Raw genomic sequence first — 57,671 nt, 5'->3', positions numbered from 1 at the left:
AATCGAAATTGAATCGCAGATATCGGTCTTCACGGAGTATTTATCCCTGCCGATCTCACAGCGCATCACAGGCAGACCGGAGCAATTCCGCGCCCAAGGGCTGCTGAACAAATTGAGTACAAAAGACGAAGTCAATATCATCTCCTACGCGCTTGTGGATGTGGAGGGAAACATCCTTTTGGATTCAGCCCCTCAACGCGCTGATAAAAACGAATCAGACGAGGCCTATTTTCCACAGGTCCGTTTCAGCACCGAACCGATCATCACCGAAGTCGTCTACGACGAAAGCGGAGTCACCGCCATAACATTCGCCAACCGAGTGCTGGGGTCGAACGGCAGTTACCTTGGAATTCTACGGGTGAAATACGATTCGAGCATTCTGCAAAGTATCGTTGTAGACAGCTCGAAAACCTCAGCCAATGCCTTGGTGTTGCTTTTGGATCAGGTCTACATCCGCCTTGCAGACAGCCGAAATCCAAGCCTTATCCAAAAATCGGTCGCCCCGCTGACTCAAGTTGACTATTTACTCGCTATCGAAGCCAGACGGTTTCCAGACCTGCCTCGCGAAGAATTATCCACGAATTTCTTTGAGTTCGAAGATGCGCTAGACAATGCCGTAAATGAACCTTTCTTCAGGGTCGATATCACACCCAACATTCCCGGCGACGACACCATTGCGATCGCAGCCATGAAAACTCGTCCGTGGGTCGTGGCTTATAGCCGCCCCACTTCGTTGTTCCTTGCAGATGTTCAGAGTCAAACTCGGGCAAATGTGGGGCTGGTCACAGGTGCATTGATCCTGATCTCCATTATTACGACTCTGGTCGCCAGAAATTTGACCGATCCGATCATTGCACTTACGAAAACAGCAAACGCCATCTCACAAGGTGATTTAAGTGCCCGTGCGGAAGTAAATACCTCTGATGAAATCGGCTCATTGGCTTCAGCGTTCAATTCCATGACTGACCAGCTTCAATCCAGCCTTTCAGGTCTGGAGGAACGTATCTTTGAACGCACCGCCGACATTCAAAAGAGAAACCTCGAAATGGAAGCCATCGCAGATGTAGCCCGCGAAATCGCCATCATCCGAGATATGGATACCCTTCTCAACGTTTCCACAAGCTTGATCCGCGAAAAGTTCAATTTCTACCATGTCGGCATTTTTCTTGTGGACGAACGCGGCGAATATGCCATTTTGCGCGCAGCCAGCAGTGTCGCCGCTGAAAAGCTATTGGAGAGAAAATACAAATTACGAGTAGGCCAGACAGGGCTGGTCGGAAACGTGACCGGAACAGGTCAGGCGTATATCGCGCTCGATGTGGGTCATGATGCCGTACATTTCGAGAATCCATTTTTGCCAAACACACGCTCAGAGATCGTGCTTCCGTTGCGCAATCACAATATCACGATCGGCGCACTGGATATTCAGGTTGATATTCCTACAGCCTTTGATGAACGCGACATCCAGACATTCCAAATCCTTGCAGATCAACTCGCCGCTGCGATCGAAAATGCGCAATTGGCACAGCAAGTGGAAGAGAACCTGGCAGCTTTAACCAGTACAAATCGTTCACAAACGCAACAGATCTGGCGCGCGATCGTAGATCAGCAAAAATATTCTGCATATGAATATGATGGTCTGCAAATCAAGGCTGTTCCACAGGATCTTCCTGCCGACATCATGGCACAACTGAATAACGGAAAGCCGATTGCCTACATGCAGAACGCCGACAGCAAGAATGCAAAAAATACCCTCATGATTCCATTAATGGTGCTTAATCAGGTCATCGGTGTAATCGGCCTCGAACAGGAGAATCCGAACCACGTTTGGACGGAAGAGGATATTGCCGTTGCACAGGCCGCGGCAAATCGTGCTGCGCTAACACTTGAAAATGCGCGTCTTCTGGAAGAGAGTCAACGACGAGCCACAAAAGAGCGCGCCATCTTCGAAGCTACATCGCGAATCGGTGCCGCGCTGAGTGTTGAGAATATTCTACAAGCCACGGCTGAAGAGCTGGAAAGGATTGCAGGCGGGTCTGAGATTACCCTGCAATTCCAATCAGATAATGACGCAAAGCCTGAACAATAACGGTGAAATTATGAGAGCAGCACAATTTTCCAATTCTGGCGAAGGTAATTCAAGCGCCAAACTAATAAAAAACCTTCTGATCATTTCGATCATTGCAGATGTAGCGGCTTTGGCTGCTTCTGCATTTGCCGGTTTTGGCTGGGCTTATATTATTCCCATTGGCTCATTGTTATTGCTCGCAGTGGTTAGTTATGTATTTTTGACACGCGGTAATCTTATACCGGCACAAGTCATTCTACCTAGTTCGTTGTTTGTTGTCATTACTTACATTATCGCCTTTCCGCCAGGATATGGCCTTCATGACATCAATCTTCTGGCTTATGCCGTGGTGATAAGTCTCGCCAGCCTCACTCTTGGGCAACGCGGCGCATTTGCATTCACTTTCCTGATCATTCTTGCTGTCATGGGGATTGGGTTTGCAGAGATACGTGGAATTATTGTCTCTCCGACCAGCTCATTGACATTGCCCATTTCGCCTGTAGCGATATCCATCGTGGTTCTCGCGATCGCATTTATCCAAAGGGCACTTATCAATTTGTTGAGTGAAAGCGGAGAGCGTGCCCAGATCAGTGAAAAGGAAGTCATTGAACGCAACCAGAAATTACAGGAATTCAGTTCCAATCTTGAAAACCTGGTGCAAGCCCGTACAACCGAGCTTGATATTGCCAATCGCGTCAATGAACATCGCGCGCACATGTTTCAAGCAATCGCACAGGTAACCCGCGCCATCATATCCACTCAGAATTTACAGGATCTGCTTCCGCAAATTACTCAGGTGATCAGCCAGCAGTTTGATTTTTATCATGTTGGTATCTTTCTGCTTGATTCGAATAACGAATTTGCCGTGCTTTCCGCAACGAACAGCAAGGGCGGACAAAAGATGCTTGATCGGGGTCACAAGCTACGTGTGGGCCAGATCGGCATTGTCGGAACGGTGGCAGAAAACGGGAAACCGCGTATCGCCTTTGACGTTGGAATGGATGCCAATTTCTTCAACAATCCCGACCTCCCGGAGACACGCTCCGAAATGGCTCTTCCGCTTTTCAGCAGCCGCCAGCAATTGATCGGCGTTCTCGATGTCCAAAGTGTCGAGGTGAACGCATTTAGTCAGGATGATATTCAGATCCTCACAACGCTGACAGACCAGGTTTCTGTTGCTATAACCAACGCCCGCCTTTATGAAGAAACTCAAAAGGCACTTTTGGAATCAGACCTGTTATACCGCCGCAACATTCAAACAGGTTGGGCAAAATTCACCCGTGCACAAAAGCTTTCGGGAATTCGCAAACAAGGTGTAAAGGCAAATCTCCTTTTTGAGCCTGTAGAATTACCCGGTTCTCAGGAAGTCACCCATTCCGGGGACATTTTCCAAAAGAAGGCCGACCAGGACGATCAAAACACACATATGACCATCCCAATGAAGTTGCGTGGAGAGGTGGTGGGGCTCCTGAATATTAAAACAGACGGCGACCGCGAATGGTCTCCAGACGAAATGGATATCATCAATGCGATCATGGAACGCGCCGCCTTGTCCATTGATAATGCACGTCTCCTTGCGGAAAGCCGCAAGATCGCCGAAAAAGAACGTGTTATCGGCGAGATTTCATCCAAAGTAAGTTCCTTCACCAACCGCGACAATATTCTGCAAGCGGCAGCAGCAGAAATTGGACGTGTCATGCCTGGCGCTGAAGTAATTATTCAATTGCAAAAGAAGAACGATCAAGACAGGTAAGCGGAGAACAGCCATTTCATGTTAAACAACTGGTTCTCAGATCCCGAAGATACAAACCCGTCATTTGTACGAATGACGAGGAATATCCTCATTTTTACAATTATCGCAAACCTGATAATCCTGCTGTTGATAACCGGTTTGATATTTGACAATTCCCAAAATACGGCATCAAGCATTGCCTTATCAACAACTCTTGTTTTGGAGATCATCTCATTAGCATTTGTTTTGCGCGGAAATCCCCTTCTTGCCAAGTTAGTCGTTCCGCTGGCGCTGTTTATCGCCGTTACCTATTCAGCCATCAACGCCAACGGCTTGCACGATCTTTCAATGCTGGGCTTTCCCACTGTCATTGTGATTGGCGCGTTGCTGCTTAGAAAGAGGTCGATTCTCATCACCACACCCATCGCCGTCATATGCGTGGAAATTGTGGCATTTGCAGATATCACAGGTATTACAAAATCTGACATGGCCCAAAAGACCGACGCCGCTGATGCCTTAATCGCTGGAGTTCTGGTAATTGCCATTTCGGCGCTACTACAGCTCCTCATAATACGGCTGAATGAAAGCGCAGAGGAGGCTCGAAAAAATGAAGCCATGCAAGTTGACGCCAACAAGGAACTCTTATCCTTACAAGCCAACCTTGAGAATCGGATTCTGGAACGAACAAGGGAATTGAATGAAGCAAATACATTCAATGAGCGGCGTGCCGCAAACTTTGAAGCCGCTGCGCAACTTGCACGCACGGTTGCCAGTTTCCGCGACATCAACAAACTTCTTCCTGCGATAACCGAAGTAATCAGCAACAAATTCAATTATTACCATGTGGGCATATTCCTAAACGACGACACACAGGAATACACCATCCTGACCGCCGCCAACAGTGAAATTGGAAAGCGGCTGCTGGCTGACGGACTTCAGATCAAGATCAGCCAGACGGGTCTTATCCCCTCGGTTGCACGAACAGGCACATTACGTGTCTCGCAGGATGGCAAGCAAAGTTTTAACTACTCTTCTGACGCCGTGGACTTCGTGGATACCCAATCGGAACTTGTCCTCCCAATGAGAATCGAGAACACCATCATCGGCGTTATTGACATGCACAGCGAAAGCCTGAATGCATTCGATGACATCGCCATCAATATTCTATCCATTCTGGCTGACCAAACCGCCATCGCCATTCAGAATACGCGCATTTACGAAGAGACACAAGCAGCTCTGGCGGAAAGCCAGATTCTTTACGGCACTGTGATCAAGCAGGCTTGGCAGACAAACATCCGCTCAGAGACCAAGCTGGGGTACCGTTTTGCAGGCTCAACACCCATGCTGCTTGAAAAACCGATCACATCCAATGAGATACGAACCGCCCTGGAAAGCGGAGAAACCGTCATTACTCAATCAGAAAATCGTGATGGCACCAGTGGGAGCGTACTTGCAGTACCGCTGACGCTTCGCAACGAGACCATTGGCGTGATCCATGTAAAAATGCCTGCGGACCTGGAATTGGGAGAAGACGAAGCAGACATCGTGCGCGCAGCCGCGGAACGTGTGGTTCTGGCGCTGGAAAACTCAACATTGCTTGAAGAATCGCAGAGGCGCGCATTGCGTGAACAGACCATTGGACAAATATCCTCGAAGATCGGGGCAGGGACCGAGATCGAAACGATCTTGAAAACGGCTGTTCGGGAATTGGGCAGTCAGATTAGCGGCGCCCAGATATCGGTTGAGATTGGAAGCGAAAATGAATAACGGTATCAATCCAACAAACTCACCCAATATCCGCACGTCAATTCCGCAGACGGTGGATAAAACGCTTGTGCGTAATGCTTATAGCATCAGCATTATGCTCATTATTGCTGCGATCCCAAGCGTTGGGTTATTTGCATATTACGGATTACAGGTCGGTTCATGGCAGATATTAATTGTTGCTGCAATCATGTTCATTGCCAGTTTCGGAGCCGTCGCCGCCCTCTTTTTGATTCGGCGTAACAGATCAAGCCTGGCTATGATGATCGTGATCACAAATTTCACGATCACCTTTGTTGCCATACCTTTCTTCATTCAAGGCCTTGGACTTCTGTTGGCCTTGTCTATGTTCATTCTTGCGGTATCCATTACCGGCTTGGCAATGCCTACCCGCTATGCTGCATCAGGATTAATCGTCGGGTTGTTATCCGGCTCGACAATCCTCATTCTCGACTATCTTATCCTTGGCGAAGCAAGAGTTCGAGTTCCTGATCTGGAAAGAAGTACTGTATTTATCGTAATTGGCTTTGCAATATTCTTTGCTGTCTTCACTGCCCGCCACTTTAATCGCTTCAGCCTGCGCATCAAGATCACCATCAGTATCCTGATTACTGGCAGTGCGATTGTCACCGCATTGACCTGGTTTGCTGCAAATCGAACTGGAACGATCGTCAACATACTTACAGACAGGTACGAAGCCGCATCCACAGAGAATATCCAAAACCAGCTTGTCGGGGTCGCACGCGACCAGGCAAATCTCGCAAATTCATTCTTTGAAGGGATGTTGAATGATCTTGTTGCGCTGGCGAATTACCGCGCAAGCCTGGAGCAGCAGAGTGCCGTTTTTGTCGAAAGCCCATACTGGAACGCAGAAACCCGTATCTCTCAATTTCCCAGTGGACAGTACGGGAATTCCGCCACAGACGTTGCTTCAATTTTTATTCCATCAACAATTTTGGTTGATGAAGCCATTTACAACGAACTGAACACTACAGCCTATCTGGATTTCTTCGCGCCGAATTTCCTAAAAACGCACCCGGGCGCGGTCGCCGTCTACTATATCGGAAAATCAGGTACCACAACCTACTATCCAAACATTAGTCTTGCGCAAAATGTGCCTGCCGACTTTGATGCAACCAAGGAAGACTTCTACACCATCGCGACCCCGGAAAACAATCAATCACGCGAACCTCGCTGGACAGATACTTATCAGGACCCGGCAGGCAACGGACTCGTTACCACGCTCTCCATCCCGGTATATTCCAACGACACATTTCTGGGAGTGATGGGACTCGATGTACAGCTTGAGCAAATTGCCCGAACCATCGCCAATGTCCAGGTTGGAGATACGGGGTACGCATTTCTTGTGGATAAAGCCGGTCATATCCTGGCCATGCCACCGCAAGCCTATTCAATGTACAGATTATCGCCGGAGGAAGTATCCTCAAATTCCGCCCGCGAATTATCGGTCCTCGCAAAGGGACCCTTCGATCTTCAGGAAGCAACCGCAAGGATGATCAACGGTGAAACTGGTGTAGCAACGATCGAAGTAAACAACTCCAATTCGTTTTTCATTTTTTCACCTGTGGTAACGCCAAATTATCGCCTGGGTATCGTTGCCCCTGAATCCGAATTTACAGGCGAGTTAATCGCTTCAAGGAGCGAGATCGAACAGACCATCCAATCAGCATTGCAGGGCGTTGCCATCATTTTGATCCTGCTGCTCATCGGTGCGATTATCATAAGCCTATGGATCGGACAGTTGATCACACGCCCGCTCGTCCGCCTAACACAAACAGCGGAAACAATCGCCTCGGGCGATTTCTCTGCCCGTGCCAATGTGGAAACCGAGGATGAAACCGGCGTCCTCGCCCGATCTTTCAACAGTATGGCAGAGATACTGAATAACACGCTTCTCGGTCTTGAGCAAAGGATTACCGAGCGTACCAGCGAAATCGAAAACGCAAATGCAAGTATCGCACGCCGTGCTGGTCAGTTCGAAGCCATCGCCCGCGTAGCTCGTACCATCAGTTCTGCTCAAACATTGGAAGCACTCCTTCCACAAATCGCCGATACAATCTCCGATCAATTCGGTTTCTATCATGTAGGCATCTTCCTGTTGGATTCTCACAGGGAATATGCAATCCTTGCTGCCGCAAACAGCGAAGGCGGAAAAAGGATGCTGAACCGCAACCACCGGCTACTGGTCGGAGGGACCGGCATCGTGGGCTTTGTGACCAACTCCGGGCAGCCCCGCGTCGCTCTTGACGTCGGAATGGATGCGGCTTTCTTCAACAATCCCGACCTTCCAGAAACCCACTCCGAAATTGCCCTCCCCCTCCTCATCGGTATGGAAGTCATTGGCGCATTGGATGTACAAAGCACAGAAACGAACGCCTTCTCTCAGGAAGATGTCAGCATTTTATCCACGCTTGCTGACCAGGTAAGTATCGCCATTCAAAATGCTCGTTCTTATCAGAAGAGCCGTGAAGCACTCAACCAGGCGGAAGCCGCTTCGATGCAAATGAGTGAACAACAATGGGGACGCTTCTTTGCAGACCAGCCTGCGAATGGGTATGTGTTTGACGGTATCGACGCGAAGGATATTAAATTCTCGGGCATTCCAAGCAACAACACTTACACCGTCCCGCTTATCCTGCGCGGCACAAAAATTGGAACGCTTAAACTAAATGCAACCAACCCTGACCGCACCTGGACAGACGATGAGATCGCCATGGCACAGGCAACAGCAGAACGTACTGCCCTCGCCATTGAAAACGCCCGTCTGCTGCAGGAGGCACAAAAACGAGCCGCGAAGGAACGTGCCATTGGGCAGATCACAGCCAGGATCGGTGGTTTGGTCAACATCGAGAGCATCCTGCAAACTTCAATTCAGGAATTGGGAAACACACTTCCATTTACAGATATCGCCATTCAAATATCCCCTGAACAACCAGAGCAAAAGTAAAGGCTCAGGAGAACGATATGCTTTCAAAAATGTTCGCTTATTTTAGAGACGAAGAAGATAACGATCCGTCATTCATCAGGCTGGTACGAAACATTGTTGTTTTCGTATTGCTTGTAAATATCGCGCTCCTCCCACTCGTCACGGGTTTCATAGGCGAGGGATCTCGAAACCCGCCCGCTTTTATCACGCTGACCATCACACTGGTGCTCGAGGTCATTTCGCTGCTCCTTCTATTTCGCGGAAAAGTCGGAATGGCAAAAGCAGTTGTCCCGTTCGCATTGATCGCGGCGGTCACGATCATCTCTCTAAACACCAATGGCCTCAAAAACGCATCCATGGTGGGCATGCCCATCGTCCTTGTGATTTCCGCGATCCTTTTGGGAAAGCGGTCTATTTATCTGACCGCTCCTGTTGCCATCATTGCTGTGATCTTTGTAGGCGTGGTCAATTTACGAGGTGATATCGTCAATGTGCCTGTAGGCCTTGACGATGCGATCATTCTTCCCGTACTCTTAATGGGCTGCGCCGGGATCGTTCAATTGCTCATTACCCGTCTGAACGAAAGTATCAGCAGGGCGCGAAAAAGCGAGCAGATCCAAAAACTTGAAAATGCAGAGTTGAATGAATTAAGATCCCAACTTGAAGAACGCGTTAGTCAGCGCACAGCCGAGTTGGATTTTGCAAACCGTAACAACGAACGGCGCGCCAAGCAATTTGAAGCCATCGCGCAGGTCGTACGCGTTGTTTCATCCATTCAGGATCTGGAATTACTGATTCCACGAATTGCCCAGGTGATCAGCGAACAATTCGGTTTTTATCACACCGGCATCTTCCTCCTGGACGACGAAGGCGAATATGCAGTCCTTCGCGCCGCCAACAGCGAAGGCGGAAGAAGAATGCTCGATCGTGGACACAAGCTGCAGGTCGGGCAGACCGGCATTGTCGGTTTTGTAACAGCAACCGGCCAGCCCCGCATCGCATTGGACGTGGGAACAGACGCTGTCTTTTTCGATAACCCCGATATGCCCAACACCCGTTCCGAGATCGCCCTGCCGCTTCGCTACGCCGGAAAGATCATTGGCGCGCTCGACGTTCAAAGTACTGAGGCGAATGCCTTTGGTCAAAACGATGTGGAAACCCTGACAACGCTCGCCGACCAGATCTCGATCGCGATCAATAATACGACCACCCTCGAAGAAGCACGCAAGGCCTTTGCAGAATCACAAAGCAGGTTCGGCGATACAGTGATTGAGTCCTGGAAGGTCATGCAGCCCGAATCAATGGGGCTCGGATATCAATTGGTAAATTCATCGCTTAAGCCTTTGGAAAAACCTCTGGAAGGCTCGCACATTCAGGAAGCGCTTGCCCAGGATAAGACGATCCTTTCCACTACGGAAGACAAGTCATCGGCCCTGGCCATCCCAATTCGTCTACGCGGAAAGATGATCGGCATCATGCATCTGCGCTCGAAGAATAATTATTTATTAACACAAGACGATGCGGATATTGCCGAAGCAGTATCTGAACGTCTTTCGCTCGCTATTGAAACAGCAACCCTTCTGCGCACCACCCAACACCGCGCAGATATCGAGCGTGTCACAGCGGATATCTCATCCAAGATCAGTTCATCCACGCATTTCGACGCCATTTTACAGATTACAGCCCAGGAACTCAGTAAGGCGCTGGGCGGTTCTGATGTTTTAGTGCAGATCGAGCCGGTATCCATGGAATTAGGCATGTCCAGCTAGCATAGGCAAAACACTTAGATGAAACAAAAATTTTTCACTCGATCTCTGCTTATTTTGATTGCCACAGTTGTTCTGTATGCCTGCGCCACACCCCAGGCGGCCACACCACTCCCCCCGCTCCGCGTGGAATTTACAAACTGGTGGGGCGACTATACGCTATTGGTAGCCAAAGAAAAGGGCTTTTTTGAAAAATATGGTGTGGAAGTAGAGCCTGTGTATTACGAGATTTTCTCCGATACCTACCCAGACCTTGCAGCAGGACAGATAGACGCCGGTCTCATTGCTGTTGGAGATACGATTAACATTACCCGTATCGCGCCAATGAAGGTGGTTGCTGTGCATGACAACGGCGGTGATGATGCCATGGTCGCCAGGCCGGAAATCACCTCAGTGGAAAACCTTAGGGGTGCAACCGTCGGAACCCAGATCGGCTCGCAATACGAGTTGATGGTCACCGAAATGTTACGAAGCGCCAATATGGACACCGCGGACATTAACATGGTTTCCATATATCCTGAAGACGGTCTGGCGGCGCTTGAGAGTAATCAAGTACAGGCGGTCTATATTTGGGAGCCATATTTATCAGAAGCACTCTCAAAAGGTTACCGGGTTATATATCCTTCCGAGCAATTACACCTATTCCCGGATCTGATCGTATTCCACAAAGCCGTTGTGGACCAAAGACCTAATGATGTCCGCGCATTTCTCAAAGCCTGGTTCGAAGCCGTGGAGTATCGCCTGCAAAACCCCGAAGAAACCCGCGCCATCGCCGCCAAATATCTTGGTGTAACTGTCAACGAAGTGCAACCTGATGACAATTTAAAAATCCTCACATTGGAGGATAATAGAGCCATCTTCGATCTTCAGGATGCAAACTCGATTTACTCCATCACAAAAACGACCTCCGATTACCTCATTTCCATTGGCACGATCACCCAAATGATCGATCCGCTTGAATTGCTCGACCCGGAATTTCTGCCTTAGCCGATAAGAGAGCCTTTATATATGAACAACCCGACCAGCCAGCCTAAGCAATCAGAAAAGAGACGCAAACAAAATGCGCTTGTGATCAGTCTTGTCACTGGCATTTTGCTTACGCTCGTCTTGGCTTATCTTATTCCCGCAGCCTATTCTGAAAATGGAATGGATGGCCTATGGGGCATCATTCCTGCAATAGCGGTGGCACTGGCGGCATACGGCAGCGTTCTTATGATCATTCGCGATCGTATCACTTTGGGGATCGGCGTCTTAATTTCAACCATCTTATTGGCGAGTCTAAGCCTGCCGATTTTTGCACACGGACAGGGACTTTCACTCGGTGTTATGGTTCTTGTTCTAGTGGCGGGTATTTCTTCTGCCACGCTCTCGTCCCTGTGGGCAACGCGCGCGATTGGCGGCGCATTTGTTATTTCACTGATCATCGTCCTGACTGATCTGTATTTCCCTGGCTCCAGTCTGCCGACCGACCCCCGTTACACGAACGCCATTGCAGTGATCATGTCGGCTGTATATGTTTTCTTCATTCTCAGGCGTTTCAACACATACGGACTGCGGGCTAAGATCATCATAGCCTTCATATTCATCGCAGGCATTCCGTTGATCACTCTGGGATACTTTTACAGCCGGTCATCTGCACAGGTGTTACAAAATCAAAGCAGAATCCAGCTTACAAACATCGCAAAGATCGAAGCAAGCAGTGTAGATAACTTCATAACAAATCAGATCGACAGCGTGCACGCAGACGCGAAACAACTGGCATTCCTTGAATACCTGAGATTACCCGTTCCAGCACGAGCCGATAGCGTGAAGGAAACAAATGCGCGGCTCGCACTACTGTCCCTGACCCGCAAAGACCCAGTCTTCATCCATTCGATCGCCATTCTTGATGTAGATGGTCTCAACCTCCTTGACACCTTCGAAGAGTACAAAGGTCGAAGCGAAGCCGACCGCATTTATTTTCTCCGCCCCATGCAAACCGGATTGCCCTTTGTATCCAATATCCTTTTCCAGGATGACCGTGAAAATATTTACTTTTCTGCGCCTATAAAATCTCAAAGCGGAAATATTATTGGCGTTTTACGGGTTGAGTATCACGCAAAAATAATTCAGGCGATTATTCGTTCTGTTGACCCGCTTAATCCTGGCACAACACTTTCGCTCATCGACACAAACACCTATCTGCGCGTGGCCTACACCGGCGACCGTGATGAATTGTTCAAGTCGTACAAGAACTTTACAGACCCGGAACTCTCGATCCTGCAAATCGAAGGCCGCCTGCCTGCTGGCACAAGGGAAAATGTATTGTCGGAAACAGACAACTCAATAGTGGAGGGCATCGACAATCTGCAGCAACAGCCATTCTTCGACGCCACATCACAATCTCTTGGCCCTTCCACCAACACAGGCATCTTCCTCCAAACACAACCATGGGTTGCAGTGGTTCGCCAATCCAAGGCCAATTATCTTGCCCCTGTCGAAGAACAAAACAGAATAACGATCCTCATTTCTCTTATTTTGATCATTCTAAGCATCGGAGCAGGCTTTCTCGCTTCACAAGTCCTCACCGCACCGCTTATCACGCTTGCAAGAACGGCTGAGAAAATTGCAGTAGGCGACCGTACCGCACGTGCCGAAGCCAGTACCGAAGACGAGATCGGTCTGCTTGCGTCGTCGTTCAACCGCATGACAGATGAATTGAATCAAACCTTCAAAAACCTTGAAATTCGCGTGGTTGAGCGAACTACTGACCTTGAAATCGCGCGGCGTCAGAGCGAAAAACGCGCAGGCGAACTTCAAGCCATTGGCGAGATCTCGAAGGTCATTACCGGAGAGCAGGCGCTAGAAAAGCTGCTTCCGCTGATCTCCAGACTCGTAAGTGAACGCTTCGGCTTTTATCACACAGGAATCTTCCTTCTGAACGATACAAATCAATTTGCCGTTCTACAAGCCGCAAGCAGCGAAGGTGGACAAAAAATGCTCGCGCGCGAACACAGGCTCGAGGTCGGTGGAAGCGGCATTGTCGGCTATGTTGCAAAATTTGGAACACCCCGCATCTCTCTTGACGTTGGGCAGGATGCGGTTTTCTTCAACAATCCCGACCTTCCAAGCACCCGCTCCGAAATGGCTCTGCCTCTCAAAGTCCGCAACCGTATCATGGGCGTACTTGATGTACAAAGCGAAAAACCAGGTGCATTTACCGAATATGACGCAAGCACACTTAGCATTTTGGCTGACCAGATTGCGATTGCTCTCGAAAACGCACGGCTATTCACACAGACACAACATGCTTTGGCCGAGGCACAGGCACAATATCGTCAAAACTTGCAGGGGAGCTGGAAAGCCTTCAGCCGCGAAGAAGAAACCATCGGATACCATCAGAGTTTGATGAGCGGCAAAAAAATATCCAAACCGATTGAAACAGACGAGATCCGCGAGGCGATCAATCGCGGCGAGGTTTTGGTGCTCAACGCCGATAAAGATCGACACGATGCAACCATCGTCGTCCCCATCAAACTGCGCGGACAGATCATTGGGACGATGAACATCAAAGCTCCGACTACTAATCGTCTTTGGTCAAAAAATGAAGTTAATCTGGCAGAAGCCATCTCAGAACGCCTGTCACTTGCGCTCGAGAACGCGCGCCTCATTCAGGAGTCGCAGCGCCAGGTTATCAAGGAACAAACGATCAGCGAAGTCACCGGCAAGATCGGCGCGTCCATCAATTTGAAGAACGTATTACAAACTGCAGTGGAGGAGTTGGGCCATGCAATCCCAGGATCAGAAGTAACGATCGAATTCGAACAAAAGAATGGGAATGTGGAACAATAATCATGGCTACCACTTATTCTGAAACCCCGATTTTCCAAGACACAGATAAGGAGCAGCGTCAGCGCATCGCCCTGACTGTTGCAGCCGCGTTCCTTGTTACAGGAACGATGATCTCCTTTACTGTTCTCTATATCGCCATCTCTCTAAAAAGCTGGCATTTATTTGCACTATATGGCAGCAATATACTATATCTATTTCTTACATACATCGGTCTAAGGCAGATCCAGAAAAAAAATATAGTCCCCGGCGTCTTCCTGGTTTCAGGTTCGATAATCCTGACCATTGCCATTCTCCCCATCCTCTTTGAGGGGATAGGAACCCTCGTCGGCCTATTCTGCATGCTGGTTTCATCCCTGATTATCAGCCAAACCCTGGATTCAAAGATCGCGCGCAGGGCGATTCCGGTCAGCGCCCTTGGCGGCGCTCTTATCATCCTGCTCGGCTCCCTGCCATTTTCATTTCGCATTCCCATCCCCAGCATACTGGTCATTACAGTTGGCATCCTTGCCGTCCTGGAAACGGCGATCTTTATCGTTCTTATCTGGCGTCAATTCAAGACATTCAACATCCAGACAAAATTAATCCTTGTTTTCGTTACCATGCTTGTAACCTCATTACTGGTCACCGGTGGCTTTAACGCCATCCAGAGTTACAGGCTTCAACGCACTCAAACCGCTACAAACCTTGAAAATGACCTGATCGTAAAACGTGCAGCGATCGTCGATTTTCTCGAAGCAGCCAGGCAGGATGTAGTCTTCCTTGGCGAAGCCGAAGTTATCCATAGCTACGTAAAAACGATCGACGATATTGCTGATCCTAACATCGTGGTCAGGGCGCGAACTATTATGGAACGCGAATTCCGCCGATTCACCGAAAGTCGCGGAATTTACCAGGAAGTTCGTTTTCTAAACAATGACGGCAACGAAATCATTAGAATAGAAACCGACCTGAATGGAGTGTCCTCGATCGTACCGCAGCTGGAATTGCGCAAACGCGAGGAACTTGATCCCGCAAAAGACTTAAACTACTTTACTCAAACAAGCCTGTTGCCGGCCGGAGGCTTATTCGAGTCCCCGATCAGTCTGACGACAGAAGGTGGTCAGATCATCACCCCGCACGAGCCTGTTATTGAGTTTGGCGCGCCATTGGTGATCAACACACAAAAGAAGGGTGTCATTCTCACGAATATTTATGCTGAAAAATTCCTTGGCATACTATCCGCATCAGGAGCAGATACTTTTCTTGTGGACATAGATGGATACTATTTATTTCACCCGGAAGATTCCAAGCGCTGGGGCAGAGACCTGAACACCAGTATGACCGTCGGCAGCGACTTCCCTGACTTGCTAACCAATCTAACCAGTGGTAACGCCGGGAGTCTGGAATCGAACGGTTACCTCATCATCTACGCCCCTGTGACAATGCCAAATGAAGACGCACCACGCTGGTACATCGGAACGTTTGTCTCAATCGATACCATCACAAAGCCGATTTTCGAATCGACCTATACCTCATTATCCCTTCTATTATTGACAATCATCGCCGCTGTTTTCATCATGGCTTTACTAAGCAATACGATCACCTCTCCGCTTGGAAACCTTGCAACAGCAGCACAAGATGTGGCAGCAGGCAGGCTAACAGCCCGCGTTAATATCCAGACAAACGATGAAATTGGCACACTGGCTCAGGTGTTCAACTCGATGACAAGCCAGTTGCAAGGAATGGTGTCAAATCTTGAAACTCGTGTTTCAGAACGCACTGCCGAGCTTGAAAAAGAAAAACAGCAATCTGATACACGCGCAAAGCAATTCGAGGCCATTACAAAAGTGGCTCGCGCGATCAGTGCCACACATAATTTACAGGAATTGCTCCCCCAAATCTCCAGAGTAATCAGTGAGCAATTCGACTTCTATCATGTGGGTATTTTCCTAAACGACCCCGCAAACCATATGGCGGTGTTAAGCGCAGCCAACAGCGAAGGCGGACGGAGAATGTTGCGCCGCAGCCACCAGTTAAAGATCGGTGAACAAGGCATCGTGGGGTACGTTACGCAAACAGGTAATCCACGCATCGCATTGGACGTTGGAGAAGATGCCAATTTCTTCGACAACCCTGATCTGCCAGATACCCACTCTGAAATGGCACTCCCGCTCAAAACAGGTGACAAGATCATCGGCGCCCTGGACATCCAGAGCACCGAGGCTGGTGCATTTACAGACGACGATTTTGAAGCCCTGTCGGCGCTGGCTGACCAGGTCAGTCTCGCAATTCAAAATGCCCGCCTGTTCGACCAGACCGAAAAATGCTTGCGGAATCCAACGCAATTCAACGCCAATATATCCGCGAAACATGGAGCCGCCTCCCCAAGGAAGAGAAGCTGAGAGGCTTCCGATATTCGATCATTGGTTCCAGCCCGCTTGCAGAAGATGACTCGAGCTTTTCGCAGGAAGATGCCTCCGAGAAAAGAACGGTCAAAGTACCTATTAGTCTGCGCGGCGAAACCATCGGGAACCTTTCGGTTCAAATTCCAAAACATGAACACCTTACTGCCGATCAAACCGACTTGATCAAGGCGGTCGCCGAGCGGGTGGCCTTATCTGCTGAAAATGCCAGACTGTTCGAGGAAACAACCCGCCGCGCGGAACAAGAGCGCATCATTGCCGATATTTCTTCAAAGATCGGCACTTCAGTCCGTATGGAAAACATTCTCCGCACAACTGCAGCAGAATTAAGCCAGCTACTGGATAATGCTGATATCTTTATCGAATTACAGTCAGCAAAAATAAAGAGCAGGATAATCAGCAAGCAGACCATTAGAGGCCAGCATGATGCAAGAGAATAATGTCAACAACCACCCAATAGACAGGCAAAAGCAGGAACGCAATGCGTTTAGCATCAGCGTTATAACTGCCGGATTGCTTACTTTAAACCTGATCGCAGCTTTGGTTTTCAGCCGTTCTTCCTCATTGGATATCATTAGTCTTGCTGGCTTAATTGCAAGCATCCTTGGGGCGCTCATCAGCGCATGGCTAAGCCGTCGCAACAAAAGCGAATTGGGAATTGGGCTGCTCATTTCCATCTTAATCCTGGTTGCAGCAAGTCGTGTATTCATCACAAAAGGTCAGGCGGTCTCCACTGGGATTACCAATATCATTATTGTCTCTGGAATAGCCTTCTATACCCTGAGTCGAAGGTGGGCCGGGGTTGCTATTATGGTTTCCTCACTCGTTACAGCAGCGACCATTATCATAGATCAGTATACGGTCGGAGTTCCCACCTCATCCTCTCCACAAACAGCAAACATCATTGCCGCGATTCTGGGTGTTGTCTATCTTGTAGTTATCGCCACACAATTTAGGGACTTTCCCCTGCGTATCAAGCTAATCTTCGGATTCTTGCTTCTAACAACATTACCGTTGATCATCCTCGGCTGGCAATCCTATACAACAACCAGAAATATCCTGAGCGACCAGATCAAGGAAAAAATATTGGAAAGTTCGCTTTCAACAAGCGATGCATTTCAAGAATTCACAGACTCGCAGCACAAGATATCGGGCGAAATCGCACACGCCCCGGAAGTTATCGAATATTTAGGCCTCCCACCTGCTGAAAGAACAGGCTCACAGGCTGAGACTGTTGTAACAGACACACTAAATGCGTTGAAGGATAAAAGCCCAACAAATATTCGTTCCTATGCCCTAGTCAGCCAGAACGGAATTAATTTACTGGACACAAATCCAGCCAATGTCGGCGTTAATTTTTCTACACAGCCATTCTTCTCATATGTTGTTACAAATAACAAGCCATATGCGTCTGGCCTGACCTTGACAAATGACCGCAATGATCAGGTCATCTATTTTGCATCACCCATCACCTCCAAATCCAACGAAATGCTGGGCATGGTTGTCGTCACCTATAATGCAAAGATCCTCCAGGCGGTTATGGATGCCATGCTAAGAGCACGACCGGCCGTCGCCATCAATGAATACGCATATCTAATAGATGAAACTAACTTTTTCATACTTGCCCACTCGACCTCCTTAACGCTCGATTACAAGACCTACCTAAACACGGACGATCCACGGCTGATGTCTCTACAAGCACAGGGATTATTAAGCCCGGAGGATTTGCAATCGATCAGCATTCCCCAGCCTGAAATCGTCGAGCGATTAAGCAATATAGACAACATCTCTGCATTTCAGGCCCCATCTGCTGAAAATGACAATGAAACAGCAGAAACTTCCGCAATAAGAATATCAAACTCAAATTGGATAGTGGTTGCGGTCAACCGATTAGCACGATCTCAAATATTACACTTGACCAAACTCGCAACGCCGTTCTCATCAGTGTAATCATCACATTCCTGGCTGCGTTAAGCGCTGTGGTCATCTCCAACATATTCACAAATCCGCTCCTGCAGTTGACCAGAGTCGCTGAAAATATCTCGGCTGGAGATTTTACACAAAAAGCGGTGGTAAACACAAGAGATGAGATCGGAATTCTTGCAAACACTGTCAACAAGATGTCTTCGCAAATACGCGATCTTGTTTCTGGTCTTGAACAGCGTGTGGAACAGCGCACTCGAGAACTGGAACAACGCACCACCGATCTGGAAAAAATCACAAAGCAAAGTGAAAAACGTGCAAGCGAACTGCAAACCATTGCGGAAATATCAGGCTACATCTCAACTGAAAAAGACCTTGAAAAGCTCCTGACTTTGATCACTCAGACCGTAAGTGAAAGGTTCGGCTTTTATCATGTTGGCATTTTCCTGTTAAGCGAAAATAGGAATTTTGCCGTCCTTCGCGCAGCCAATAGCCCGGGTGGACAGATCATGTTGAGACGTCAACACAGGCTTGAAGTTGGTCAGGTCGGCATCGTCGGAAACGTGACCGCCACAGGCATCCCCCGCATCGCATTGGATACGGGGGCGGATGCTGCTTTCTTTAACAATCCTGACCTTCCAGAAACCCATTCAGAAATGGCTCTGCCGCTTAATGCTCGTGGCGCGATCATCGGAGCATTGGACGTGCAAAGCACTGTTCCAAATGCATTTACTCAAACCGACGTATCGATCCTCGGTCTCCTGGCCGACCAAATTGCCATTGCGATCGACAACGTTCGCCTGCTTGAAGAAACCAGAAACGCTCTTGCAGAGTCTCAATCTGTTTTCCGCGATTACCTTGCTGGCGCATGGCAAAGCAAATCTGCATCTGAAATTTTCGGGTATTATCAAACCCTTACAGGCGGCCAACTGGTCACTGGTAACAAAGCCGCTGAAGTTGACGCCAAAACTCAGGATGGCGAAAATACGCTGGCGATCCCCATTCAATTGCGTGACCAGGTGATCGGTACCGTTCACATCCGCCCGAGCAAGGAAGATCGCACCTGGAGCAAGGATGAGATCAATATCGTAAATGCGGTCGCCGAACGCCTTGGTCTGGCCTTGGACAATGCCCGCCTCTTCGAAGAAACATCCTCACGCGCCTCACGTGAACGCCTCGTAACAGATATCACCACCAAGATCCGCGGCACGAACGATCCACAGGAAATGATAAAAACCGCGGTTCAGGAATTACAGCGTGTGCTGGGAGCCTCCCGTGTTGAGATTGTCCCAAGAAAAAATGCCCCGCCGCCGGATAAATAGACTGGATGAAAATCATGATTAAAAAAATCGCAATCTCGAATGAAAAAGGTGGGGTGGCAAAAACCACAACCACGATCTCCCTTGGTGCCGCTCTCGTGGATATGGGAAACCGTGTTCTGCTCATTGACCTCGACGCACAGGCCAACCTCACACTCGCGCTCGGCCTTGAGCCGGGTGAATCAGAGATCACATCCAGCGAAGTCATGCTGGACAATGCGCCCTTGCTAAGCGCATTGCGAAAAACTGAAGTTGAAAATCTCGACCTTATCCCATCCAACTCGCGCATTGAAACTGCCGAGCAGTTTCTGCCCGTGCGCACAAGCTACACCACCATTCTCCAGCGTGCCATCGCCAGTGCTCCAAATCTGCATTACGACTATATTCTCTTCGATTGTCCGCCTGCCCTCGGTGCCATAACACAAAATGCCCTCATTGCATCAGACCTTCTCATCATCCCCACACAAGCCGAGTACTTCTCCGCCTATGCACTTCGGAATATGATGACCCTCATCCGACGCATCCGCGAAGGAGAGAATCCCAACCTTGCCTATCGTGTCCTCGTCACCATGCTGGATAAACGCAACCGCACACATCGCAATATTCACGACCAGCTTCGTTCCACATTTGGCGAAGGCGTCTTTAGCACAGTGATCGAAACCGATACAAAATTGCGCGAAAGCCCGATTGCCGGTCTGCCTATCTCACGCTATAGGCCAGGAGCACGCGGCTCCATTCAATATCGCGTGCTCGCCCAGGAGTTGATTGAATATGCCAAAGAAACCGAAAATAGACAAGCGGCTTAATAAGCTCTTCAAAGACATCAACCTGGAAGAGAGTGCCTCCAGGTCGCAACAGGTTTCGAAGGATGGACAGGAATCAACACCTCCGACGACAACTCCCGCCTCCGCATCAAAACCGGACCCGAAACCTGCTTCGAAAAAAATTGATACGATCCCCTCCCCGAGGCAGGCTCGTATTCACACGTCTGCGTTAATTCCCCCGGAACCCGTCATTACGCAAGAGCAGGAAAACATCGCATCCACATACGCGATCAACATCCAAACTGGCTATCAAGACTGGGCCACACTGCGCATCACGGATGAAACAAACCAACGCCAATGGTCGCCTGATGAAGAGTTGCTGGTCAAGCAGGTAACCGATCAACTATCACTGGCGCTTGAAAACGCGCAACTCTTCCAGGAAACACAGAAAAGAGCCAGCGAACTGGCCACCTTGAATGAGATCGTTCAGGCAATTTCCGAGCAGATCGAGCTCAAGAACGTTCTCACTACAGCTTACGAACAAATCGTCAAACTCATCCCACTGGATGCGTTCTTCGTCGCACTTTACGATGAAGCATCGAATCTGATTTCATATCCCATCGTCATCGACGAGGGAAAATCCTTTGAAGAATCCAGCGAGCTATTAAATCCAGATAACTTCACTGGAAAAGTCATCACATCTGGCAAACTAATATTCGAGACCGTCAAACCGGAAGACATTGCACAAAGATCGGTTAACGGAGAATCATTCGGCAACAAAAACAAGAATTATGGAACCATGCTATTTTTGCCGCTTCGGTCCGGCGCAAAGACAATGGGCTGCCTCTCGATCCAAAACTATGATTACTTCGCCTACAAACAGGACGATGTGGCCCTGTTGGAAAACATAGCCAATCAGATATCCATCGGTATTCAAAACGCCCAGTTATTCAACGACGCAAAACAAAGGAATGAAGAACTCGCCGTACTCAACGGCCTTAGCGGTGAGCTTTCCACACTTTCCGGTATCACCAATATCTCCGATTCCGTTTTCAAGTACACAAGCCAATTAATGCGAACAAGCTCCTTCTTCCTGTGCTTGCTCGACGAAAAACAACTGGAAGTCAGCTTCCCGCTCGTAATTGATGATGGTGAAAGAGTGGAAGTGCCATCACGTAAAGCCAACGGCAACGGCCTGACAGATTACGTCATGCGCACGAACCAAACCCTGTTTCTGCCTAATCAGGTGAATGAACGCTCACGGGAACTGGGCATTAACGTTACCATCATCGGAAATCCCACTTCGGCCAAAAGCTGGATGGGTGTGCCACTATCCATTGGTAACCGTGTGCTCGGCGCAATCGTAGTGCAGGACCCTAACGAAGAAAACATCTACACCGTACATCAACGCGACATCTTGATAACCATCGCCCAACAGGCTGCGGTCGCCATTGAAAATACGCGCCTGTTCCTTGAAACTCAAAAATTTAAACTTGGTATCGACAGAACAGACAATGCAGTGTTTATTACCGACCCAAACGGCGTCATTCAATACACAAATCCAGGTTTTGAAAAGGTATACGGATATAAAAACGAAGAAGCGATTGGTAAAACGCCGCGCATTCTGAAATCCGGGATCATTCCGGATGATCAATACAAAAATTTCTGGGGAACCCTGTTGAACGGTGGCACGATCTCTGGCGAAATCATCAACAAGACCAAGGACGGCCGTATCATCTCGATCGCAGGGACGAATAGCCCGATTCTTGATGATAATGGAAAGGTGCTCGGCTTCCTGGCCGTGCATCAAGACATCAGTGAGCGCAAGAAATCCGAGGAAGCCCTCGCCAAATCTGAAGCAGATCTTCGCGCCTTGTTCTCATCCATGGAAGATGTGGTTTTGGTATACGACCGTGAGGGTCGATATGTCCGGTATCGCTCCTACAAATCCATCGCGGCTGATCAAACCGCCCGAGGAATTACTTGGTCATCTGATGCATGAAGTTATGCCAAAAAAGAAACAGCCGATCGTTTTCTGGAAGCCATCACAAAAACGCTTGACAGCGGTGAAACCAGTCAGATCGAATATGACCTTCAGGTCGAAAACGAAACATACTGGTTCCTTGCCAGCCTTTCAAAACTTGATGACAATAACGTCTTCTGGGTGGCACGAGACATTACCGAGCGCAAGAAATCAGAAGAGGAACTGCGCAAGAGTCAGGAACAATACGCCCTGGCGGCAGAGGGCGCCAATGACGGCCTGTGGGATTGGAATATCGCCAACAACGAAATTTATTATTCACCGCGCTGGAAATCCATGCTCGGGTACGAAGTGCACGAACTCACCAAAGGCTTCGAAGATTGGGAAAATCTCATCCACCCGGATGACCATGAGCGCGCGATCACAGCCCTGAACGACTATCTGTCGGGGAAGGCCGAATCGTACGACGTCGAGATCAGGCTCAGGCACAAAGATGGTATGTGGCGCTGGATCCGAGACCGCGGAAAAGCCCTGCGCGACGCGAATGGCGTTGCGATTCGTATGGCAGGTTCGCATTCCGATGTCACAGAGCGCAAAGTTGCTGAAGAATCCATCCGCCGCCGCAATGAATACCTTGCAGCTTCATCTGAGATCGGTAAGATCGTTACATCCACATTGGATTTGAACACGATCTTCGCCCGAACCGTGAACCTGATCAATGAACGATTTAGTTTCTACCACGCAAGTATTTTCATCGTGGAAGAGACAGGGTTCAACGCATTGTTGCGCGAATCAACAGGTGCGGCTGGTGCGGAGATGAAAAGGAACAAGCACTCTCTGCCTGTGAACGAAAAATCCATCGTAGGCAAAGTGACACTGGACGGAAAGGCTGTCGTCGTGAACGACGTCAGAGTCGACTCGTCTCACAAATACAATCCGCTTTTGCCCGATACTTTGGCAGAAGCCGCCATCCCGTTGCGTATCGGTAATCGCGTGATCGGTGCGATCGACGTTCAATCCAAGTCTGCGGGCGCATTTTCCGACGACGAAATTTCCGTACTCCAAACAGTTGCTGATCAGGTGGCCGTAGCCATCGACAACGCCCGCTCCTTCGAACTCTCGCAGCAAGCCGTTATGGAAATGCGCGAGATCGACCGCCTCAAGAGTCAATTCCTTGCGAATATGAGCCATGAATTGCGCACGCCTCTCAATTCGATCATCGGCTTCTCGCGCGTGATCATTAAAGGCATTGACGGTCCTGTGACGGAACTGCAACAACAGGATCTGACAGCCATCTATAACTCCGGCCAGCATCTGCTTGGCCTGATTAACGACATCCTTGACCTTTCGAAGATCGAAGCAGGCAAGATGGAACTGGCCTTTGACGAAGTGAACATTGTCGATATCACTGCCAGTGTTCTCTCCACCATGAGCGGCTTGATCAAGGACAAACCGATCCAGATGAAACGCGTGATCGAGCCCAACCTGCCCACGGTACGCGCCGATGCGATCCGTATCCGACAGGTTATGATTAACCTGCTCTCCAATGCTGCCAAATTCACCGACGAAGGCGATATTCTCGTAGAAGTTGGCCTCCAGCCCCAGGGCAGCACACGCCATGAGTTGAGAGTGAGCGTAACTGACACCGGCCCTGGTATTTCCAAACAAGACCAGACAAAGCTATTTCAACCCTTATCCCAAGTCGACGATTCGCCGACACGTAAGACAGGCGGAACGGGACTTGGTCTTTCCATCTGTCAGCACATTATCAACATGCACGGCGGCCGCATCTGGATCGATAGTGAAGTCGGCAGAGGAAGCACATTCCATTTCACCCTGCCTCTCTATCGCAAGGAAAAAGACGACGATACCGCAGGCGGTCAAAAGACCATCCTCACAATTGACGATGATCCACAGGTGATCGGCCTATATGAAAGATATTTGCAGCCTCAAGGCTATCAGGTGATTCCGCTTTCCGACCCATCGTTGGCAGTGGAACGCGCAAAACAGATCAAGCCATTCGCCATCACGCTGGACATCATGATGCCCGGCATTGACGGCTGGCAGGTTCTGGACAAATTGAAAGGCGACCCGGACACGCGCCACATTCCGGTCATTGTCTGTAGTATCATTGAGGAACTGGAGAAAGGTTTCAATCTCGGCGCAACAGATTATCTTGTAAAGCCGATCCTTGAGGATGATTTGGTCAATGCGCTTGACCGTCTGAACTCAGACGGCTCAATCCGCGAAGTACTTGTCATCGACGACGATCCCGATGACCTGCGCCTGATCGGAAAACTCCTGACCAATGACGGCCGATATAAAGCCACCCTTGCCGAAGGCGGGCGCATGGGATGGGATATCATCTCATCCGGGAACCCGCCGCATGCGATCATCCTTGATCTGTTCATGGAAGAGATGGACGGTTTCAGGATACTTGAAAACATGCAGGCAAACCCGAAACTTCGCGATATTCCTGTAATTGTCGTGAGCGGTATGGACCTTTCAGCAGAACAAAAGAATCAATTAAACGAATCTGGTCAACGCCTGCTCACAAAAGGATCCTTTAGCGAAACGGAGTTGCTAACCTCCATTCAACGTTCGTTGGAGAAGGCCCAGACGAAAAACGTATAGGAGTTTTCATCACCGTGTCATTTATCATAAAATGTCTTGATTGCGGACATAACGCGCCGTATTATCCCACGTCCACCATCTGCCCAAAATGTAACAGCCAGTGGCGCGAAGCTGAATACGATTATGAGCTCATAGGAAAATCCCTGCCAGCCAAGCTGGCAGGGCGTCCTTTTGATCTTTGGCGTTATCGGGAGCTGCTGCCCGTCCGAAATCCCAATGTCAGCTTATCGCTCGGAGAAGGCGGCACCCCGCTTATCCGTGCAGTTAATTTGGGCATGATGCTGGGATGTCCCAACATCTACATCAAGGATGAGCGTCAGGGTCCGACATCTTCATTCAAGGACCGGCAGGCGTCGGTTACGATTGCTGCGTTGAAAGAGGCGGGAATTACCGAAATGGTGGCGGCATCCACAGGCAATGTTGCGATCTCTTATTCAGCATATGCATCCCGCGCTGGAATGAAATTATGGGCGTTCGTCACAAGCCTTGTGCCCGCCACAAAAATGCGCGAGATTGCATTATATGGAAGTCAGGTAATCAAGATCACCGGTTCGTACGACCAATGCAAACAGGTTGCTTCCGAGTTTGCGCGTCAACGCCATTTGTATCAGGACATGGGCGCACGCACCATCACCTCCATTGAAGCCATGAAAACCATTGCCTTTGAGATCGCCGAACAGTTGACGGCCATTCAAGGAACGGACGGGGCCGCCCCGTGGCGTACACCGGATTGGTACGTGCAAGCCATCAGCGGCGGCATGGGACCCCTTGGAGTTTATAAGGGTTTCCGCGAAATGAAGGATATGGGATGGGTTAACCGCATCCCCGCATTCGCGCCCATTCAAGCCGAAGGCTGCGCCCCAATGGTGGATAGCTGGAAAAAGGGACTGGAAAAAGCCGAGCCGGTTACGTCTCCGAAAACCCGCATCGAAACTCCTAGCCGCGGCGATCCCGGGTCGCGCCTACGAATTCCTGCGTGCGTATGTCAACGGCACGAATGGAGCATTTGAAAGTGTCAGCGATGAAGATGCCTATCGCGCCATGCATGTGCTCGCCAAAATGGAAGGCATCTCCGCCGAACCCGCCGCCGCGGTGGCATTCGCCGGTCTTTTCAAACTGATCCGCGCTGGCGTGATCAAACCAAGTGATACCGTTGTTGTGAACTGCACCGGGCATACCATGCCCGCCGAACCGATCATCCTCGGTGAGAATTGGTCACGGGACGTGAAGCTCCCCACAAGCAAGGAAACTCCGCAGGAAGGCCTGCTTTCCGCCCTTACACAGGTTGCCCCTGAGCGCTTCCCCAAGATCGCAATTGTCGAAGACACCGCTGAAGCACGCCGACTCATTCGCCGCATACTACAATCGCAGGGCAATTTCACGATTTTGGAAGCAAGCAACGGCCGCGAAGGACTCGAGCTGATCCAGCGTGAACTGCCGGACCTGATCATCCTGGACCTAATGATGCCTGAAATGGATGGCTTCACCGTGATCGAAGCGCTACGCGCCAAGCAGGAAACCGCAACAATTCCAGTAATCGTTGCAACCGCAAAAGAGTTGACCCCTGATGAGAAAAACAGGCTCAGCGGGCAAATTCAATCCCTCATGCAAAAAGGCGACTTCCTCAACGATGAATTCCTCGAAGAAGTTAAAACACTGATAAAGTAATTCCCTCAAATGACCATAGGCTGGTACCTTTGCAGAAAAAACAAACGGCTGGAGTTCTGGCCGCTTTAAGTTCAGCAGCATTTCTCGGTTTGGCGCCTGTCCTCGGAAAACTGGCGATCACATTAGGCTTCACGCCTTTTGCAGTCGTGGCACTTCGTACGGGTTTTGCAGCTGGCATTCTTCTGCTGGCTATCAGTTTGTTTACCCCCCGTTATTTATATATTTTTCCCGTTGGCCTGTTCGGTTGTATGCTTGCGGGCACGATCAACGGTCTCGGCTCCCTGCTCTACTATCTCGCCCTGCAAAGACTGCATGCCAATGTGGGTCAATTGCTATATTCACTCTATCCATTCTTCGTCGCGTTATGGTTGATTCTTGATCACCAACCCCCGAGCCGACTTACGCTATTTCGCATCAGCCTTGCAACAATCGCAGTCATGCTGCTCACCAGCACGCCAAAACAGGAGATCGATCTTGTCGGCGTGACAATGATGATCGGTGCAGCCATCCTGTATGCCATGCATCTGCCGATCAACCAGCGCGTGCTTTACGAAGTGCCTGCGCCAACCGTTGCGCTTTACACACTTCTTTCTATGAGCGCCGTGGTTGTTCCTGCTTATCTGATATTCGACCGCGCATGGCCAGCAGAAAATGTGCCCTGGCTACCCGTGATCGGACTGACCTTCGCAACCGTTTTCTCCCGCATCGCTCTCTTTCTCGGGGTCAAGAAGATCGGTGGAATGCAAACCGCCTTATTGGGACTTGCCGAACTATTGATCGCGATCATCTTCAGCGACATCTGGCTCGGCGAAAACTTGACTCTGCTCCAATGGCTTGGCGCAATCGGACTCGGCCTGAGCCTGACTCTGGTTATGTATGAAAATACCCCCGCCCTGTCATACAGCAAAAAAACAGGCTGGCTTTCGTGGATCCGCTCGCCAGACCTGCCGAAGGACATCTTCGGGCCTTACGAATAAATAATATCAAGGCAACAAAAAAGACCACCTGTCTCGGTGGTCTTTTTCATGATCGCTATTTATTGCCTTCGTATAAATACCCCGTTCCGCGTACACTCACCACGCGTTCGGAAAGCGAGGGGAACTGATCCAGTTTGTGCCGCAAGCGGCTCACTAGAGGGCGCAGGATCTCCGGAGCTTCACGCTGCGAAGTGTCATAGCCCTGCACCAGTAAAACCAACTCCCGATGTGAGAAAACCTTACCTTCGTTCTCAATCAGAATCCGCAACAACCTGCCTTCAGCAGGCGTAAGATGCTCCACTTTATTCTTGTGTTTGATCTGTCTGCGGGAAAGATCGACTGTGGTGCCATCTTTTAGCGAGAATATCGACATCGCTTCATCGGCATCGGCCACCACGGCGCTGCTTGTACGTGATTTCGAAGTGCGGCGCGTCAGCCCTTTCTTCACACTCGCCAACACCTGAGCGGGAGAAGCGGGCTTTAAAAGATAGTCGTGAATGCGCAATCGCAAAGCCTGGATGGCAGTCTCGGTCGAACCATACGCCGTGAGCAAGATCACCTCTGTCTCGGGCGAGATCTGATTCACCACTTGCACCACTTCCAAGCCATCCATGCCGGGCATGCGCAAATCCACGATCATCAGGTCGATGGGATGGGTACGGACGTACTCCACTGCGGCCTGTCCATTCGGAGCGGCTGTTACGTTGTGGCCCTCAAGCTTCAAAATATCGGCTAGAGATTGACGGGCTACGGGTTCGTCATCGACCACCAGAATATTGGACTTCATTGATGTTCTCCTCCTATGGGTAAGAATATTCGAAAACAAGCACCGGGGCCGCGCTCAGGGAGCAATTCTAATGCGCCGCCGTGTGCGGTGATTATATTGTAACTCACAGTTAATCCCAAACCTGTCCCGCCGTCTTTTGTGCTGAAAAATGGTTCAAAAATATTAGGTTGTTTCTCTTCGGGAATTCCCTTGCCCTGATCTTGAAACATGAGTTCGACACCTTCTTTGAGTTGACGCGCAATGATCTTTAACACACCGCCTTCGGGCATGGCATCCACAGCGTTCAATATCAAATTGATGAACACTTGCTGGATCTGACTGCCCACTGCCTGTATGGGTGATATCTTTCCAAAAAAGTCCACAACAACTTTCACGTTGGCTTCTGAAAGTTGTTTTGACATCAAGTTCAGAATATATTGGAGCATCTCAACCAGATCGACCGTTTCAAGAGAGGTTGCGCCGGGGCGGTAAAAATCGAGCATGCGTCGAACGGTGATCGTCAGGCGCTCAAGTTCAGTGCGGGCGAGGTTGAAATACTCCTGACGCTTTTCGGCAGGCAGGTCTTCGCGCCCCGCGAGATGTAGACAATTCTGCACGGCCTGCAACGGGTTGTTGACCTCATGTGCAATAGATGCGCTTAAGCGCCCTGCAGCGGCCATCTTCTCGGCTTGAAGCAATGCCTTTTGCGAATCTTCCACCTTGCGGACATAGTCCAATTGCTCAGCATATAAACGCGCATTTTCCAGAGCAGCGGCGGCTTGGCGGGCGAGGATCTGGAACAGTTCGAGGTCAGATTCGCGGAAGTGCAGCTCGTTCAGGTTGCGTGCGGCATACACCACCATGCGTAGGTTTGGGCGCTGAATCGGCGTCAGGATCGCCGCACCAAGCCGCAGGTCAGTGAGAATCGATCTCAGGGTGGTCTGGCCCGGTCCACTGGCATTGATCATCAAAGGTGTGGCAGATTCATCCACACTGGAAATCAAGTCATAGAATTTTTTCGGTACCTCCCTGCCGCGGGATGCCAGCAAAGAGAATTCTTTTGTTTCGATATTCTGTTGAAAACAAGCGGCATGCGAACATTGCAAGTGAGTGCAAATGGCGCTGATGATGAGATCGAGCAATGGTTCACGCCGCGTTTCGGAAAGCAGGGACTCGGTGACGGAAAAAAGCGGGCGCAATGCCTGTGTGCGCGCGGCATCGCGCTTTTGCTGACAATCAACAAGCGCCAGTTTGACCGCATCGACAAGGTCACTGCCTTTGCCGAAGGGCTTGAGTAAAAGACCATCCACGCCCTGACGCAGCGCACGAATGGCGGTTTCAACTGTGCCGTGACCAGTCATGATGAGCACAGCCGCATCAGGCTGAAGCCGTTGGGCATGCTGAATGACTTCGAAGCCATCCACTTCGGGCATGCGGATATCGACCAATAGCAGGTCAATCTTATTTTCTTTCAGGTAGTTTATGGCCTTGCGCGGATCGGTCTCTGTTTCCACCATGTAGCCCGAACGCGAGAGCAGGCGTTTACAAAGCAGTGCAATACCGGGTTCATCATCGACGACAAGAACAAATGGAGTTTCCATGCTTAGATCGGCAGCCAGACTGTGAATGTAGAGCCTTTGTCAGGCTCACTTGAGATATCAATGCTCCCGCCGTGATCTGTGACAATGCCATAGGTTACGGAGAGACCCAGGCCTGTACCGCCGCTGTCTCCTTTTGTGGTGAAGAATGGCTCGAAAATACGGTCTTGATTTATAGGCAAAATACCGATGCCGCTATCTTTGACCGCCATGATAACCCAATCGCGCTCAGCACGCACGGCTGAGGCTGTATTTACAAACAATTCGCCGCCTTTGGGCATGGCTTGCAAAGCGTTGTGGATCAGATTTAGCAGGACTTGTTTCATTTGATTACGGTCAATCGAGACCCAGGGCAGGCTGTCGCTCAACTCCAGTGTTAGATTGACGCCGTTCGTTTGAATGAGATGCCGCGTCAATGCGATGACATCGTTGACCACTTCGTTCAAGTCGGCGCGGGTGCGGATGCGCTCACCCTGCCGCGAAAAATCGAGCAGACGATGAACAACATCACTGGCGCGGCGCGCCTCACGCAGAACCATTTCCAAGTCATCGCGATGTGCTGAATCAGCGGGCAGTTCCTCCAAAACTAGTTCAGAGAAGCCTGTAACCGTGGTCAGTGGATTATTCAACTCATGAGCGATGCCCGCCGCCATTTCACCCACCGCAGCGAGTTTCGCAGCCTGAATGAGACGATTTTCTGCGGAACGCTGCGCCTCCATGCGTGAATTCAACTCGATCTCGATCGCACGTAACTGACGGATGGTCTCTTGTAACTTTTGGTATTGGTTTGCGCTGGAAATGACCGAAGCGAGAATCCCAGCCAGAGATTCCATTGCGATCAGATCATTGTGTGAAAAGGCGTTCTGTTCACGGCTCTCTACATCAATGATGCCCAGAATATTTTCGCCATCTTTCAAAGCTACGCAGATCTCGGAGTGCGCCTCCCAGCCTTTGATGGGTTTATACAGTTTTTCTTGATTCGTATCGTTCGTTAAAACACTTTCACCGGTCCGCGAGACATAACCAGTGACGCCATCAGGAATGATGAATTCATTGTTCTGATGCTCGGCAAGCGCCATTTGGACGGTTGCGGCCTGGGTACCACCGATGCCTTGAATGAAAAATGTACCCGTGTCATCCACCAGCAAAATGGCGGCAAGTTCATATTTGAAATACTGTGCGACCAATTCAGCGGTGATGTGTGCGACTTCTTTTTTATCGTTCAAGCCGATAACCTGTTGAACCACTTCATGGATCAACCCCAGACTTCGGGCACGACCTTCGGCTTCTTCACGCAGACGGGTGTACTCGATCAAGCCTGCCATGTGACTGGTGATCACAACCATGAGATGTTCGTCGTACTGACTGAACGCCTCAGCATGCAGGTTCTCGATGATGAGGACGCCGATGGCTTGTCCACGATATTTGAGGGGAACAATGAGTACTGAACGTGCGCCTTTGAATACAGGGACAAGTCCGTCTTTGACGGCATCCATCACACGGCGGACACGCGCTTCTTTTAGTACAGGCTGAATGGAATGCCCCGCCAGTGAAACGTTGAGCACATTCAATTTGCCTTCTAGCATGCGGTAATCGCGCAGCACACGTCCATCACTGGAACGCAGAAAGAGGGCGATCAACTCGGTGTTGAATGCACGCGCCAGCAGGCCGAACATACGTCGTGCCACCTGGTCCAAACTTTGAGCGGATGAGACCGTAAGGACGAAGTCGTTGAGCAGGCCAAGTCTGCGCAAATGCGCGGCCATTTCTGAGAAAGTAACCAACACTTCCACAGAAGGTGATACGCGCGAAGCAAGATCACGGAGCTGACCGAGTTCATTGCGTGAGAATTCACTTTGACGCCAAAGCGCAATCACACCGATCAAGCGTTGACCGATGACCAGTGGCAGGCCGACCCATACTTTTGTGGCGGGCTTCATCGGACCGACGGGAAGGGTCTCCCAGTTGGGATGTCCACGCGGGATGATCAATTCGGTCAGACTGCGATTCACGCGGCGGAGAATGGGATTTGTGTCAATGAGCAGGGAGAGGTTTTTGGCTTTCGAATCGTTCCATTCCGCCTGAATATCGAGCGATTCCCCGCGGCGGATCGCCAGCCATGCACCCTGACAGGGCACGGTCTGGACGATGGTGTTCAAAACTTTTTCGATGGCGAGCGGCAGATCGGAGGCCAGACCAGATTGCAGGTCCGGTAAGAACGGCTGATTGGGAACAGCCGAATGACCGGACAAAAGCGATGCAGTTAATTTCCACACTCTTTGGGCGTTGACCGTCTGCTTATCCGCCCCCACTACAATGGCCTGTGATGTACCTGAAACGGGAAGGACAATTTCTCAAGTTGGAGACGGATCTGGGTCAACAGCAACTCGATTTCTTTCCGCTCTTCGATGGCAAGGCGCAGAGAGGCCTCGAGGAAGCCTTCTCTAATTCTGGCAGGGTCTTAACCAAATGCTCATCGCGCGCGATCTGGGTGATCTTGTGATTCAGCTTTGTTTCGAGGCGCTTGCGATAGCCGTCGTAGAAATCGAATTCATTGACCAATTCAGGGCCTGCGGGGGCACCCTGGTTAACAATTCCTCCACGGTGGGCAGGAATTCCTCCAGCGCGACAGGCTTCTCGAGAAAACGGGTTGCCCCGATCGCGATGGCAAAAGCCTTGTCTTCGGGGGCTACATAGGTTGCAGAGAGGAATACCACGGGGATGTCGCGGGTCTCAGGGTTGATGCGCAAACGGTGGACAAGACTAAACCCGTCCATTTTGGGCATCAAAATATCGGTGATGATCACCGCGGGGTGTTCCTTTTGAATGATCTCCAGGGCTTCCTGACCATTCGGGGCGGTGACCACACGATAGCCTTTGAAGACCAGGGTCGCTTCCAGCAGTTTGAGAATGTCGGGGATGTCTTCGACGACGAGTAGATATTTCTGTTGTGTGTCCATATTTTTATTTTAATCCCGTATGCTTGTTTCGGTTATGTCAATATCGTTGGCGAATGCGGGTGGTGCAGAATTCTTTTATAAGATTACCAGATTTTTTGTTGGTGTCAATTGGGGTATTGGTTTCATTCAGTGCGGATGAATTTCGCCCACTTCCCGCTCAAGTCGACCAAATCGACCTTCCAGCCAGCATTGGTCCACGAGCGCCCATTGACATGGTTGCCTTCCTTTTCATGTTCCCACCACTTCTTAGATTCATAAGCCGAAAACGGCAATTTGCCATTCAAGATTTCTTCGATCTGCTCAAAGCGAAGTGTAACTTCTCTTTGGCTTTCAGGAAGACCGCGCAGGTATTTTTCAAGCGGAATATATTTGCCAGCCATCGTTTTTCCTTTCTTTAGGGAATAAAACGGCTTCGAAAACATTTCTGCTTCCAAAGCCGTTCGTGTTTCAAATATTCAAAAACGAGGTGGAGTGAGTTACTTCCGAGCGTTGATCTCGGTCAGCACTTTCTCTACCATCTCCTCGGTTAGCCCAGCGTCTTTGGCCTGCGGCATGGCTAGGATCTGCTTCAGGGTAAATCCTTTAGCCATTCCGATCATGGGATTCTTGGAGATGCCCTGGTACGTGCTTCTCCAGAATCTCCAACGCGTGAGTGTCTTTCATAATATCGCCGACTTTGGTGTCCAATGAATATGCCATTTTTTTCTCCTTGGTTTATAGGTTTCAGAAAACTTACAACTGACACATTGATTATACGGCAACTTCGTCCTGAGCGAGTGCTTGTCGCTTAACCTTCACCATCATCGCGTTCTCCCATTGTAAATTCTTCCATCCCATAGCCACTCTCGATTAATTCTTTGAGGCGCTGAGTAAACCGCGCAGCAGGCGCACCGTCAATAATGTCATGATCGAAGCTGATGGTCATGCACAGGTATTCGCGAATCTCAATACGTCCATCCGCGACGCCAGGTTTCTCTGCAATACCGCCAAGCGCAACATCAAGCGTATGTAGGCCAAATGGAATAGCCCAGCCACTACCCATTCCAAACATTCCAACCGAGGTCATACCAACGGTGCCGAAGCTCTTTTTTAACCAGTGTGGATTCTTGAAAATGAACCAGAAGAAAATATCCCAGACAAATGCAGGCAGGAGACCAAGCCATTTAACCCCAAATTCACGGGTCTGTTCTGGTTTTGCTTTGGTCATACGGATCTCATCATGAATATCTCTTAATGTGCGCTTGTTTGCCGCACGAACCCAGTGAGGTATGACTCTTTTTCGTCCGCCTGCTTCAGCCTCTACCATCGTATTCACATCCACCTCATCAAAGATGATAAGCCTGTTCCGCCAATCACGATAGGCGTGCATCCGCTTATTCTGGTCTATGGCTTGGACGAGACAAGCGATGACGAAAGCAGTAAAAGATAGTGTTTCACCAGTGCGCGTTTTATGTTCGTGGATCATGCGGCGCGGTTTGGTCACATCCACTTCGATCAAGGCGTGGACTGTATGTTTCCGCGACGCAAGGCGGCCACCTTGAACCGTTACCTGCCGTTCCATCGGGAAGGGCAACGCTTCATATTTCACATGGTTTATATTCATCGTTCACCTTAAACGCCCTATCCAGCACGGACGGTAACAACGTCCGCCTTCGGCGCAATTCCTCTCCCGCAGCGGACTGTAACTCCCGTAGCGATATCATCCCCATCTGGGATGCCAGTCGTGATTAGATACTATCGAGACACATCGCGATGATCCATTTTTTACCTATTCGTCTTATACCCTTTTCCCAACCCTATCTTAACCTCGTTAATCATGGGCTCCAGTTTTGACTTGAGATCATCCAAGTTATCCCAAAATGTAACAGGGGTATCTGCAATGTCAAAAGGAAGTTTCGTACCTACTTTTGCAGTTGCAATAATGGGTCTTCCAAGTCCTTCTGCAAATCCAATTTCATAAAAAACATTTGGGCTGGTTTTTGTCACATCGGCAATTACAAAAGCAGAATGTCGAATACCGTTCAAAATCCGCGGGAGTATCTTCTCCAAGGAGTAGACTTTATCAGTTCTTACCACATCGAATCCAAAATCGTTGCACACTGCCTTGTATACCTTATAGAGTTCGTCAAACTCTTCTTTGAATGGCATTACAATAAAAACGGTGTTTGGGATGGTGAGGTTTTCGCAAAGGGCAAGTACGTCTTCAGCCAACTGAGATACATTATCAGTATCCTGATTGAGGTTGTCGAAATCTTCTATGGATACAAGATGTGAATATCTCCTTCCAAACTGCTCTCTTTCCTTTTCATAAAGAGATGCACCTGCCCCTCCAAATTGACCGACTCCGAGAACAGGCTTCCCTGCAATTCTTGCCCAATTTGCGGCGAAAAATGTTCCTTCACCACCCGCAACAAAGATGGTTACATCGGCATCAGAAATTTGTTCAGGAGAATCTAAATCAGGATGTGTAAGTTCCCAATCAGTTCGCCTTGAGACTTGAATTCGGCCAACTCTGTGTGCAGGCTCATCATTTTTTAGCCTGTAACTTATTATTTGCTTGCGAGCATCGCGCCCATTTCTTTCAAGCCACTGACCAGCAGCCTCAGCAATTGTTTTATCCAAAGACCCACGGCATCCAGTTAACAAGATGTGCTCGCGTTCTACAATTAATTCGCCTAAACGCTGAATAAATTGGTGCCCAGGTCTCCGTGTGTTGGAATATCCCGTAACGATCCACCGACGAATATTTTCATTTATTCCTCCAAGTTTAATTACTTTCACCTTACATAATAATCTTCTTGTACAGTGGTTACCACTATTCCTAAAACGCCCACTCCCGCAGCACTATGCCCGCACCCAGCCTCCTCCAAATACGACAGGCAAGCGCTTTATTGACATTCAAACTTTCAATGTCGTATTTGGGGGAGGTGCCGAAGGCGGAGGGGATCACAACTCTCCCTTGAACGCCCTATCCAGCACGGACGGCAACAACGCGGACAATTCCTCCCCCGTCGCGGACTGTAACTCTCGCAGCGATATCATCCCCTTGTGGGACGCCAGCCGCGCTTGCCGAAGGTCTCGCGTTAGCAAGAAGCTATCAAGATAAACCACAATGCATCCTTGTTTGTCGCGCCAATCACGATTGTTCATTTTTATTTTCATAAATACAGCACGAATGATCGCAACTTCCATAGTTGAGCACTTTACAATAAACCTGTGCGGCGAAAGCGTTCTAAAAGTGCGGTGCTCTTGCCGTATTTTTCCCGAATATTTTTGAAACGTTCGATAAACTTATTTTTTCTTTGCTTGAATTCCGACATATCGCGCAATTCAACCAACAGTTTTGTAGCCTCATCATAGGTTGTGCCGCTTTTCTGCTCAAGAAGCTTTTCCACATACGCCCAATGAGCTTCATCCTCTTGTGCGAATTTCTCCAATCTTTCGATTCTCTTGCGTTCGGCTTCCTCTTGCGCTTTGCGATTCGCCGCCATTTCAATTTTCTCGGCTTGTTCAAATAATTCGCGCGCAACGCGTGTTGACTGGAACTGCGAAGGCGGCTTTCCTCCGCTCAATTGGCTAAGGTGTTTTTTCAAAGACAAGATTGCGCCAGGTTCGCCACGAACGATTTGAAGCAGGTGGGCGTCGCTTTCTGCGCGAGTCAATTTTGCAATCGCAGATTCAAGATCTGGCTCGGGAGAAGATACCGCATTTTTGCTGGCAGCCGCCGCGGCAGCGATAAGGTGCGAGTCTATTTCAAAGAATTCTGCAAACGCTTGCAAGCTGGCATTCAATTTTTTTAATCCCGTTGGCACGGGCGGTTCGAATTCCTCTTCCATTTCTTCGGGATCATCCATCGAAATAACTTTGAGCCAGGCAAGATATAGCATGCGTGTATCGCCTTGCAGGAGTTGCTCGCGCAGGGGTGTGAGTTGACCGAGAACGCTATCCGATTCGACCCATTCAAAAAAGTCCGAATCTTCATTGAGCTGTATCTCAAGAACGAAATATTTGCCGTGTTCTTCGAGCATGATCCGATCTTCAAAAAGATATGGCTGGACGGAGGAAACATCCACAAGGTCTTTGGGCAGGCGGAACATGAGCCGCCGCATACCAAAGTTTGAGTCATACAGAAATGCGTCGAAGTATTTTAGTAATATTTTTTCGGGGTCATGTTTGAAATCTCCCCACGAGTAGGTGACAACCGCCTGTGTGGACGTGACTGTGTCCATGTGGCTGGAAAGCCCGCCTACTTCGCGCTGTTCAGACGCATTCAAGGGACGGTCAATCGTTTGCCATTCATAATATTGATATTCACTCATAGTTCACCTTTGAACGCCCTATCCAACACGGACGGTAACAACGCGGACAATTCCTCCCCCGTAGCGGACTGTAACTCCCGCAGCGACGCCGGCCGCGCTTGGACACTATCGAGATACGCCACGATACCCGCAACCATCAGCCACCATTACTTTCAAAGTAAGCAAGCGCTTCTCGTAACCCAATTATGGTTTTTGAGTCTTCAAATTCCTGATCTCTCAATTTTTCTTTTATAGTTTCAAGCGATATAGCTACTTCTCGAATTCTTTCATCGGCTTCCAATTGCCGTTCTGTTTTTTCAAGGTCGAGTGCCAAAAACAAATACATTCTCTCGTTTGAATTTCCGACAGAAGCAAAATAGGAAGCAATTGGAATTAGTTTGTTGGCACGGTAACCAATTTCTTCTTCTAATTCACGCGCAGCGCAATCCATTGGGTTTTCATTGGGCTCAAGCCTGCCCGCTGGCAGTTCAATCAGTTCACGTTCAATGGAAATTCGGAATTGACGAATCAAGATAACACTATCGTCAATAACTGGAACTATCGCAACACCGCCAGAATGTTGGATATATTCCCTGACAGCAATTTCTCCATTATCTAAAGAAACTTGCCCACCCATAAGCGAGAATATTTTTCCTTTATGAATTTCTTCTTTCTTAATCCATTTTTCCATGCTTTCCTCTCAATTATTTTAATGCTTGAAAAGCGATTGAAATCCAGGAAGCGATTGCAACAATCCAGATAATGCCAATGTATGTTCCCTGACCACGCCATGTGATTTTTCGGTTGAGATGATCTTTGGGCAACAAACTACGACCCTTAATATAAATGTCCTCTTCAAAGAATAAGAGGGCTTCTTCCACTTGAATAAACAGATTAATTCTGTCTTGATAGCTTTTATAGTTTTTCAACAAATAAACCGTTCCTCCAATTGAGAGAGCTAGCAATATTAAAGCAGCAAACAATAATCCTTTGTTTGTATAAACCGAAGCACCAGCGATTATAAGAAACGCTGAAACAAGCCAAGTAGTAAATCTCCAACTATCTTCACGCCAATGTACTGCTTCGTTCCAAAATTGGGGAAGAACCTGTCGCAGAATTTCAATTTTCTCAGTATCATTTATTTTATGTGTCATGATTCACTCCTTTCACAACTCTCCCTTGAACGCCCTATCCAGCACGGACGGTAACAACGCGGACAATTCCTCCCCCGTAGCGGACTGTAACTCCCGCAGCGACGCCAGCCGCACTTGCAATGTATTCCTAACCACGGGCTTTCCTTCTTGCTAACCCTACTCTAATTGCATCTAACAGCTTTTTTTCTCCCTTTCCATTATCCCAATCGATTACGTGAAGATCTTTCAGCAATTCTGGAATTGGGCAGTCGTCAATCCTTAATGGAAGGATGTAAATATCATCGGGCAGCATCCCCTCCCATTTATCCATAGCCTTTTTAAGCTCTTTTTGGACGACTCCCCTTCTTGAGACAGAATTATTTGATAAAACTGCGAGAAAAATTTCACACTCATCAATTGCTTTGCTAATAGCCCTGAACCAGTTTTCACCACCTTTTATGGAATAAACATCCATCCAAGGGTTGTGCTTTTTGTTTCTAAGCGACCTGTATACACTCTCGACAACCTTGTTATCAGTTCTTGCATAAGAGACAAATATATCCGCAGGTTGATCGCTAGGCTTATATAATTCCTTAATAATATTGCTATTAATAGCCGTCACAACGACCCCTGACGAATTACCAGTTGCACTTTTCTCGGAAATCACCAAATTATTTGGAACTTCATACCCTGCAGCAGTGTAGAATTTTTCTAACCATTCAGAATCTAAGTTTGTGGCAGCTTGTAATCTTCTTGGCAAAATACTCCAGTTCAGCAGAATTCGGAATAGTGTTTTCACGCAACCATTTTTGGATAGTCATTGAATTGCGACCATAACCTAGTTGATCATTCATCTCATCTAGCACATCAGCGAATTGTCGCTTCTGTGTCTTCGCATACAGGTCAATTGCCACCTGTAGCAAGTATCGAAAACGATTATTTTCATCCATAGATTGAATTCCTCGTTCTATAGCATTAATAAGTTTATCTAAAGGCAGGTCATCGTTCTTGGAGAAATCACTAGGTTTTTTCCAAGAAGAATCTTTCTCAATGAAATCTAAAATTTGATATTTCTGTGACACATCTCTCATCAAGTTAACTGTTATGTATCCACTGAAAATTATTACGCTGGTTCGTTTTCCTGTATTATGAATTTGTTCTATCACCTTCAATCCATCAAGATTCGATGGATTGCTTTCATCTAGCCGAAGATCAATGACAGCAATATCAATAGGCTTTTCATTTAAGATGGAACTTGCTTCTGAATATGATCCCGCTACTTCCACCTGATAATTTAGATTAGACAAATATACGGCAAGAAGATTTTGCCATCCTTCATAATCATCGACAATCAATACACTAGCTTTGTATTTCACTTGCTCATGCTTAGTTTCAGAACTGAACATCTCACAACTCTCCCTTAAATGCCCTATCCAGCACGGACGGTAACAACGCATCCAATCCTCCCCCGTAGCGGACTGTAACTCCCGCACCGCCACCAGCCGCGTCCAAAGACCATCCACGAATTTTTCACGAATGCACGAATCCTGCGTCATCCATTCGTGAATTCGTGGTTTTATTCGTGGACGGTTTTCCGCCATCACAACTCTCCCTTGAACGCCCTATCCAGCACGGACGGTAACAACGTGTCCAATTCCTCTCCCGTCTGGGACTGTAATATCATCCCCTTGTGGAACATAAGCCACACTTGCCGAAGGTCCCGTGCTAGCGGGAAGCTATCGAGATACGGCACAATCCGTCCGCGCGTCAATACCATCTGCTCGGTGATGTACTCATCATCCCAGCCAGCGGTATGTAAATTCGGGACTATGTAAGTTCTACAGGTATCGGCTTCTGTTGGCATGGGGTTACCCCATTATTTTCCCCAGTATACCTCATGCACATCCAGATGAATCAACGCCGATTTCCCTGCTTCGCAAAGTCATTGAAACGGGGAATCCTTCGACTCTCCTTCGACACTCCTTCGACTGTCTAACATCTCAATCTTGGCATCCTACCCTGACAACTATACGAAATTTCTCAGTCTCAAGCCTTCCACCGTATTTTATCCAACAGGTAGCTTGTCCCATATCCATCTCATATCGTCCCCATATCCATCCCATATCGCCCACCATCCACTGGTAAAATACCTTCCCTATGACATCCCTCACCATTATCGGCGGCGGACTGGCTGGCAGTGAAGCCGCCTGGCAGGTTGCCCAAAGCGGATTCAAAGTCCGCTTGTATGAGATGCGCCCAGCGAACCCTACAGGCGCGCACCTCACAGGCGACCTTGCCGAGTTGGTCTGTTCCAACTCACTGGGCTCCAACCTGCCCGACCGCGCCTCGGGTGTCCTCAAAAACGAACTCAGGCAGTTGAATTCCATGCTGCTCGATTGCGCCGAAGCCTCCGCTCTCCCCGCAGGCGCGGCCCTCGCCGTGGACCGTGAAGCCTTCGCGCGTCTCGTCACCGAAAAGATTCAAAGCCACCCCAATATCGAAGTCATCCGCGCAGAGATGAAGGAAATTCCCGATTCCCCCGTCATCATCGCCAGCGGACCACTCACCTCTGAAAGCCTTTCACAATCCATCGCCAAACTAAGCGGCGATGAACATCTCTTCTTTTTCGACGCCATCGCCCCCATCGTCCACGCGGATTCCATCAACATGCAGATCGCCTTCCGCGCCTCGCGCTATGGGCAGGGCGACCAGGACGAAGGCGACTACATTAACTGTCCCTTCACCAAAGACGAATACTACGCCTTCGTCAACGCGCTTCAAACCGCCGAACGTATTCAACTTCATTCTTTCGAAGAAGCAATTCGCACTGGCGTGAAAGCGGGTCAATTCTTCGAAGGCTGTCTGCCCATTGAGATCATCGCCGAACGCGGAGCAGATTCACTTGCCTTTGGCCCCATGCGCCCTGTCGGCTTGCGTGATCCGCGCACAGACAAACGCCCCTACGCCGTCGTCCAACTCCGTCAGGATAATCTTGCAGGCAGTTTGTATAATCTCGTTGGTTTTCAAACCAACCTCAAATTCCCCGAACAAAGACGCGTCCTGCGCATGATCCCCGGGCTTGAGCAGGCCGAGTTCGAACGCTACGGTCAAATGCACCGCAACACCTTCATCGCCTCGCCCAAACTTCTGCGCCCCACCCTGCAACACATCACCCGCGACGACCTTTTCTTCGCAGGCCAGATCACGGGCGTCGAAGGCTACATGGGCAACATCGCCACGGGTCTGCTCGCAGGCCTCAACGCCGCACACCTGCTTCAAGGAAAACCTCCCATCACCCTCCCGCGCGAAACCATGCTCGGCGCACTCTGTCACTACATCACCCACGCCGACCTCAAAGACTTCCAACCCATGAAAGCCAATTTCGGCATCCTCCCCCCGCTCGAACTCGAAAAACGCATCGGCAAACGCGAACGCGGTCAACGCTACGCCGACCGTGCCACCGCCGCACTCAACAATCACTTGAATCTCCTAATCCCTAATCTCTAATTCCTCACATGACCAAACGCGCCGCCATCATTTACCTCTCTTCGATCTTCGCTCTTCTGGCCTTGGTTGCAGGCTGGTACATCGCCTCCTTTCTTAACCGTGAAACTGATCCTGTTTCCTTCGACAGTTCCCGCGCCTACGCAGACGTGCAAACGCAGGTTGATTTCGGTCCGCGCATTCCTGGCACAGACGGTCACGCCAAAATCCGCGCATGGATGCAAGCCGAACTCGAATCCGCGGGTTGGGCCGTCGAAGTCCACGAAACCGAACGCATGGGGCATCCCGTGTACAACCTCATCGCCAAACGCAGCGACGCAGAACCGCAGATCATCCTCGGCGCACACTACGATACCCGCATGATCGCCGACCACGACCCGCAGCCCACCAACCTCAACAAACCTGTCCCCGGTGCAAATGATGGCGCTTCAGGTGTGGCCGTTCTGCTCGAACTGGCGCGTGCCCTCCCCGAAGACAGCGTCCCTGTTTGGCTGGTATTCTTCGACACCGAAGACAACGGCCGCATCGAAGGCTGGGATTGGATTTTAGGTTCACGCGCCTTCGCCGAAGAAATTCCCGTTCGGCCTGAAGCAGTTGTCATCGTAGATATGATCGGCGACTCAGATTTGAACATCCACCTCGAGCAAAATTCCGATGTCGCCATCCGCACCGAGATCTGGGCCATCGCCGCCCAGCTTGGCTACGGCGATAAGTTCATCAACGAAGAAAAATATTCCATGCTCGACGATCACACGCCCTTCCTCGAAGCCGGCATCCCCGCCGTCGATATCATCGACTTCGATTATCCCTACTGGCACACCACGCAAGACACCCCCGATAAAGTCTCCGCCGAAAGCCTCGGCGTCGTCGGCAACACCCTGCTGACTTGGATCGTGGGAAAAACTCCAAAATAACACTGCTGGTCGAGTAGTCGCGCGTATTTTTCGCGAGACATATCGAGGATACATTCTCAAATAAATATATGGTCAAAAGTCTAAACAAGGCGTAAACTTACGGTAATGACGGTACAGGAATCCCTGCAAAAAATACGCACCCACTGGGTGGAGCGCATCTCCCGTGAACTCGCAAGCGGCGAGGGTGTCCGCGCGGGTTTTGTGGAGCAGCTTGAACGCTTTTACGAACTCCTCGAACACACGGTCGTAACGGGTAATCTGGCCTGGCTCGACCCCGTCCTCTACGATTGGGGACAATCTCCCACCGAAACGAATTTGGAACAGGGCGATTACTATGTCTCTTTCGTAGTCAACCGCATGACCACCCTCACCATCGAAGTGGCGCGCGAGAACCTCAACAAAAAAGATGCACTGGAATTGATCGCGGCGGTCGTCCCGATCTTCACGCACAGCCTGAGTGTGGTCGTTCGCTACGAAATGGAAACGCGTGTGGCACACATCTCCAGCGAGCTTAACAAGACACAGGAAAAGCTGCAGCAGCTCGATCATAACAAATCCAATTTCATTTCGGTTGCCGCACACGAACTCAAAACACCGCTCACGCTCATCGAAGGCTACACCGCCATGATGGTGGATATGGTCGAGCAATCGGGCCAATCCCCTATTGATGGTTTGCTCAAGGGCGTCAACACCGGCATCCACCGCCTGCGCCAGATCATCGACGATATGATCGATGTTTCATTGATCGACAACAACCTGCTCACGCTCAATTTCCAGCCCGTCTGGGTCAGTCACTTGTTGAACCTGCTAAAGAATGAACTCAAGAAAACAACGACCGAACGCAAACAGGATCTGATCGTCAACCAATTCGAAGGCAGCGACTTGATGATCTACGGCGACTCGGAACGGTTGTATCAGGCGCTGTATAATGTGGCATCGAACGCGATCAAATACACACCCGATAAAGGCACGATCACCATCGACGGACGCATGCTCCCCGGCTTCCTCGAAGTTGTCATCACAGATACAGGCATCGGCATCTCCCCTGAAAATCAGGCGACGATCTTTGAAAAGTTCGGTCAACTTGGCCGCACCGACTTGCACTCAAGCGGTAAGACCAAATTCAAGGGAGGCGGCCCCGGCCTCGGCCTCCCCATTACACGTGGAATTATTGAAGCGCACGGCGGCACGATCTGGGTCGAATCCGAAGGATACGACGAAGTCAAACTAAAGGGTTCCACCTTTCACGTCCTATTGCCTACGCGCACAGAAGCAACGGATCCGCTCATCACGAAGTTTTTCGGCCATGTTGAGCAGAGTAAACCAGAATCGGAAAAAGAAACCATTGGCAAAGAAGCTCCCCCAACCAACAACCCCACCGCGTGAACGCGCCTTTCTCGTCGGCGTTGAGATCCGCGGCAACAAACAAATGCTCGCACTGGACGATTCACTCGCAGAACTCGCCCTGCTCGCAGATACCGCTGGCGTAGACGTCGTCGGCGAACTCACCCAAAGACTGGACCGCCCTCACGTTGTCACCTATATTGGCCCCGGCAAAGTTGAAGAACTGAAAGCACTCGCGGAAGAGACCCTTGCCGATGTGATTATCTTCGATGATGAACTTTCGCCGCGCCATCAACGTGAACTGGAAAAGGCACTCATCAACATCCGCGTGCTGGATCGAACGGCGCTTATCCTTGATATCTTCGCCCAACATGCCCACACCAGTGAAGGCATGCTTCAAGTTGAGCTCGCTCAATATGAATACAACCTCCCGCGCCTTACTCGCGCCTGGACGCATCTTGAAAGACAGGCAGGCGGCGGCGGCGGACGGGCAGGTTCCACGGGCGGCGTTGGTTTGCGCGGCCCCGGTGAAACCCAGCTCGAAGTGGACAAACGCGCCATCCGCAAACGCATCACCCATATCAAGCACGAACTCGAAAAAGTGGAAGCACATCGAATGCGGTATCGTGCCCAGCGCAAACGCTCACGTATTCCAACTGTTGCACTGGTAGGTTACACCAACGCAGGCAAATCCACCTTACTCAATCGCATCGCAAAATCGGAAGTCTACGTCGCAGACCAATTATTCGCAACGCTTGATCCGACCACCCGCCGCGTGCAGCTCCCCGGCGACGATCCATCCCTGATGACAGATACGGTCGGGTTCATTCAAAAGCTCCCCACTTCGTTAATCGCCGCTTTCCACGCCACACTCGAAGAGATCGCCGAAGCCGACCTGCTATTGCATGTCGTTGACATTTCACACCCCAATGCGCTCAATCAATATCAGGCCGTGCAGGAAACCCTGAATGAGATCGACGCAAGTCATATTCCAATGATCACTGCCTTGAACAAGGCAGACCTTCTCAATCGTCCGGAGAACGCCATAGAAATCCTAAAAGCCTTCCCCAAAGCCGTATCCATTTCGGCGCTTGAAGGGACGGGCATCAAGGATCTGTTGCACTTGATTCGGGAGGAATTGTACGAATCCTACAGCCCGATCAACGTGCGTCTCCCCTATCAACAAGGCGCGTTGATCTCGCTGTTTCATGAACTGGGTCAGGTGGAACGCGTGGAGCACGAACGCGGCGGCGTGGTCATGCAGGGACGCATCCCCGGGCGATTGCTCGCTCAATATGCCCCGTGGCATCTAAAACAAAACCAGCAGGAAATAACCGAAGCTGACACTCACGATGCAGAGGAGGAATAATGTCTAAATTTTTGGATCGCATGTCGGAATTTCTGGCGCATCGAAAGGGGCTACTCCCCATCGTTGGGCTGGTGTTAATCCTGATCAATCTGGTCATTCAATTCATTTTCCCCGGTGGATTTTTAGCCACCAGCAACCTGTTCCTGCATGTCGGGCTGTTGGTGGCGATCTTCGGCCTGATGCTATCGTGGGCGTTGTAAAGTCAACATCATGGCATGCTCCAGCGCAGCACCGGTATCTTCTGTATGATCGCCACGATCACATATGAAACCATGAAACCCAGCAAACCAAGCAGCGGAATCATATAGACGGAAGAACCCGCTGAAAACCACCCGCTGACCCCTGGCATTTGTTCGAGAATCGCAAGCACGATCACGTGCACAAGATAAATTCCAAAACTGGCGCGTCCAAGCGGGGCAAGGAATGCATACAAACGGTCGCTGATCGGAATTTCGCGAAGCAAAATAAAAGCGATCACGGTCAACAGCACGATATTCACACCCAGGTAACTGACAAAGTACTGGGTGTTCCATTTAAGCAGGTTCGACTGGAAATCCAAATAAGTGGTCACAAGGGATAAAAACAGAAACAACGCAGCCAATCCATACAATTGGATGCGGGTATATTCAAAAAGTCCCAGCACGTGACCGAGCAAAAAATAACCCGTATACCCAGCGACAAAATACAACTCAAAGCCGATCTTTACAGGCGTAAATTCCTGCAAAAGGGAAAAGATGGGCACGACCAAAAACCACAAGGCACAGAAATAATACAAATCCAATCTAGATGCACGTGCCACGAACACACGCAGAATCGGAGTAAAAAGATACAACCCGATCAAAGCATAGAAAAACCACAGATGATTCTCGCGTGGGCCACGAATGATCTTCACGATGTAACTCACTACGAGGTCGAGGGAAAATCCTGATTCAAATCCTTCGCGCTTCCAAAGTAGGTAGATCACCGACCAGATAAAAAATGGAACAACCACTTTCACGGCGCGTTTTCGAAAGAAAACGCCGTAAGGCTCTTCTTTTTTCAACAACAAAAATCCGCTCATCATGAAAAACAGCGGAACCGCCACACGAGAAAGCACAAAATAATAAGTTGATACCAGCACAGAGCCTTCGCCCTTGTAAGAGACATGTGCCATGACGACAAGAAACGCACCGATCACACGAATCAAATCCACCCATCGAAGCGTAGAACTGGAAGATGTAGTATTCATCCTGATTCCTAAAACCTGAATTACCTGCTTAAAAATATTATACCTTGTCCAGAACAGGGCAATTTGAATTAGAATCTGCCCATGCCGTCATTGTCATCAGGACAAACCCTCCTGAACCAATATCAAATTGAAAAATACATCACACTCACACCGCTTGGGGAGCTTTACCGCGCGACCGATACGCGCAGCAACAAATCACTGGCTCTGACTCTCCTGCCAAAAACGATTTCTGAGAATGCTGAAAAACTCAAACACCTCGAAGCAGAAACTGCCAGACTGCGTGGCATCTCGCATCCGAACATTGTTCCATTTCTCGGACTGTATCAAACCCCAACCACAAACTTCCTTTTGGAAGAATGGATCAATGGCCCATCGCTTGTGGAGATCCTTGCAAAAAAAACTCTCTCCGCAACTGAGGCGCTCGTTTACACAAAAGCGATTTGCGCCGCACTTGAGGCACTGCACAAACAAAATTATCTGCACCTAAATCTCGTACCTGAGTTCATTCATATCAACAAGCGCGGCGAAATTTTTCTCAGCGGCATCGGCGCGGCACAGCAGGCCAACGCTGTCATCGAATATCCACATGGTAAATATCCGCGCCTGTATTTTTCCCCCGAACAATTCACTGACCAGCGGCTCACCCCGGCCTCGGATATTTATTCTCTCGCCGTAATCCTTTACGAACTTGTCACTGGCGCGTGGATCAATGGCAAGCCCGCCCCAAAAACAAATGCCGAGATCAAAAAAGCGCATCTCGATCTCACGCCGCCAACGCCTATTTCATTGAACAAAGACATCCCCGATCATTTCTCACGCATGATCCTGTGGGCGCTGCGCAAAAAGCCTGAAAGCCGACTCAAGACCACCACTGAATTGCTTTCTTCGCTCGCGCTTGCGGCTCAGTTTTCTGTGGATGAAGTGCCGCTTCGCGCTGACCCGAAAACTGCTCCTGTCACCTCGGCAGTTCTTGAAGGATGGGATTTTCTACCGCCGCCAAAACCGAACATCATCGCCGAAGACTCACTTCCGCTCGAAGACCGCCTCACCGCGATCGCTCAACAAAAGAAACAAAGATCAGGAATGGGCATTATGACCGCCTTCGTGGTCATCCTCATTCTCGGATTTATATCTCTTTTCTGGTTCGTACGTCCTGAGCAGATCGTGGTTCCTACTCCTGTGCAATTCACTCCCTTTGCGGTGGATTTCACCCCTCCGCCAACATTCACACCAATCCCAAGACCCACCGACCAGCATGGCGGACGGATCGCCTTCACCTGTACGCGCGGAGATTACAACCAGCTATGCATTGTCAACCGCGATGGATCTGGCTATACCCAGCTTTCAGACATGGAAGCAAGCAGTTACTACCCCACCTTCACCCCCGACGGAAGTTCTCTCTTGTTCTCATCCAACCGCAACGGCGCATTTGACCTGTATCTGTTGCGGTTCGGCGAAAAACAACTCTTTCAGTTGACGCAAAACGTCGGCAATGTGGTTTCGCCTGATTATTCACCCAACGGACAGAAAATCGCATTTGTAAACCAGGTCGGCGACGGCCTGCCAGCGATATGGTCGGTCAACTCCGATGGATTGAATCCACACCTGGTTTATGCAGGGGCGGACGAAATCGTTGCTGTTACATGGTCGCCTAATGGCGAGCAGATCGCATATGCCATGTCGATCGGTGTTCCATTGGAATACGAGATATTCATCATGAATGCAGACGGGAAGAATCATCGTCAGGTTTCGCAGGGATTGAACGGGATCGGCGGCAGCCTGGATTGGTCTCCCGATGGAAAAAGTCTGTTGATCTATGCGGGGCCAGTCGGCGACAAGGATATTTACTCTATTGATATTGCAACAGGGAATTATGTCCAGCTCACGGATGGCGGGAATAATGCGGGAGCATCCTATTCACCTGACGGGTTGTATATCGTGTTCAATTCACTGCGCAACGACGATCAAGCCGACTTATACATTATGCGTGTGGATGGTTCGAATCAGGTGCAGCTTACCAATCATCCCGAACCAGATTGGGGTCCGCGCTGGGTGGAATAATTTTCAGGGGAAGAAATGCAATTTGAGCCGAATCAATTTCAGGTGCGCGAAGCGTGAAGCGGATATTCATCCAAAAAAGGTAAATATTTATTAGGCACTCAAGCAACCATGCGGGGGATTTAAATAACGCACAAGGGGATTCTTGATAAAAAATCATCATGAAATGTAAGGCAATTGGTATTACAAAAACCTTTACATGCAGAAAATTTATTGTATGATTACCTCACCAATGGCGTTTTTCCCGGCTCGACCACCGGGGAGGGCGCTGTTAATCTTTAATCCACTTCTTGAAAGGAAGTTATATGAATGTCAAAGCAACCAAGTTCCTATCTGTCTTCTAAGTTGGAAGGCCGCCCGAAGGCCGATGGCAGTGGAAACGGCATTTATGCCCTTGAGCCCATCAACAAAGGTGAGCTCGTAGCCGTTTTCGGGGGCGTCGTTTATGAATGGGACGCCTTTATCCACCTTCCTGACCGTGAGCGCAGTTTGTGCATCCAGGTAGAAGATCGTCATTTCCTGGTGCCGCGCCCCATTGGAGAAGGAGATTATGTCAATCACTCGTGTAATCCGAATGCAGGTCTTTCGGGCCAGATTGGACTCGTTGCAATGCGAGACATCAAAATCGGCGAGGAAGTTTGTTTTGACTATGCCATGAGCGACACCATGCCCTACGATGAATTCAATTGTGGGTGCGGAGCCGTTACATGCCGCGGTACAGTTGGCGGCAATGACTGGCAGAAGCCTGAGCTTCAAAAACGCTACGCGGGGTTCTTCGCTCCGCACGTTCAGCGCAAGATCGATGCCCAGCGCAAAGAGAAGCGTGCTTTTGAACAAGCGATTCGCATGGCGAAATCACCGAAGTTTCCTTCAGCGACAACACCAGTTTACGAATAAAGACAAAAAGTCCCGTGAAATTTCACGGGACTTTTTGTAGTAATAACTTAAGTCGTTACTACGGTTGGAAGGGCGATCCACTCCCCTGCCTGGCTTGGGTGAGTAACGGCCAAAAGCAGGTCTTGATCGATCAATTTATTCAAGGTGCGGTTGGCAACTTCATTCGACCAGCCGAATAGTTTGGTGATATCCCTCGTCTGTGCTGCGCCGACGAGGTTGAAATACAGTTCGAGCAGTTTCATCCGCGCTTGTGATTCGGTGATCTTGCGTGCCTGTTCGGGCAGGTCTGGAAAATGACGCGGGACAATTTCGTAGATGTGGGAATATTTCCAGGCGCCTGCCTGCGCCACACCAATGGGCAAAATCTTGAAATCCCTTTGCAATTGCTCGAGCGCCTTGTTGAATTCAGAGTCTTTTGCGTTGGAGAGCTTCGCCATTTTCCGCAGGTCGAGCGTGTTCAATGCGCCGTTTTCGAGCAGGGCCTCATAGACTTGTTTCGAGGCCTGATTCAGCCGTCCTTCTTCGTAGGCGATCAGGTAATCTTCTTCGGGCGAGCCGTAATTTTCAGAGAGGGCGTAAAAGTACGGGGCGGTTTCAAGTGAGATCATTGTGGCTTTGCCGCGCAGGATCTTTGCGTAATACCAGATCTTTTTATCGAGCGCGCCGTCCTTCCAGCCCCAGGTGATGTGACCGGGGTCGTCGTGCTTGTCGGCAACGGGACGGTCGCCTGCAACGGCTGTCCACAGCGAGGGCAGGTCAATGCCTTTGATGGGCCAGAAATACGTGAAGCCGCGCTTGTTGACAAAGGTCAATGCCTGGGCTGGCGACGAGAGTCTTTTGGCAGGAGGCAGATTGAAGGTCCGAGCGCGATGCGTGTTTAATTTCTTCAAATTGATCTTGGTCATAGGCCTATTGTAATATACGTTTTCCACCCGAGCCTGGGCTGTGGAATAAACTATAATCCGCAAAAAGGAGAACACCATGCCTACACTTCAAACAGTTTACATGATGGCTTTCACTCCCAACAAAATGGAGAACGACGCGTTGATCGGGGTATGCCGCCTGGCCTCAGACATGCTCTCGGCTAAAGACAAGGCATTTGCACAGCGTATGGGGTTGATCAGTAAAACCACACGAATGACATTTTCCAATCAGTTGTATATTTCCACCATGCACACTCCCCAAAACATGCAAACCACTCTGGGTGGATGGGTAAAAAACGAGAAAGCGCCATTCGCCCCGATCCTTGGAGACACGTTCTTTGCACACGGAATGAGAGACCCGAAAGGCATGGAAAACTTCGTTCTTTTCTATTTTCATATCACCAATTGATATTCCCAGCCACTTTCATGGATGGCAGGGCGTAGTTCCAAAGAACCGTCTTCAACGAAAGTTGATCAGCCACAGGGAAATAAGGCTGAGCAGCTTTGTGAATCAGGAAAATAGTGCAACCAAATCCAAAAAATCGCGTAGATACCCTTGAAAATTAATCCCATGCGGGATAAGCTAAATTTAAAAAGGACAGCACAAATGAAACATACACATCTGATCGCACTCCTGGTTATCTCCCTTTTTGCAACGGCCTGCGGCGCAGCCCCCGCCACAGCAGAGGCCACCCCCATCCCCACCGTCATCGCCGATAACACCATTATCGCCGAAGGAAAACTGGAACCAATCCACTATACGGAATTGGCCCTGAACGCAAGCGGACTTGTCAGCGAAGTATTGTTCAGTGAAGGGAATGAAGTCGCTGCAGGCGATGTCATTGCCCGCCTGAAATCAAGCGAAGCCCAAACCCTCGAAACCGCGCAAGCCAAGGCACTCGCGGAATTAACGGCTGCTTATCAGGAAGTACGCGATGCGCAGTTCAAGCTCGATAATTTCGATGTCCCCTCCGATTTCACGGGAATGACCCCATCTGAGGCTGTGGATGCCATGCTTGTGAAGCTGGATAAGGCACGCGCCGATTTCGAACCGTACAAAAACCTCAGCGAACGCAGTCTCGCTCAAACTGAAGCGGAAAAGAACAGCGGCGTGGTCACGGGCACAGCCAAGATCTACAAGCAGGCGCTCGATGATGCCTGGGCCCGCTATCGCAAGGCCATTTTATGGCTTGAACTTGACTCGACATTGCAAAATGCCAATTCCCGCCTGACCCTTGCCCAAAAAGATTATGAAGCCCTGAAAGACCCGTCCTTCTCGGCGGATACTGCCGGCACTCGTGCCGCCCTTGCCAGCGCCGAAGTACGTGCGCCCTTCCCTGGTCTCATCACAGACCTTAATCTCAAAGTCGGCGAATTTGCCGCCTCGGGCCAGCCTGTCATTACGATTGCCGATAATTCAAAATGGGTCGTCAAGACCACCGACCTGACCGAAATCGACGTGGTCAAGATCTCTGAAGGCCAGGCTGTTACCGTCACACTGGATGCACTTCCCGGCGTGGAGTTGAGCGGCAACGTCCTCTCCATCAGCCAGAACTTCTCTGAAAATCAGGGCGATGTTGTCTACGAAGTCACCATCCTGCTCACCGAACAAGACCCTGCAATGCGCTGGGGTATGACCGCCATCGTCAAATTTGCGGAATAAAAAACGCTTCGCGCTGGACTTTAGAACTGATCCTGATCAAAAGAGAGTGTGCGTCGCACCAACTTCGAAGAGACAATCCGAACAAGTAGATTTTACTGATTTACGAGATTCCTCTACCCGTCTGGTGCGACGCACACCACTCACCTCAAACATCCGCGCAAGAAAGGCACGTACAAAATGGCATTCTTTCAAAAAAACAACAACGACAGCTCAGTCAACCACCCAATGATCGACCTGCGTGAAGTAAATAAATTTTACAAAACTGCCGTCGGCGATTATCACGCGCTTGACAGCGTGGACTTGCAAATCAACGCAGGCGAGTTCGTCAGCATTATCGGTAAATCGGGCAGCGGCAAGACAACTTTATTGAATATGATCACAGGCATCGACATTCCCACCAGCGGCGAAGTCTGGGTGAATGACACGGCGGTACACAAACTCAGCGAAAATAAAATGGCACGCTGGCGCGGAAAGAATCTCGGCGTTGTATTCCAGTTCTTTCAATTACTGCCGATGATCTCCGTCATCGAAAACATCATGCTGCCGATGGATTTCTGCAGAACCTATCCCATGCGCGAACGTCACCAGCGCGCGATGCAATTGCTTGAATTGGTCGAACTCGCGGACCATGCGCACAAGCTCCCCACTGCCCTCTCCGGCGGACAGCAGCAGCGCGTGGCGATTGCCCGTGCACTCGCCAACGACCCGCCCGTCATCATCGCTGATGAACCGACAGGCAATCTCGACTCAAAGACAGCCGAGTCTGTATTCACTTTGTTCAACGACCTGGTCGCAAAAGGCAAGACCATCATCATCGTCACACACGACAGCGCGTTGGCAAAACGCACTCACCGCACCGCCCTCATCGCAGATGGCGAGATCGTCAATGAGTATGTGGCGAAGGCCATGCCCACCCTTACCGCCGCGCAACTGTTGCAACTTACCCGTACCGCCAAGCCCCAGCATTTTGAACCTGGCGCAATGATCCTTTCCGAAGGGACACATGCGGATACGTTCTACGTTGTCTCAAAGGGAACCGTGGAAGTGATCCTGCCGCGCACGAATCAATCGGATGTGGTCGCGCTTCAACTCGGACCTGGAAAATGCTTCGGCGAAATCGAATTCTTCCACGAGAAGAAACATCTGGCTTCCGTCCGCGCCTCGGAAAGCGGACCTGTTGAAGTGCTCTCCATCGAGTATGGTCAACTCAAAGAATTGCTGGACCAGTCTGAAGTCACGCGTGAAGCGCTGCATCAGATGGCAGATAAACACGAAGACGAGCACATGTCCATTCTGGGAGGCTCCAAATGAGCTCGCGCTGGAAAAAAGTCTGGGCTGATTTTTGGGGCAACCGCGGACGAACCTTCCTCACCATCATGACGATCATGGTGGGCACGTTTGCTGTTGGTTTCAACAGCAACATGGGCCTCTACATGAACGAAAGCATGGACGGCGATTATCTTTCCGCCAACCCATCTGAGGCGCAGGTCTATGCAGGCCCGCTCGATGATGACATGGTGAAGATCGCCCGCACCGTGCCCGGCGTGGATCAGGTGCAGGGATTTTCATCGGTCGGCGCGCGCATTGTCCGCCCCGATGGCACCTTTACTGATGTTAATTTCATCGCACTGGAAGATCCCGGTAAATTGACATTGAACTTTCTCAAGCCTGTAACGGGTGAACTCAGTATTCCCGCCTACGGGAAGAACGAAACCATCTTCGATGGAAGTTCGATGGGAATGGGCTACAAGGCTGGCGATACGATCGTGGTGGAACTGGCAAATGGTAAAAGACGCGAGTTGACTTTGACAGGTTACATGCACGATGTGACTGGCATCCCATACAACCTCGCAAACACAGTCGGCGCTTACGTAACCCCTGACACATTGGAATGGCTGGGCGGCGATACCTCAAGCTATGAAATGCTCGCCATCAGCGTTCTGGAAAAGCAAACCGATCAGGAACACGTGACCGCAGTGGCACAGGCCGTTGCAGACCGCGTGGAGCGCGCAGGCGCAACCATTTATTTCGTTAGTGTGTATCAACCTGGTCATCACTTTGCGTGGAGCATCACGCAGGGCGTGTTCTTCGTACTGAGCATCCTCGGTTACCTGACCGTTCTGCTGAGTGGATTCCTCATCGTCAATACCATCACCGCATTGATGACCCAGCAAACGCGGCAGATCGGAATCATGAAAGCCGTGGGCGCGGGCAACTCGCAGATCACAGGCATGTACGTTATCTTGATCCTGGGGTTTGGATTGGGTGCATTGGCAATGGCGATTCCACTGTCAAATATGGCGGCGTCTGAGATTGGCGGAGGCATGGCCCAGTGGTTGAATTTCTATGCCGCGCCATACAAGGGATACCCAGCCACGCTCATTCAACAGGCAATTGTCGCCCTGGTGGTGCCTTTGTTCGCAGCCATTTTCCCTATTTACAACAGTGTGCGTGTAACGGTGCGCGAGGCAATCAGCGACTATGGACTTGGCGGTAACGCCGCTCCAAAATCTGATTCGGTGAACCACAGATCCGTACTGATCCCCCGCCCGATTCGCATTTCGATCCGCAATACATTCAGGCGCAAGGTTCGGCTTGGAATCACTTTGTTCACACTGGTGCTGGCAGGCGCGGTATTCATCGCCGTATACAACCTGTGGGCATCCTTCGACAAGGTAATGCAGGACATCCAAGGCTACTTCCTTGCAGATATCAACGTGGCATTTGACCGCGGCTATCGCTACGACAAAGTGGCAAGCGTCACCGAAAACATCCCCGGCGTGGAGAGCGCCGAAGGCTGGCTGGAATACCCCGGCACACTCAAAAAAGGAGACGATGAAGCTGGTACGCAGATCCTTTTTGTTGCGCCGCCATCCACCTCCACATTGATCGACCCGATCATCTCCACAGGCCGCTGGCTGCAGCCCGGCGATGAAAATGCCATCGTCATCGGAAATCATCTGCTCAATATCTTTCCAGAGCTTAAGGTCGGTGACTGGCTTACCATCGAAGCGAACGGCAAGGAAACAGACTGGCAGATCGTTGGCACATATAGCATGCCGGGCAACGTCAGTCCGCCGCTGCTATACGCCAATTATGAATATCTCAGCAGCCTCGTTGGTGAAACAGAGATGGCCTATTCCCTGCGCATCACCACCACCCAGCATGATCCAGAAACTCAAAAACGAGTCAACGAAATGGTGCAATCAGCTTTCGAGGCACAGGGCATCCAGATCAGGTCCACGCAATTAAGCGCAGACTTCATCCGCGATCAAAAATCACAGACAGATATCCTCGTCTACTTCATGCTGGTCATGGCAACCCTGATCGCGATCGTCGGTGGGCTGGGTTTGATGGGAACGATGAGCATCAACGTGCTCGAACGTACCCGCGAGATCGGCGTGATGCGAGCCATCGGCGCAAGTAATGGCGACATTCAAGCCATTGTGATCGTCGAAGGCATGGTCATCGGCATCGTCAGTTGGATGATCAGCATCCTCATTGCGATCCCGATCACGAATCTCCTTTGTTATGGTGTGGGAATGGCGATCCTCACCGCGCCGATGCCTGCTGTCTACGGCCTAAGCGGAATCGTCGCCTGGTTGATCTTCACGATCGCGCTTGGCTCGCTTGCCAGTGCTTTGCCTGCACGCAGAGCCTCAAAATTGACTGTCAGAGATACACTGGCATACGAATAAAGCAGAAACCAAAAAATAGCAAACAGGCCCGCGATATCGATATCGCGGGCCTGTTCATAAGTACAATTCATGGCTCAGTGAACGGATTTTTCTGAGCCTGCAAATTCCACGGGCGCTAAACCCTGCAAATGGCCTGCATCCTTGAATGAAACTGTAAATGTCGTTCCACTATTTGGAACGCTTTCCACGTTGATTTCTCCGCCCAATTTCTCAATAATAGATTTGACGATATACAAGCCAATACCACTGCCGGGAATTTCGGCGATGGTCACATTTTTTGCGCGATAGAAACGTTGAAAAAGATGCGGTACAGCCTCAGACGGAATACCGATCCCCTGATCGGCAATCGAGATATGAACCTGATCGTTCCCCTTCCAGATGCCAACGATGATCGTGCTTCCCTTTGGTGAAAATTTGATCGCATTGTTGATCAGGTTGATGAAAACCTGCTGCAATCCGCTTTTATCTCCAAAAATATGAAAATCAGTTTCCTGATTCATCAACTTAATGGAAATGTTACGCTTGTCACCGATCGGTTTTACAGCCATAATGGATTCTTCCAGCACAGGGAGCAGATCCAAATGACTGCTATCCAATTCCATCATGCCACTTTCAAGCCGTCCGGCAATCAGCAATCGGTCGATCAATACTTTTTGACGATTTAACTCACTCGTTAACGTCCGCCAATATTGATCCAATTCCTCGCGGCTGCCTCCGTCCTGGATCAACTCCGTCATAAGCAAGGCAGTGGTCAGCGGCGTGCGCAATTCATGAGAGGCGCGGTTGATAAAATCGGACTTCATCCGATCCAGGCGCGCTTGATCGGTCACATCTCGGATCACGACCAGAACCTCGGAGTCGCTGATCGACAGCAGACGGGATTCGTAATCGCGGGCACTGAACGGCAGGGTAAACCCGTGTGCCTGATGGGGTTCTTCTGCTTCCTTGTTCTCCAGATCTTCGAGGATCTTTTGCACAGTTTCCTGCGGCCAGATCTCGCCGAGTTTTCTTCCCGAGATCATGTCACGATGCAAATAGAGCGGATGGTCGGGATTGGTGGTGTAATCTAAAATGATTCCGCTGGCATCCAGCCGAATGAGCAGATCAGGCAAGGCCGAAAGAATGATCCGATTTCTGGTCTCATTCAATCGAATGGTCTCTTCATAGCTGGTACGCTGCAATGCAGAACCGATCAAGCCAGCCGCCATCTCCACCGCGTCACACTCAGACGGAGACCATGAAAGAAGTTTTGACGAGTCGAAAATGCCGAGGAACTTCCAAGAATCCAGCGTGCCATAGATCGGAAAAACAAAAAACGACGGTCCTTTCAACAGATTGTCCCTGTTGAAGAATTGACCACCCGGGTTTTTCAAAATGGAATCAAATACCGGCAGAATCAGTTTCGCAATGTCAATGGCAGGCGAATTCTTTTTGCTCCATTGATATTGTGTAATCACAGCAGATTGAGATGAGAAGGTATTGATCTCAAAGATGGCGCTGTTGGTCACATCGATCGCCTCGCCAAGGGCAGCGAGAGCGTCG

Annotated in this window: 43 protein-coding genes (2 of these 43 cut by a window edge); 28 read left to right on the top strand and 15 right to left on the bottom strand. The window is 49.9% G+C overall.

Annotation, left to right across the window (positions count from 1 at the left end):
- From IPI86_RS20500 to IPI86_RS20420, 17 genes are all read left to right on the top strand, one after another.
- Positions 1-2,089: the 3' portion of a GAF domain-containing protein gene (locus IPI86_RS20500; RefSeq protein ID WP_345299875.1), read on the top strand. It extends 239 nt beyond the left edge of the window; the window shows 2,089 of its 2,328 coding nt (coding positions 240-2,328); its start codon lies off the left edge, out of view; its stop codon occupies positions 2,087-2,089.
- Between the two features lie 10 nt (positions 2,090-2,099).
- Positions 2,100-3,821 carry a GAF domain-containing protein gene (locus IPI86_RS20495; RefSeq protein ID WP_345299874.1) on the top strand — a complete coding sequence of 574 codons (1,722 nt, stop codon included), beginning with the start codon at positions 2,100-2,102 and terminating at the stop codon, positions 3,819-3,821.
- Between the two features lie 18 nt (positions 3,822-3,839).
- Positions 3,840-5,567: a GAF domain-containing protein gene (locus IPI86_RS20490; protein ID WP_345299873.1), complete on the top strand. Its 1,728-nt coding sequence runs from the start codon at positions 3,840-3,842 to the stop codon at positions 5,565-5,567.
- On the top strand, positions 5,560-8,532 hold the full coding sequence (locus IPI86_RS20485; protein ID WP_345299872.1) for a GAF domain-containing protein: 2,973 nt from the start codon (positions 5,560-5,562) through the stop codon (positions 8,530-8,532). The genes IPI86_RS20490 and IPI86_RS20485 overlap by 8 nt, the downstream gene beginning before the upstream one ends.
- 17 nt (positions 8,533-8,549) lie before the next feature.
- Positions 8,550-10,280 (top strand): GAF domain-containing protein, encoded by a 1,731-nt coding sequence (locus tag IPI86_RS20480; RefSeq protein ID WP_345299871.1) that lies wholly within the window; start codon positions 8,550-8,552, stop codon positions 10,278-10,280.
- Positions 10,281-10,298: 18 nt separating this feature from the next.
- Positions 10,299-11,264 (top strand): ABC transporter substrate-binding protein, encoded by a 966-nt coding sequence (locus IPI86_RS20475; protein WP_345299870.1) that lies wholly within the window; start codon positions 10,299-10,301, stop codon positions 11,262-11,264.
- Positions 11,265-11,285: 21 nt separating this feature from the next.
- Positions 11,286-14,108 carry a GAF domain-containing protein gene (locus tag IPI86_RS20470; protein ID WP_345299869.1) on the top strand — a complete coding sequence of 941 codons (2,823 nt, stop codon included), beginning with the start codon at positions 11,286-11,288 and terminating at the stop codon, positions 14,106-14,108.
- 2 nt (positions 14,109-14,110) lie between these two features.
- On the top strand, positions 14,111-16,489 hold the full coding sequence (locus IPI86_RS20465; protein ID WP_345299868.1) for a GAF domain-containing protein: 2,379 nt from the start codon (positions 14,111-14,113) through the stop codon (positions 16,487-16,489).
- A complete protein-coding gene (locus IPI86_RS20460) occupies positions 16,411-16,950 on the top strand; it encodes a GAF domain-containing protein (protein ID WP_345299867.1) in 540 nt (179 codons plus the stop codon). The genes IPI86_RS20465 and IPI86_RS20460 overlap by 79 nt, the downstream gene beginning before the upstream one ends.
- The gene (locus tag IPI86_RS20455; RefSeq protein ID WP_345299866.1) at positions 16,934-18,460 is read left to right on the top strand and encodes a cache domain-containing protein; all 1,527 of its coding nucleotides are present in this window, start codon (positions 16,934-16,936) and stop codon (positions 18,458-18,460) included. The genes IPI86_RS20460 and IPI86_RS20455 overlap by 17 nt, the downstream gene beginning before the upstream one ends.
- Positions 18,376-19,755, top strand: coding sequence for a GAF domain-containing protein (locus tag IPI86_RS20450; protein ID WP_345299865.1), 1,380 nt, complete (start codon positions 18,376-18,378; stop codon positions 19,753-19,755). Before IPI86_RS20455 ends, IPI86_RS20450 begins: the two co-directional genes overlap by 85 nt.
- A 14-nt stretch (positions 19,756-19,769) precedes the next feature.
- The gene (locus IPI86_RS20445; RefSeq protein ID WP_345299864.1) at positions 19,770-20,558 is read left to right on the top strand and encodes a ParA family protein; all 789 of its coding nucleotides are present in this window, start codon (positions 19,770-19,772) and stop codon (positions 20,556-20,558) included.
- Positions 20,524-22,518: a GAF domain-containing protein gene (locus IPI86_RS20440; RefSeq protein WP_345299863.1), complete on the top strand. Its 1,995-nt coding sequence runs from the start codon at positions 20,524-20,526 to the stop codon at positions 22,516-22,518. The genes IPI86_RS20445 and IPI86_RS20440 overlap by 35 nt, the downstream gene beginning before the upstream one ends.
- A gap of 162 nt (positions 22,519-22,680) precedes the next feature.
- Complete coding sequence (locus tag IPI86_RS20435; protein ID WP_345299862.1) at positions 22,681-25,131, top strand: response regulator; 2,451 nt, start codon at positions 22,681-22,683, stop codon at positions 25,129-25,131.
- Between the two features lie 14 nt (positions 25,132-25,145).
- Positions 25,146-26,141 (top strand): pyridoxal-phosphate dependent enzyme, encoded by a 996-nt coding sequence (locus tag IPI86_RS20430; protein ID WP_345299861.1) that lies wholly within the window; start codon positions 25,146-25,148, stop codon positions 26,139-26,141.
- On the top strand, positions 26,080-26,799 hold the full coding sequence (locus IPI86_RS20425) for a pyridoxal-phosphate dependent enzyme (RefSeq protein WP_345299930.1): 720 nt from the start codon (positions 26,080-26,082) through the stop codon (positions 26,797-26,799). Before IPI86_RS20430 ends, IPI86_RS20425 begins: the two co-directional genes overlap by 62 nt.
- A 29-nt stretch (positions 26,800-26,828) precedes the next feature.
- Positions 26,829-27,776 (top strand): DMT family transporter, encoded by a 948-nt coding sequence (locus IPI86_RS20420; RefSeq protein WP_345299860.1) that lies wholly within the window; start codon positions 26,829-26,831, stop codon positions 27,774-27,776.
- A gap of 55 nt (positions 27,777-27,831) precedes the next feature.
- Here the strand turns inward: IPI86_RS20420 and IPI86_RS20415 are convergent, their stop codons facing one another.
- From IPI86_RS20415 to IPI86_RS20360, 12 genes are all read right to left on the bottom strand, one after another.
- Complete coding sequence (locus tag IPI86_RS20415; RefSeq protein ID WP_345299859.1) at positions 27,832-28,563, bottom strand: response regulator transcription factor; 732 nt, start codon at positions 28,561-28,563, stop codon at positions 27,832-27,834.
- Positions 28,560-30,143 carry a response regulator gene (locus IPI86_RS20410; RefSeq protein WP_345299858.1) on the bottom strand — a complete coding sequence of 528 codons (1,584 nt, stop codon included), beginning with the start codon at positions 30,141-30,143 and terminating at the stop codon, positions 28,560-28,562. The genes IPI86_RS20415 and IPI86_RS20410 overlap by 4 nt, the downstream gene beginning before the upstream one ends.
- 2 nt (positions 30,144-30,145) lie before the next feature.
- On the bottom strand, positions 30,146-32,452 hold the full coding sequence (locus tag IPI86_RS20405) for a GAF domain-containing protein (RefSeq protein ID WP_345299857.1): 2,307 nt from the start codon (positions 32,450-32,452) through the stop codon (positions 30,146-30,148).
- A 192-nt stretch (positions 32,453-32,644) separates the two neighbouring features.
- Entirely contained in the window at positions 32,645-33,100 is a 456-nt protein-coding gene (locus IPI86_RS20400; protein ID WP_345299856.1) for a response regulator, read from the bottom strand.
- 122 nt (positions 33,101-33,222) lie between these two features.
- The gene (locus IPI86_RS20395; protein ID WP_345299855.1) at positions 33,223-33,480 is read right to left on the bottom strand and encodes a hypothetical protein; all 258 of its coding nucleotides are present in this window, start codon (positions 33,478-33,480) and stop codon (positions 33,223-33,225) included.
- A gap of 407 nt (positions 33,481-33,887) precedes the next feature.
- A complete protein-coding gene (locus IPI86_RS20390; RefSeq protein WP_345299854.1) occupies positions 33,888-34,703 on the bottom strand; it encodes a 2-oxo acid dehydrogenase subunit E2 in 816 nt (271 codons plus the stop codon).
- Between the two features lie 161 nt (positions 34,704-34,864).
- On the bottom strand, positions 34,865-35,722 hold the full coding sequence (locus IPI86_RS20385) for a hypothetical protein (protein WP_345299853.1): 858 nt from the start codon (positions 35,720-35,722) through the stop codon (positions 34,865-34,867).
- A 581-nt stretch (positions 35,723-36,303) separates the two neighbouring features.
- Positions 36,304-37,419 carry a hypothetical protein gene (locus IPI86_RS20380; RefSeq protein WP_345299852.1) on the bottom strand — a complete coding sequence of 372 codons (1,116 nt, stop codon included), beginning with the start codon at positions 37,417-37,419 and terminating at the stop codon, positions 36,304-36,306.
- A 136-nt stretch (positions 37,420-37,555) separates the two neighbouring features.
- Positions 37,556-38,089, bottom strand: coding sequence for an NUDIX hydrolase (locus tag IPI86_RS20375; RefSeq protein ID WP_345299851.1), 534 nt, complete (start codon positions 38,087-38,089; stop codon positions 37,556-37,558).
- A 13-nt stretch (positions 38,090-38,102) separates the two neighbouring features.
- On the bottom strand, positions 38,103-38,552 hold the full coding sequence (locus IPI86_RS20370) for a hypothetical protein (RefSeq protein ID WP_345299850.1): 450 nt from the start codon (positions 38,550-38,552) through the stop codon (positions 38,103-38,105).
- A 127-nt stretch (positions 38,553-38,679) separates the two neighbouring features.
- On the bottom strand, positions 38,680-39,291 hold the full coding sequence (locus tag IPI86_RS20365; protein WP_345299849.1) for a toll/interleukin-1 receptor domain-containing protein: 612 nt from the start codon (positions 39,289-39,291) through the stop codon (positions 38,680-38,682).
- Positions 39,251-40,132 (bottom strand): response regulator, encoded by an 882-nt coding sequence (locus IPI86_RS20360; protein ID WP_345299848.1) that lies wholly within the window; start codon positions 40,130-40,132, stop codon positions 39,251-39,253. Before IPI86_RS20360 ends, IPI86_RS20365 begins: the two co-directional genes overlap by 41 nt.
- Before the next feature lie 556 nt (positions 40,133-40,688).
- Between IPI86_RS20360 and trmFO the strand changes: the two genes are divergently transcribed.
- The 5 genes from trmFO (at position 40,689) to IPI86_RS20335 (ending at position 45,862) form a co-directional block, all read left to right on the top strand.
- Entirely contained in the window at positions 40,689-42,038 is a 1,350-nt protein-coding gene (gene trmFO / locus IPI86_RS20355; RefSeq protein WP_345299847.1) for a methylenetetrahydrofolate--tRNA-(uracil(54)-C(5))-methyltransferase (FADH(2)-oxidizing) TrmFO, read from the top strand.
- Positions 42,039-42,046: 8 nt separating this feature from the next.
- Positions 42,047-42,949, top strand: coding sequence for a M28 family peptidase (locus IPI86_RS20350; RefSeq protein ID WP_345299846.1), 903 nt, complete (start codon positions 42,047-42,049; stop codon positions 42,947-42,949).
- A gap of 105 nt (positions 42,950-43,054) precedes the next feature.
- Positions 43,055-44,335, top strand: coding sequence for a HAMP domain-containing sensor histidine kinase (locus IPI86_RS20345; RefSeq protein WP_345299845.1), 1,281 nt, complete (start codon positions 43,055-43,057; stop codon positions 44,333-44,335).
- Positions 44,295-45,662: a GTPase HflX gene (gene hflX / locus IPI86_RS20340; RefSeq protein ID WP_345299844.1), complete on the top strand. Its 1,368-nt coding sequence runs from the start codon at positions 44,295-44,297 to the stop codon at positions 45,660-45,662. Before IPI86_RS20345 ends, hflX begins: the two co-directional genes overlap by 41 nt.
- Positions 45,662-45,862, top strand: coding sequence for a hypothetical protein (locus IPI86_RS20335; RefSeq protein ID WP_345299843.1), 201 nt, complete (start codon positions 45,662-45,664; stop codon positions 45,860-45,862). The genes hflX and IPI86_RS20335 overlap by 1 nt, the downstream gene beginning before the upstream one ends.
- An 8-nt stretch (positions 45,863-45,870) precedes the next feature.
- On the opposite strand, the gene IPI86_RS20330 is transcribed toward IPI86_RS20335, so the two are convergent.
- Positions 45,871-46,890, bottom strand: coding sequence for an acyltransferase family protein (locus IPI86_RS20330; RefSeq protein WP_345299842.1), 1,020 nt, complete (start codon positions 46,888-46,890; stop codon positions 45,871-45,873).
- Between the two features lie 81 nt (positions 46,891-46,971).
- Between IPI86_RS20330 and IPI86_RS20325 the strand changes: the two genes are divergently transcribed.
- Positions 46,972-48,951 (top strand): protein kinase, encoded by a 1,980-nt coding sequence (locus IPI86_RS20325; RefSeq protein ID WP_345299841.1) that lies wholly within the window; start codon positions 46,972-46,974, stop codon positions 48,949-48,951.
- Between the two features lie 306 nt (positions 48,952-49,257).
- Positions 49,258-49,845, top strand: coding sequence for an SET domain-containing protein (locus IPI86_RS20320; RefSeq protein ID WP_345299840.1), 588 nt, complete (start codon positions 49,258-49,260; stop codon positions 49,843-49,845).
- Between the two features lie 47 nt (positions 49,846-49,892).
- On the opposite strand, the gene IPI86_RS20315 is transcribed toward IPI86_RS20320, so the two are convergent.
- Positions 49,893-50,750, bottom strand: a complete 858-nt coding sequence (locus tag IPI86_RS20315; RefSeq protein WP_345299839.1) for a crosslink repair DNA glycosylase YcaQ family protein — start codon at positions 50,748-50,750, stop codon at positions 49,893-49,895.
- 76 nt (positions 50,751-50,826) lie between these two features.
- Between IPI86_RS20315 and IPI86_RS20310 the strand changes: the two genes are divergently transcribed.
- The 4 genes from IPI86_RS20310 to IPI86_RS20295 all read left to right on the top strand — a co-directional run bounded on the left by IPI86_RS20310 (position 50,827) and on the right by IPI86_RS20295 (position 56,129).
- Positions 50,827-51,177 carry a hypothetical protein gene (locus tag IPI86_RS20310; protein WP_345299838.1) on the top strand — a complete coding sequence of 117 codons (351 nt, stop codon included), beginning with the start codon at positions 50,827-50,829 and terminating at the stop codon, positions 51,175-51,177.
- A gap of 198 nt (positions 51,178-51,375) precedes the next feature.
- Positions 51,376-52,431, top strand: a complete 1,056-nt coding sequence (locus IPI86_RS20305; RefSeq protein ID WP_345299837.1) for an HlyD family efflux transporter periplasmic adaptor subunit — start codon at positions 51,376-51,378, stop codon at positions 52,429-52,431.
- 177 nt (positions 52,432-52,608) lie between these two features.
- A complete protein-coding gene (locus tag IPI86_RS20300; protein ID WP_345299836.1) occupies positions 52,609-53,742 on the top strand; it encodes an ATP-binding cassette domain-containing protein in 1,134 nt (377 codons plus the stop codon).
- Positions 53,739-56,129, top strand: coding sequence for an FtsX-like permease family protein (locus tag IPI86_RS20295; protein WP_345299835.1), 2,391 nt, complete (start codon positions 53,739-53,741; stop codon positions 56,127-56,129). Before IPI86_RS20300 ends, IPI86_RS20295 begins: the two co-directional genes overlap by 4 nt.
- 74 nt (positions 56,130-56,203) lie before the next feature.
- Here IPI86_RS20295 and IPI86_RS20290 read toward each other — a convergent pair whose 3' ends face one another.
- A protein-coding gene (locus tag IPI86_RS20290; RefSeq protein ID WP_345299834.1) for an ATP-binding protein crosses the window boundary here: on the bottom strand, positions 56,204-57,671 show its 3' portion. It continues 524 nt past the right edge of the window; only the last 1,468 of its 1,992 coding nucleotides appear in the window; its start codon lies beyond the right edge, outside the window; its stop codon occupies positions 56,204-56,206.

It is taken from the genome of Candidatus Villigracilis affinis (genome assembly GCF_016705895.1).
Taxonomy (GTDB): Bacteria; Chloroflexota; Anaerolineae; order Anaerolineales; family Villigracilaceae; genus Villigracilis; species Villigracilis affinis.
Note: the sequence above shows the minus strand (reverse complement) of the source record. Positions and strands in the feature narration are given on the sequence as shown.

Coding starts and splice junctions, on each gene's coding strand:
- IPI86_RS20495 (WP_345299874.1), top strand. CDS start 2,100: ATGAGAGCAGCACAATTTTCCAATTCTGGCGAAGGTAATTCAAGCGCC.
- IPI86_RS20490 (WP_345299873.1), top strand. CDS start 3,840: ATGTTAAACAACTGGTTCTCAGATCCCGAAGATACAAACCCGTCATTT.
- IPI86_RS20485 (WP_345299872.1), top strand. CDS start 5,560: ATGAATAACGGTATCAATCCAACAAACTCACCCAATATCCGCACGTCA.
- IPI86_RS20480 (WP_345299871.1), top strand. CDS start 8,550: ATGCTTTCAAAAATGTTCGCTTATTTTAGAGACGAAGAAGATAACGAT.
- IPI86_RS20475 (WP_345299870.1), top strand. CDS start 10,299: ATGAAACAAAAATTTTTCACTCGATCTCTGCTTATTTTGATTGCCACA.
- IPI86_RS20470 (WP_345299869.1), top strand. CDS start 11,286: ATGAACAACCCGACCAGCCAGCCTAAGCAATCAGAAAAGAGACGCAAA.
- IPI86_RS20465 (WP_345299868.1), top strand. CDS start 14,111: ATGGCTACCACTTATTCTGAAACCCCGATTTTCCAAGACACAGATAAG.
- IPI86_RS20460 (WP_345299867.1), top strand. CDS start 16,411: ATGCTTGCGGAATCCAACGCAATTCAACGCCAATATATCCGCGAAACA.
- IPI86_RS20455 (WP_345299866.1), top strand. CDS start 16,934: ATGATGCAAGAGAATAATGTCAACAACCACCCAATAGACAGGCAAAAG.
- IPI86_RS20445 (WP_345299864.1), top strand. CDS start 19,770: ATGATTAAAAAAATCGCAATCTCGAATGAAAAAGGTGGGGTGGCAAAA.
- IPI86_RS20440 (WP_345299863.1), top strand. CDS start 20,524: ATGCCAAAGAAACCGAAAATAGACAAGCGGCTTAATAAGCTCTTCAAA.
- IPI86_RS20415 (WP_345299859.1), bottom strand. CDS start 28,563: ATGAAGTCCAATATTCTGGTGGTCGATGACGAACCCGTAGCCCGTCAA.
- IPI86_RS20410 (WP_345299858.1), bottom strand. CDS start 30,143: ATGGAAACTCCATTTGTTCTTGTCGTCGATGATGAACCCGGTATTGCA.
- IPI86_RS20400 (WP_345299856.1), bottom strand. CDS start 33,100: ATGGACACACAACAGAAATATCTACTCGTCGTCGAAGACATCCCCGAC.
- IPI86_RS20395 (WP_345299855.1), bottom strand. CDS start 33,480: ATGGCTGGCAAATATATTCCGCTTGAAAAATACCTGCGCGGTCTTCCT.
- IPI86_RS20390 (WP_345299854.1), bottom strand. CDS start 34,703: ATGAATATAAACCATGTGAAATATGAAGCGTTGCCCTTCCCGATGGAA.
- IPI86_RS20380 (WP_345299852.1), bottom strand. CDS start 37,419: ATGAGTGAATATCAATATTATGAATGGCAAACGATTGACCGTCCCTTG.
- IPI86_RS20375 (WP_345299851.1), bottom strand. CDS start 38,089: ATGGAAAAATGGATTAAGAAAGAAGAAATTCATAAAGGAAAAATATTC.
- IPI86_RS20370 (WP_345299850.1), bottom strand. CDS start 38,552: ATGACACATAAAATAAATGATACTGAGAAAATTGAAATTCTGCGACAG.
- IPI86_RS20360 (WP_345299848.1), bottom strand. CDS start 40,132: ATGGCGGAAAACCGTCCACGAATAAAACCACGAATTCACGAATGGATG.
- trmFO (WP_345299847.1), top strand. CDS start 40,689: ATGACATCCCTCACCATTATCGGCGGCGGACTGGCTGGCAGTGAAGCC.
- IPI86_RS20350 (WP_345299846.1), top strand. CDS start 42,047: ATGACCAAACGCGCCGCCATCATTTACCTCTCTTCGATCTTCGCTCTT.
- IPI86_RS20345 (WP_345299845.1), top strand. CDS start 43,055: ATGACGGTACAGGAATCCCTGCAAAAAATACGCACCCACTGGGTGGAG.
- IPI86_RS20335 (WP_345299843.1), top strand. CDS start 45,662: ATGTCTAAATTTTTGGATCGCATGTCGGAATTTCTGGCGCATCGAAAG.
- IPI86_RS20330 (WP_345299842.1), bottom strand. CDS start 46,890: ATGAATACTACATCTTCCAGTTCTACGCTTCGATGGGTGGATTTGATT.
- IPI86_RS20325 (WP_345299841.1), top strand. CDS start 46,972: ATGCCGTCATTGTCATCAGGACAAACCCTCCTGAACCAATATCAAATT.
- IPI86_RS20320 (WP_345299840.1), top strand. CDS start 49,258: ATGTCAAAGCAACCAAGTTCCTATCTGTCTTCTAAGTTGGAAGGCCGC.
- IPI86_RS20315 (WP_345299839.1), bottom strand. CDS start 50,750: ATGACCAAGATCAATTTGAAGAAATTAAACACGCATCGCGCTCGGACC.
- IPI86_RS20310 (WP_345299838.1), top strand. CDS start 50,827: ATGCCTACACTTCAAACAGTTTACATGATGGCTTTCACTCCCAACAAA.
- IPI86_RS20305 (WP_345299837.1), top strand. CDS start 51,376: ATGAAACATACACATCTGATCGCACTCCTGGTTATCTCCCTTTTTGCA.
- IPI86_RS20300 (WP_345299836.1), top strand. CDS start 52,609: ATGGCATTCTTTCAAAAAAACAACAACGACAGCTCAGTCAACCACCCA.
- IPI86_RS20295 (WP_345299835.1), top strand. CDS start 53,739: ATGAGCTCGCGCTGGAAAAAAGTCTGGGCTGATTTTTGGGGCAACCGC.